Source organism: Xanthomonas hydrangeae, from assembly GCF_032697525.1.
Lineage (GTDB): Bacteria > Pseudomonadota > Gammaproteobacteria > Xanthomonadales > Xanthomonadaceae > Xanthomonas > Xanthomonas hydrangeae.
Window position 1 is genome coordinate 2,595,001 of the sequence record NZ_CP103836.1, and the last position, 57,671, is coordinate 2,652,671.

General features: G+C 63.7%; 48 protein-coding genes, 2 rRNA genes and 1 pseudogene (1 of these 51 running past the window's edge). 33 read left to right on the forward strand and 18 right to left on the reverse strand.

Features of this window, described 5'->3' with window-relative positions; translation table 11 throughout:
* The 3 genes and pseudogenes from NYR97_RS10765 to NYR97_RS10775 form a co-directional block, all read left to right on the forward strand.
* Positions 1-1,247: ribosomal RNA gene (locus NYR97_RS10765) — 23S ribosomal RNA — on the forward strand; it begins 1,634 nt to the left of the window's first position.
* 171 nt (positions 1,248-1,418) lie between these two features.
* A 5S ribosomal RNA gene (gene rrf, locus NYR97_RS10770) occupies positions 1,419-1,533 on the forward strand.
* Between the two features lie 302 nt (positions 1,534-1,835).
* Positions 1,836-2,114: pseudogene (locus NYR97_RS10775) on the forward strand (DNA-formamidopyrimidine glycosylase family protein); the annotation flags it as partial.
* 399 nt (positions 2,115-2,513) lie between these two features.
* On the opposite strand, the gene putA reads toward NYR97_RS10775, so the two are convergent.
* Positions 2,514-5,714, reverse strand: coding sequence for a bifunctional proline dehydrogenase/L-glutamate gamma-semialdehyde dehydrogenase PutA (gene putA, locus NYR97_RS10780; RefSeq protein WP_316697905.1), 3,201 nt, complete (start codon positions 5,712-5,714; stop codon positions 2,514-2,516).
* A 278-nt stretch (positions 5,715-5,992) separates the two neighbouring features.
* Here putA and NYR97_RS10785 point away from each other — a divergent pair, with 278 nt between their 5' ends.
* Genes NYR97_RS10785 through NYR97_RS10810 form a run of 6 tightly spaced genes read left to right on the forward strand, consistent with a single transcriptional unit; the run spans position 5,993 to position 10,745 of the window.
* Positions 5,993-6,469 (forward strand): DUF2244 domain-containing protein, encoded by a 477-nt coding sequence (locus NYR97_RS10785; RefSeq protein WP_006449742.1) that lies wholly within the window; start codon positions 5,993-5,995, stop codon positions 6,467-6,469.
* A gap of 16 nt (positions 6,470-6,485) precedes the next feature.
* Entirely contained in the window at positions 6,486-7,442 is a 957-nt protein-coding gene (gene coxB, locus NYR97_RS10790; RefSeq protein ID WP_210762388.1) for a cytochrome c oxidase subunit II, read from the forward strand.
* Positions 7,443-7,481: 39 nt separating this feature from the next.
* The gene (ctaD, locus tag NYR97_RS10795; RefSeq protein WP_316697906.1) at positions 7,482-9,086 is read left to right on the forward strand and encodes a cytochrome c oxidase subunit I; all 1,605 of its coding nucleotides are present in this window, start codon (positions 7,482-7,484) and stop codon (positions 9,084-9,086) included.
* Positions 9,067-9,237 (forward strand): hypothetical protein, encoded by a 171-nt coding sequence (locus tag NYR97_RS10800; protein WP_210762386.1) that lies wholly within the window; start codon positions 9,067-9,069, stop codon positions 9,235-9,237. The genes ctaD and NYR97_RS10800 overlap by 20 nt, the downstream gene beginning before the upstream one ends.
* A complete protein-coding gene (locus NYR97_RS10805) occupies positions 9,234-9,830 on the forward strand; it encodes a cytochrome c oxidase assembly protein (RefSeq protein ID WP_316697909.1) in 597 nt (198 codons plus the stop codon). The genes NYR97_RS10800 and NYR97_RS10805 overlap by 4 nt, the downstream gene beginning before the upstream one ends.
* Before the next feature lie 39 nt (positions 9,831-9,869).
* A complete protein-coding gene (locus NYR97_RS10810; protein ID WP_316697911.1) occupies positions 9,870-10,745 on the forward strand; it encodes a cytochrome c oxidase subunit 3 in 876 nt (291 codons plus the stop codon).
* 82 nt (positions 10,746-10,827) lie between these two features.
* Here NYR97_RS10810 and NYR97_RS10815 read toward each other — a convergent pair whose 3' ends face one another.
* Positions 10,828-11,046: a twin transmembrane helix small protein gene (locus tag NYR97_RS10815; RefSeq protein ID WP_006449736.1), complete on the reverse strand. Its 219-nt coding sequence runs from the start codon at positions 11,044-11,046 to the stop codon at positions 10,828-10,830.
* 60 nt (positions 11,047-11,106) lie between these two features.
* On the opposite strand from NYR97_RS10815, the gene NYR97_RS10820 reads away from it, so the two are divergent.
* Genes NYR97_RS10820 through cyoE form a run of 4 tightly spaced genes read left to right on the forward strand, consistent with a single transcriptional unit; the run spans position 11,107 to position 14,508 of the window.
* Entirely contained in the window at positions 11,107-11,832 is a 726-nt protein-coding gene (locus tag NYR97_RS10820) for an SURF1 family protein (RefSeq protein ID WP_316697913.1), read from the forward strand.
* Positions 11,833-11,859: 27 nt separating this feature from the next.
* Complete coding sequence (locus NYR97_RS10825) at positions 11,860-12,435, forward strand: hypothetical protein (RefSeq protein ID WP_210762382.1); 576 nt, start codon at positions 11,860-11,862, stop codon at positions 12,433-12,435.
* A gap of 10 nt (positions 12,436-12,445) precedes the next feature.
* On the forward strand, positions 12,446-13,609 hold the full coding sequence (locus NYR97_RS10830) for a COX15/CtaA family protein (RefSeq protein WP_316697914.1): 1,164 nt from the start codon (positions 12,446-12,448) through the stop codon (positions 13,607-13,609).
* 2 nt (positions 13,610-13,611) lie between these two features.
* Positions 13,612-14,508, forward strand: coding sequence for a heme o synthase (cyoE, locus tag NYR97_RS10835; protein WP_316697917.1), 897 nt, complete (start codon positions 13,612-13,614; stop codon positions 14,506-14,508).
* Between the two features lie 203 nt (positions 14,509-14,711).
* On the opposite strand, the gene NYR97_RS10840 is transcribed toward cyoE, so the two are convergent.
* The 6 genes from NYR97_RS10840 to rpsU form a co-directional block, all read right to left on the reverse strand.
* Entirely contained in the window at positions 14,712-16,292 is a 1,581-nt protein-coding gene (locus NYR97_RS10840; protein ID WP_316697919.1) for a thioredoxin family protein, read from the reverse strand.
* A gap of 268 nt (positions 16,293-16,560) precedes the next feature.
* On the reverse strand, positions 16,561-17,562 hold the full coding sequence (locus NYR97_RS10845; RefSeq protein WP_176339380.1) for a bile acid:sodium symporter family protein: 1,002 nt from the start codon (positions 17,560-17,562) through the stop codon (positions 16,561-16,563).
* Between the two features lie 118 nt (positions 17,563-17,680).
* Positions 17,681-19,429 carry a DNA primase gene (gene dnaG, locus NYR97_RS10850; protein ID WP_205392751.1) on the reverse strand — a complete coding sequence of 583 codons (1,749 nt, stop codon included), beginning with the start codon at positions 19,427-19,429 and terminating at the stop codon, positions 17,681-17,683.
* Positions 19,430-19,557: 128 nt separating this feature from the next.
* Positions 19,558-20,505, reverse strand: a complete 948-nt coding sequence (locus tag NYR97_RS10855) for a YihY/virulence factor BrkB family protein (RefSeq protein ID WP_074056523.1) — start codon at positions 20,503-20,505, stop codon at positions 19,558-19,560.
* 246 nt (positions 20,506-20,751) lie between these two features.
* A complete protein-coding gene (locus NYR97_RS10860; RefSeq protein ID WP_176339379.1) occupies positions 20,752-21,198 on the reverse strand; it encodes a GatB/YqeY domain-containing protein in 447 nt (148 codons plus the stop codon).
* Positions 21,199-21,333: 135 nt separating this feature from the next.
* Positions 21,334-21,549 (reverse strand): 30S ribosomal protein S21, encoded by a 216-nt coding sequence (gene rpsU / locus NYR97_RS10865; RefSeq protein ID WP_002808376.1) that lies wholly within the window; start codon positions 21,547-21,549, stop codon positions 21,334-21,336.
* 279 nt (positions 21,550-21,828) lie between these two features.
* Between rpsU and tsaD the strand changes: the two genes are divergently transcribed.
* The 3 genes from tsaD (at position 21,829) to NYR97_RS10880 (ending at position 25,786) form a co-directional block, all read left to right on the forward strand.
* Positions 21,829-22,893, forward strand: a complete 1,065-nt coding sequence (gene tsaD, locus NYR97_RS10870) for a tRNA (adenosine(37)-N6)-threonylcarbamoyltransferase complex transferase subunit TsaD (RefSeq protein ID WP_316697920.1) — start codon at positions 21,829-21,831, stop codon at positions 22,891-22,893.
* 86 nt (positions 22,894-22,979) lie between these two features.
* Positions 22,980-23,357 carry a dihydroneopterin aldolase gene (gene folB, locus NYR97_RS10875; protein WP_316697922.1) on the forward strand — a complete coding sequence of 126 codons (378 nt, stop codon included), beginning with the start codon at positions 22,980-22,982 and terminating at the stop codon, positions 23,355-23,357.
* A gap of 257 nt (positions 23,358-23,614) precedes the next feature.
* Entirely contained in the window at positions 23,615-25,786 is a 2,172-nt protein-coding gene (locus NYR97_RS10880; RefSeq protein ID WP_316697923.1) for a glycoside hydrolase family 3 N-terminal domain-containing protein, read from the forward strand.
* A gap of 273 nt (positions 25,787-26,059) precedes the next feature.
* Here the strand turns inward: NYR97_RS10880 and NYR97_RS10885 are convergent, their stop codons facing one another.
* Positions 26,060-27,238 carry a PQQ-dependent sugar dehydrogenase gene (locus NYR97_RS10885; protein ID WP_316697924.1) on the reverse strand — a complete coding sequence of 393 codons (1,179 nt, stop codon included), beginning with the start codon at positions 27,236-27,238 and terminating at the stop codon, positions 26,060-26,062.
* Positions 27,239-27,409: 171 nt separating this feature from the next.
* On the opposite strand from NYR97_RS10885, the gene yiaA reads away from it, so the two are divergent.
* Complete coding sequence (gene yiaA / locus NYR97_RS10890; protein ID WP_316697925.1) at positions 27,410-27,847, forward strand: inner membrane protein YiaA; 438 nt, start codon at positions 27,410-27,412, stop codon at positions 27,845-27,847.
* 56 nt (positions 27,848-27,903) lie between these two features.
* Here yiaA and NYR97_RS10895 read toward each other — a convergent pair whose 3' ends face one another.
* The 6 genes from NYR97_RS10895 to NYR97_RS10920 all read right to left on the reverse strand — a co-directional run bounded on the left by NYR97_RS10895 (position 27,904) and on the right by NYR97_RS10920 (position 34,302).
* Positions 27,904-28,236, reverse strand: coding sequence for a hypothetical protein (locus tag NYR97_RS10895; RefSeq protein ID WP_210762374.1), 333 nt, complete (start codon positions 28,234-28,236; stop codon positions 27,904-27,906).
* A 184-nt stretch (positions 28,237-28,420) separates the two neighbouring features.
* Positions 28,421-28,918, reverse strand: a complete 498-nt coding sequence (locus NYR97_RS10900) for a hypothetical protein (protein ID WP_316697926.1) — start codon at positions 28,916-28,918, stop codon at positions 28,421-28,423.
* An 87-nt stretch (positions 28,919-29,005) separates the two neighbouring features.
* Entirely contained in the window at positions 29,006-30,313 is a 1,308-nt protein-coding gene (locus tag NYR97_RS10905; RefSeq protein ID WP_316697927.1) for an APC family permease, read from the reverse strand.
* Positions 30,310-31,086 carry a L,D-transpeptidase family protein gene (locus tag NYR97_RS10910; RefSeq protein ID WP_316697928.1) on the reverse strand — a complete coding sequence of 259 codons (777 nt, stop codon included), beginning with the start codon at positions 31,084-31,086 and terminating at the stop codon, positions 30,310-30,312. The genes NYR97_RS10905 and NYR97_RS10910 overlap by 4 nt, the downstream gene beginning before the upstream one ends.
* Before the next feature lie 709 nt (positions 31,087-31,795).
* Positions 31,796-32,893 (reverse strand): dipeptide epimerase, encoded by a 1,098-nt coding sequence (locus NYR97_RS10915; protein WP_316697930.1) that lies wholly within the window; start codon positions 32,891-32,893, stop codon positions 31,796-31,798.
* A complete protein-coding gene (locus tag NYR97_RS10920; RefSeq protein WP_316697931.1) occupies positions 32,890-34,302 on the reverse strand; it encodes a C40 family peptidase in 1,413 nt (470 codons plus the stop codon). The genes NYR97_RS10915 and NYR97_RS10920 overlap by 4 nt, the downstream gene beginning before the upstream one ends.
* A 484-nt stretch (positions 34,303-34,786) precedes the next feature.
* On the opposite strand from NYR97_RS10920, the gene NYR97_RS10925 reads away from it, so the two are divergent.
* The 13 genes from NYR97_RS10925 (at position 34,787) to hglS (ending at position 45,957) form a co-directional block, all read left to right on the forward strand.
* Positions 34,787-35,590: an N-acetylmuramoyl-L-alanine amidase gene (locus NYR97_RS10925; protein ID WP_316697932.1), complete on the forward strand. Its 804-nt coding sequence runs from the start codon at positions 34,787-34,789 to the stop codon at positions 35,588-35,590.
* A 212-nt stretch (positions 35,591-35,802) separates the two neighbouring features.
* Entirely contained in the window at positions 35,803-36,723 is a 921-nt protein-coding gene (locus tag NYR97_RS10930; protein WP_316697934.1) for a hypothetical protein, read from the forward strand.
* 387 nt (positions 36,724-37,110) lie between these two features.
* Positions 37,111-37,416 carry a lysozyme inhibitor LprI family protein gene (locus tag NYR97_RS10935; RefSeq protein ID WP_232372866.1) on the forward strand — a complete coding sequence of 102 codons (306 nt, stop codon included), beginning with the start codon at positions 37,111-37,113 and terminating at the stop codon, positions 37,414-37,416.
* Positions 37,417-37,470: 54 nt separating this feature from the next.
* Positions 37,471-38,832, forward strand: a complete 1,362-nt coding sequence (locus NYR97_RS10940) for a peptidoglycan-binding domain-containing protein (RefSeq protein ID WP_316697936.1) — start codon at positions 37,471-37,473, stop codon at positions 38,830-38,832.
* 320 nt (positions 38,833-39,152) lie between these two features.
* Positions 39,153-39,857, forward strand: coding sequence for a M15 family metallopeptidase (locus tag NYR97_RS10945; protein WP_316697938.1), 705 nt, complete (start codon positions 39,153-39,155; stop codon positions 39,855-39,857).
* Positions 39,858-40,007: 150 nt separating this feature from the next.
* Complete coding sequence (locus NYR97_RS10950) at positions 40,008-40,205, forward strand: CPXCG motif-containing cysteine-rich protein (RefSeq protein WP_316697939.1); 198 nt, start codon at positions 40,008-40,010, stop codon at positions 40,203-40,205.
* Between the two features lie 137 nt (positions 40,206-40,342).
* Positions 40,343-40,720, forward strand: a complete 378-nt coding sequence (locus tag NYR97_RS10955; protein ID WP_168959658.1) for a hypothetical protein — start codon at positions 40,343-40,345, stop codon at positions 40,718-40,720.
* 225 nt (positions 40,721-40,945) lie between these two features.
* A complete protein-coding gene (locus NYR97_RS10960) occupies positions 40,946-41,308 on the forward strand; it encodes an EF-hand domain-containing protein (protein ID WP_205392734.1) in 363 nt (120 codons plus the stop codon).
* Positions 41,309-41,570: 262 nt separating this feature from the next.
* Positions 41,571-41,975: an EF-hand domain-containing protein gene (locus NYR97_RS10965; protein ID WP_181018020.1), complete on the forward strand. Its 405-nt coding sequence runs from the start codon at positions 41,571-41,573 to the stop codon at positions 41,973-41,975.
* Positions 41,976-42,012: 37 nt separating this feature from the next.
* Positions 42,013-42,771 carry an HAD family hydrolase gene (locus tag NYR97_RS10970; protein ID WP_316697941.1) on the forward strand — a complete coding sequence of 253 codons (759 nt, stop codon included), beginning with the start codon at positions 42,013-42,015 and terminating at the stop codon, positions 42,769-42,771.
* Positions 42,772-42,879: 108 nt separating this feature from the next.
* Positions 42,880-43,467 (forward strand): hypothetical protein, encoded by a 588-nt coding sequence (locus NYR97_RS10975; RefSeq protein WP_316697942.1) that lies wholly within the window; start codon positions 42,880-42,882, stop codon positions 43,465-43,467.
* A 167-nt stretch (positions 43,468-43,634) separates the two neighbouring features.
* Complete coding sequence (locus NYR97_RS10980) at positions 43,635-44,258, forward strand: hypothetical protein (RefSeq protein WP_316697943.1); 624 nt, start codon at positions 43,635-43,637, stop codon at positions 44,256-44,258.
* A gap of 331 nt (positions 44,259-44,589) precedes the next feature.
* Positions 44,590-45,957, forward strand: a complete 1,368-nt coding sequence (gene hglS / locus NYR97_RS10985; RefSeq protein ID WP_316697945.1) for a 2-oxoadipate dioxygenase/decarboxylase HglS — start codon at positions 44,590-44,592, stop codon at positions 45,955-45,957.
* Between the two features lie 875 nt (positions 45,958-46,832).
* Here the strand turns inward: hglS and NYR97_RS10990 are convergent.
* The 3 genes from NYR97_RS10990 to NYR97_RS11000 form a co-directional block, all read right to left on the reverse strand.
* Positions 46,833-49,973, reverse strand: a complete 3,141-nt coding sequence (locus NYR97_RS10990; RefSeq protein WP_316692922.1) for an efflux RND transporter permease subunit — start codon at positions 49,971-49,973, stop codon at positions 46,833-46,835.
* Between the two features lie 133 nt (positions 49,974-50,106).
* A complete protein-coding gene (locus NYR97_RS10995; protein ID WP_316692923.1) occupies positions 50,107-53,355 on the reverse strand; it encodes an efflux RND transporter permease subunit in 3,249 nt (1,082 codons plus the stop codon).
* Positions 53,356-53,448: 93 nt separating this feature from the next.
* Positions 53,449-54,693 carry an efflux RND transporter periplasmic adaptor subunit gene (locus tag NYR97_RS11000; protein WP_316692924.1) on the reverse strand — a complete coding sequence of 415 codons (1,245 nt, stop codon included), beginning with the start codon at positions 54,691-54,693 and terminating at the stop codon, positions 53,449-53,451.
* Between the two features lie 256 nt (positions 54,694-54,949).
* Between NYR97_RS11000 and NYR97_RS11005 the strand changes: the two genes are divergently transcribed.
* The 3 genes from NYR97_RS11005 (at position 54,950) to NYR97_RS11015 (ending at position 57,655) form a co-directional block, all read left to right on the forward strand.
* Entirely contained in the window at positions 54,950-56,266 is a 1,317-nt protein-coding gene (locus NYR97_RS11005; protein WP_316692925.1) for a M20 family metallopeptidase, read from the forward strand.
* A 176-nt stretch (positions 56,267-56,442) separates the two neighbouring features.
* Positions 56,443-57,258, forward strand: coding sequence for an NADPH-dependent 7-cyano-7-deazaguanine reductase QueF (queF, locus tag NYR97_RS11010; RefSeq protein ID WP_316692926.1), 816 nt, complete (start codon positions 56,443-56,445; stop codon positions 57,256-57,258).
* Between the two features lie 103 nt (positions 57,259-57,361).
* Complete coding sequence (locus tag NYR97_RS11015) at positions 57,362-57,655, forward strand: LysM peptidoglycan-binding domain-containing protein (RefSeq protein WP_104549983.1); 294 nt, start codon at positions 57,362-57,364, stop codon at positions 57,653-57,655.
* The last annotated feature ends 16 nt before the right edge of the window (positions 57,656-57,671 follow it).

The window sequence follows — 57,671 nt, forward strand, 5'->3', positions numbered from 1 at the left end:
AACTCGGGTGAAGGAACTAGGCAACATGGCACCGTAACTTCGGGAGAAGGTGCACCCTTTTTGGTGGCTCATGCGAGCTATAGCTGAAGAGGGTCGCAGAAACCAGGCCGCTGCGACTGTTTATCAAAAACACAGCACTCTGCAAACACGAAAGTGGACGTATAGGGTGTGACGCCTGCCCGGTGCTGGAAGGTTAATTGATGGGGTCAGCCGCAAGGCGAAGCTCTTGATCGAAGCCCCAGTAAACGGCGGCCGTAACTATAACGGTCCTAAGGTAGCGAAATTCCTTGTCGGGTAAGTTCCGACCTGCACGAATGGCGTAACGACAGCGGCGCTGTCTCCACCCGAGACTCAGTGAAATTGAAATCGCTGTGAAGATGCAGCGTTCCCGTGGCAAGACGGAAAGACCCCGTGAACCTTTACTATAGCTTTACACTGAACGTTGAGTTCGTCTGTGTAGGATAGGTGGGAGGCTATGAAACTGTGGCGCTAGCTGCAGTGGAGCCATCCTTGAAATACCACCCTGTCGTGCTTGACGTTCTAACCTAGATCCGTTATCCGGATCAGGGACCGTGTATGGTGGGTAGTTTGACTGGGGCGGTCTCCTCCTAAAGAGTAACGGAGGAGCACGAAGGTACGCTCAGCGCGGTCGGACATCGCGCACTGTGTGCAAAGGCATAAGCGTGCTTGACTGCAAGATCGACGGATCAAGCAGGTACGAAAGTAGGTCTTAGTGATCCGGTGGTTCTGTATGGAAGGGCCATCGCTCAACGGATAAAAGGTACTCCGGGGATAACAGGCTGATACCGCCCAAGAGTTCATATCGACGGCGGTGTTTGGCACCTCGATGTCGGCTCATCACATCCTGGGGCTGTAGTCGGTCCCAAGGGTATGGCTGTTCGCCATTTAAAGTGGTACGCGAGCTGGGTTCAGAACGTCGTGAGACAGTTCGGTCCCTATCTGCCATGGGCGTTGGAAGTTTGAGAGGGGCTGCTCCTAGTACGAGAGGACCGGAGTGGACGAACCTCTGGTGTTCCGGTTGTCACGCCAGTGGCATTGCCGGGTAGCTATGTTCGGAAGCGATAACCGCTGAAAGCATCTAAGCGGGAAGCGCGCCTCAAGATGAGACTTCCCGGGGCACAAGCCCCCTAAAGGAACCATATAGACTATGTGGTTGATAGGTCAGGTGTGTAAGTACAGCAATGTATTGAGCTAACTGATACTAATGATCCGTGCGGCTTGACCATATAACCTCAAGTTGCCTTGGTCCCAACGAACGTTGGTAGATCATCAAATGCAAGCTACGTCACAAGTTAACTATGCGAGACGAGCGCCGTAGGTGCTTCCACACGCAAACGCTTGCACAGCAATGTGCACACGTTTGAGGAAGCTCCAACTGGCGACGCTCCAACCGTCTCCCTGGTGAAATTAGCGCTGTGGAACCACCCGATCCCATCCCGAACTCGGAAGTGAAACGCAGCTGCGCCGATGGTAGTGTGGCTCAAGCCATGCGAGAGTAGGTCATCGCCAGGGTCTTTACCCGAAACCCTCAGTCCAACTGGACTGGGGGTTTCTTTTTGTCCAAAACTTGGCGCGATACTCCGAGGCCGAGGCCGGCAACCGAAAGTTGACAGGAAGGCGACAGAGAAATCTGCAAATGCCGCTCTGATTCCCGCTGCGTTTGAACACCCGCGAAGCGGTGCTGGACGAGACTGCAGCACGCACACACGGACGTCCAAGCGCAGATCTGGCTCAGACGAGATTTGGTTTATGTGGCTCCGCCACCATATCCATCACGTCGGTAACATCGCCGGCCTCGCCTACTGGATATCTGCATGCCTGAGCTTCCCGAAGTCGAAACCACCTTGCGCGGCCTGGCCCCGCATCTGGTTGACCAACGGATTCATGGCGTCATCCTGCGACGACCGGATTTGCGCTGGCCGATTCCCGAGCAGATCGAGCGGCTGCTTCCTGGCGCCACCATTACCAACGTGCGGCGTCGCGCCAAGTATCTGTTGATCGATACCGATGCTGGCGGCAGTGCGCTGCTGCATCTTGGAATGTCCGGAAGTCTGCGCGTGTTGCCTGGCGATACATTGCCGCGTGCGCACGATTGGTCAAAGAACCGACCAGTCAGGGCGTCTGCCAGTAGACGTACCCTTGATAGTGCTGGCTTCCTGCTCATAAATCGGCACGAGGAGCACCGGTCACCTGCTAGTGCCAGCAGATGGGTCCTGATTGCACTCCACCGTCGCCAAACCCCTGCAACCATCTGGGTCTTTGGGACTACCAGGGCCATGCAATTCATCAAGATCAAGGTGACTCGCTGACTGGCTTATTCTTCGCCGCCATGCTGCTCACCGAGACTGCATCCGATACGCGTGTGCTTGGCCATATCACTTATCGCTGTCGCATGAGGCATTGGCAGAGCACAAGCCAACAAAAAACCCCGCGTGAGCGGGGTTTTTGTTGGTCCAATCGACCGCACTATGACGTCTGCATCGAGGCGAGGATCAGTCGCCCAAGGTCAGCAGGGAGGCATTGCCGCCGGCGGCGGTCGTGTTGACGGTGACGACTTTCTCGGTGGCGAAGCGCAGCAGGTAATGTGGACCCCCGGCTTTCGGGCCGGTGCCTGACAGGCCCTGGCCGCCGAAGGGTTGTACGCCGACGACCGCGCCGATCTGATTGCGGTTGACGTAGACATTACCAACCGCGACGCGTGTGGTGATGCGGTCGATGGTCTCGTCGATACGCGAGTGCACACCTAGCGTCAGTCCATAACCTGTGGCATTGATCTGGTCGATAACGGCATCAAGCTGGTCCGCTTTCCAGCGGATTACATGCAGCACTGGTCCGAAGATCTCACGTTGCAGCTGCGTCAGCGAGGTTAGCTCATAGGCGCGCGGGGCGAAGAAGCTGCCATGCGCGGTTGTTGGATTCAATGCCGTGCTGCCGATCAGGCGCGCTTCGCGATCCATGCGTGCTGCATGATCGTCGAGGATCTTGAGTGCATCTGCGTCGATTACCGGGCCAACGTCGGTGGACAGTAGCGCAGGGTCGCCGATCTTCAGCTCGCCCATGGCACCGGCGAGCATGGTCATGACCTTGTCGGCGATGTCGTCCTGCACGAACAAGACGCGAGCGGCCGAGCAGCGTTGGCCGGCGGACATGAAGGCGCTGGAGATCGCATCCTTGACGACGGCTTCGGGCAATGAAGAGGAGTCGGCGATGAAGGCGTTCTGGCCGCCGGTTTCGGCGATCAGTACACCGATCGCGGCGTCGCGTGCAGCCAGGGTGCGGTTGATGACCCGTGCGGTCTCCGTGGAGCCGGTGAAAGCGACGCCGGCCACGCGCGGGTCGTTGGTCAGCGCGGCGCCAACGGTCGCGCCATCGCCTGGCAGGAACTGCACGACAGCCTCGGGGATGCCCGCTTCTTGCAGCAGCTTCACCGCCGCGTAGCCGATCAGGTTGGTTTGCTCTGCCGGCTTGGCGATGACGCTGTTGCCGGCGGCCAGGGCGGCGGCGACCTGACCCAGGAAGATGGCGAGCGGGAAGTTCCATGGGCTGATGCAGACGAACACGCCGCGCCCGTGCAACTGCAGCTCGTTGGATTCGCCAGTTGGACCGGGCAGACGCTCGGGGGCGCCGAACTGGGCGCGTGCCTGGCCGGCGTAGTAGCGCAGGAAGTCGACTGCTTCGCGGACCTCGGCCACTGCGTCGGGCAGGGTCTTGCCGGCTTCCTTGACGCAGATCGCCATGAACTCTGGCATGCGCGCCTCGAGCAGGTCGGCTGCGTGTTCCAGGATGGTGGCGCGGCTGGCGGCGGGCGTGCGGTTCCAGGCGGGCTGCGCGGCGGCAGCGGACGCCAGCGCCTTCTGCACGGTTGCCGGATCGGCCGGCTGCCAATGGCCGACGGTTTCGCGTCGGTCTGCGGGGTTGAGTACCCCTTCGCTGGGCGTGCTGAGCACTGCGCCGGGCACCAGTGGGATAGCCTTCCACGGTTTGATCGCGGCATTGAGTTGCTCGGCCAGCTGCCGCAGATCGTTGTCGTTGGCGAGATTGGCGCCCATGGAGTTTTTCCTGTGTTGGTTCTGGCTGCGCAACAGATCGGTCGGCAGCGGAATCTTGGGATGCGGAATGGAGCTAAACGACGACACCGCTTCGACCGGATCGCGGATCAGGTCTTCGATGGCGACGTCCTCGTCGGTGATGCGATTGACGAAGCTGGAATTGGCGCCGTTTTCGAGCAGGCGACGCACCAGGTACGGCAGCAGATCCTCGTGCGAGCCGACCGGCGCGTACACGCGGCAGGGCAACCCCAGCCGGTCGGCCGGAATCACTTCGGCATACAGGTCATCGCCCATGCCGTGCAGTTTCTGGTGTTCGTACACCTTGCCGCCGGAGATCGCGCGGACCGCCGCGATGGTCTGCGCGTTGTGCGTGGCGAACATCGGGTACAGCGCATCGCTGTGCGCGAACATGCGACGTGCGCAGGCCAGATACGACACGTCGGTATTCTGCTTGCGGGTAAAGACCGGATAGCCGGGGTGACCTTCGATCTGTGCGCGCTTGATCTCCGCGTCCCAGTACGCGCCCTTGACCAGACGCACCGGAATCCGACGGCCGACGCGACGTGCCAGGTCGGCGAGGAAATCGATCGTGTACGGCGTGCGCTTCTGGTAGGCCTGCACCGCAAGGCCATAGCCTTCCCATCCATCCAGCGATGGGTCGGAGAACGTGGCCTCGATGATGTCCAGCGACAGTTCCAGGCGGTCGGCTTCTTCGGCATCGACGGTGTAGCCGATGCCGTAGGACTTGGCCAGTTGCGCCAGCTCGAGCACGCCCGGTACCAGCTCGGCCATCACGCGCGCACGCTTGGCATGTTCGTAGCGCGGATACAGTGCGGACAATTTGATCGAGATGCTGGGCGCTGCGAATACATCGGTGCCGACGAAACTGCCGCTGCGGCCGATCGCGTGGATGGCATCGCGGTATGCCTGCAAGTAGCGCTGCGCATCCTTCATGGTCAATGCGCCTTCGCCGAGCATGTCGAACGAATAGCGGTAATCGGCGTTGTCGCCCTTGCGCGAGCGCGAGAGGGCTTCACCGATGGTGCGGCCCATGACGAACTGGTGGCCCATGATCTTCATCGCCTGGCGCACGGCCAGGCGGATCACCGGTTCGCCAACGCGGCCGATCAGGCGCTTGAACGCGCCCGGCACGTCTGCGCGGGTGAGGTCGTTGAGTTGCACCAGCTTGCCGGTGAGCATCAGGCCCCAGGTCGATGCATTGACCAGCACCGAGTCGCTGCCGCCGACGTGCTTTTTCCAGTCCGCATCGCCGAGCTTGTCGCGGATCAGCTTGTCTGCGGTGTCCTGGTCGGGAATGCGCAACAGCGCTTCGGCCACGCACATCAGCAGTACACCTTCCTCGCTGCCCAGGTCGTATTGGCGCATGAAGGCTTCGATCGCACCCTGGTCCTGTGCACGTGCGCGGACGCGGGTGACCAGGTCGGCGGCGACCGCCTGCACCTTGGCCTGTTCGGCGGCGGGCAGGCGGGCCTGGTCGAGCAGTTCGCGCACGTGCTCGGCTTCGTCCTTGAGCCAGGCGGCGGTGATGGCGGCGCGTAATGCACCGGGTGCGGCAGGCAGCTCGGGCGCCAACAGCGGGCGCGCAACTGGGTTGGAGGCAAGCGGGTCGAGCTGAGCGTTCATGCGAAAGATGCCTGGGGATCCGCGCTCATTCTAGAGAGCGGAAGTACCTGCGCACTTGTGTGGAAGCGGCAACTTTTCCGCCGTTTTGTGCATGTCGCCATCGCACGTGCAAGCGGACTCGATCGTTGCTGGCTGCAGCCGCCTGCATCGGGGAAGTGATTGATTTACGCGCATTTTTAGCTGCACTGCAGCAATTGAATGATTGCCGGAAACGCTTGCCGCATGCGTTCGCGCGGGTCTACCATCGGGCTATTCCCGCAGTGCGCTGCGTGTTGCCAATGATCGAAGTGCTGCCGTTGATGTCCGAAGGGGTTGGGACGCAGGTGCGGTTGCGGCCTCCGCGGGCACTGTCTGCCAGGCAATTCGTGCAATTGTTCGCAGTGTTGGCGGGAACGATGTGGTTGTTTGCAGGCCTGGGGTGGTGGACCGGCAATGCGTTCGCGCCGGTGTTCGCCCTGTTGCACAGTGGTGTGGTGGCGCTGGCGCTACGGCAGTTGTGGCGAAGTGGCGAGCGCGAAGAAGCGATCCGGGTGGGGGAAGCCGTTGTCGAGGTGTTTCCGTCCGGGCATGCGCCACCAGCGTTTCAGGCTCATCCGCACTGGGTGCGGTTATCCATGGAACGCGACGACAGGGTGTTGCTGATAAGCAGCGGCAGGCAGATCGAGATCGGAAGTTTTCTCGGGCCGGCCGAACGTGTGGAACTGGCAACTACGCTGAAACGCTTGCTCGCGGCCGCCAATGGCCGTCACCGATGACGTAAGGGTCTAGGCAATGACGCAACGCAGCAGCTGGAAGGCGACGTATTCGAAGATGGCTTTGGCGATGGTGGCGCTATTGAGCGCACAAGGTGCCTGGGCGCAGTCGGCCGACCCCAAGGAATGGCAGCTCAACATGGGCCGCGGGGTCACGCAGACCGCGCGCATGGCCTATGAGGCGCACATGGTGGCGCTGTGGGTCTGCGTGGTGATCGGCGCGCTGGTGTTCGGTGCGATGGGCTATGCGATCTTCAAGTTTCGCAAGTCCAAGGGTGCGGTGGCGGCGCAATTCAGCCATAACACCACGGCTGAAGTGCTGTGGACGGTGATTCCAGTGTTGGTGCTGATTGCGATGGCCTGGCCGGCAACGGCCAAGCTGATTGCGATGTACGACACGCGCGAGTCGGAGATGACCGTCAAGGTCACCGGCTACCAGTGGATGTGGAAATACGAGTATCTGGGCCAGGGCGTGGAATTCACCAGCCGGCTGGCCCGCGAATCCGACCGCATCCGCCAGAGTGGCGAGCGTCCGACCGCTGCATCGCAACCGCATTATCTGTTGGACGTGGACAACCGCCTGGTGCTGCCGGTCGGCACCAAGATCCGCTTCGTGATCACAGCCGATGACGTCATCCATGCGTGGTGGGTGCCGGCATTGGGCTGGAAGCAGGACGCGATCCCCGGCATCGTCAACGAGGCATGGACCAACATCGAGCAGCCGGGCGTGTATCGCGGGCAGTGCGCCGAGTTGTGCGGCAAGGATCATGGCTTCATGCCGATCGTGGTGGAGGCGTTGCCCAAGGCCGAATTCCAGCGCTGGCTGGCGGCGCGTCGCAGTGCAAGCGCAACGCCTGCTGCACCCGCAGGCACGCCGGCACCGGCGCCGGCGTCCACACCTGCAGCAGCGCCTGCCGGTGAAGCCGCTCCGGCGGGTGCACCTGCTCCAGCTGCAACACCGACCGCCGCTCTCTAATCGCTCGCAACCGCATCGCTTCACAGAGGTCGTTCCGTCATGGCGCATACCGCAGTCGATCACCACGGACACCACCAGCCCGGTTTCGTCGAACGCTGGTTCTTCTCGACCAATCACAAGGACATCGGCACGCTGTATCTGCTGTTTTCCTTCGTGATGTTCATCATCGGCGCGGCGATGAGCGTGGTGATTCGCGCCGAATTGATGCAGCCCGGATTGCAGTTCGTCAAACCCGAATTCTTCAACCAGATGACCACCGTGCACGCACTGGTGATGATCTTCGGTGGCGTGATGCCGGCTTTCGTCGGCCTGGCCAACTGGATGATTCCGCTGCAGATCGGCGCGCCGGACATGGCGCTGCCGCGCATGAACAACTGGTCATTCTGGCTGCTGCCGGTCGCGTTCACGCTTTTGCTGCTGACGCTGTTTCTGCCCGGCGGTGCGCCGGCCGGTGGCTGGACGCTGTACCCGCCGCTGTCGCTGCAGGGCGGCTACAACGTGGCCTTCAGCGTGTTTGCGATCCATGTCGCCGGCGTCAGTTCGATCATGGGTGCGATCAACATCATCGCCACCGTGCTCAACATGCGTGCACCCGGCATCGATCTGTTGAAGATGCCGATCTTCTGCTGGGCCTGGCTGATCACCGCGTTCCTGCTGATCGCGGTGATGCCGGTGCTGGCCGGTGCGGTGACCATGTTGCTGACCGACAAGTTCTTCGGCACCAGCTTCTTCAATGCGGCTGGCGGCGGCGACCCGGTGATGTACCAGCACATCTTCTGGTTCTTCGGGCACCCCGAGGTGTACATCATGATCCTGCCGGCGTTCGGCGTGGTCAGCGAGATCATCCCGACCTTCAGCCGCAAGCCGCTGTTCGGCTATCAGGCAATGGTCTATGCGATCGCGGCGATCGCGTTTTTGAGCTTTATCGTGTGGGCGCACCACATGTTCACCGTGGGCATGCCGCTCGGTGGCGAAATCTACTTCATGTTCGCCACGATGCTGATCTCCATCCCGACCGGGGTGAAGGTGTTCAACTGGGTCAGCACGATGTGGAAGGGCTCGCTGACGTTCGAATCGCCGATGCTGTGGGCGGTGGCCTTCGTGATCCTTTTCAGCATCGGTGGATTTTCGGGCCTGATGCTGGCGATCGTGCCGGCGGACTTCCAGTATCACGACACCTATTTTGTAGTCGCGCATTTCCATTATGTGTTGGTCACCGGTGCGGTGTTCGCGCTGATTGCGGCGGTGTATTACTGGTGGCCGAAGTGGACCGGGCGGATGTACAACGAGACCTGGGCCAAGTTCCATTTCTGGTGGACGATGGTGTTCGTCAATCTGCTGTTCTTCCCGCAGCACTTTCTCGGCTTGGCCGGCATGCCGCGGCGGATTCCCGATTACAACGTGGTATTCGCCGACTGGAATCTGATCAGCTCGATCGGCGCGTTCGGCATGTTCGCTACGCCGTTCTTGATGGCCGGCATTCTGTTTGCTTCGCTGCGCAATGGCGCAAAGGCCGAGGCGCGCGCCTGGGAAGGCGCGAAGGGGCTGGAGTGGACGGTGCCATCGCCCGCACCTGCGCATACCTTCACCGTGCCGCCGGTGATCAAGCCTGGAGATCTTGCGCATGAAGACATCGGTCACTGAGTCCGCGCCGGCAGCGGTGACACGCCTGCTCTCGGCTGCCGAACGGCAGGCGCAACAGCGTCGCGCCGTGCGCCGCACCGCGATCACCGTGGGCATCATCGCGTTGCTGATCTACGCGGGTTTCATCGCCTCGGGAGTCATCGGGCGTTGAGTACCCATGCGCCTGCACCTGCACCGACTGCCGGCCTGTTCAAACTGCTGGGCGTGGTGTTGGGCGTGTTCGTGCTGACGTTTTCGTTGGTGCCGCTGTACCGCATCGCCTGCGAAAAAGTCTTCGGCATTCGTATGGAGCGCGCACCTGGCAGCACGCATGCGAGTGCTGCCGGGACTGCAGCGGCGGGCAAACGCACGGTGCGGGTGGAGTTCGATGCCGGGGTCAATTCGAAGTTGCCGTGGACCTTTCGTCCCGAGCAGATGACGATGGATGTAGTACCGGGCGAACTCAACGAAGCGCTGTACTTTGCGCGCAACGACAGCGCGCGTGCGGTGGTCGGCAGTGCGGTGCCATCGGTCGCACCGGCGCGTGCGTCCGGATACTTCAACAAGACCGAATGTTTCTGTTTTACCGCGCAGACCTTGCAGGCCGGCGAAACGCGCGACATGCCGCTGCGTTTCATCGTCGACCCTGCGTTGCCGCCGGAAGTCACCACGATCACCTTGTCCTACACGTTCTATCGCAATGACACCCTGACCTCGGAGTTGCAAGGCGGTGGCGCATCCAGCGCGCCGCGTGCGGCGCCGTAATCCTTCCTCCACACGCAGCACCGACACGGAAGCAACGCCATGGCCGACCATAGTCCCAATGCCGACGCGTATTTCGTCCCGAGCCAGAGCAAGTGGCCGTTTGTCGGGTCGATTGCGATGTTCGTGATGATGATCGGCGTGGCCAGCTGGCTCAACGATGCGGCATGGGGACGTTGGACGTTCTTCGCAGGCGTTGCGATGTTGCTGGCGACCTTGTTCATGTGGTTTGGCGATGTCATCCGCGAATCCAATGCCGGGCACTACAACCGCCAGGTGGATGGGTCGTTCCGCATGGGGATGGTGTGGTTCATTTTTTCCGAGGTGATGTTCTTCTGCGCCTTCTTCGGTGCGTTGTTCTATACGCGCGTGCTGACGCTGCCGTGGCTGGGCGGTGAAGGCGATGGCGTGATGACCAATGAGCTGCTGTGGAATGGGTACTCCGCCGCGTGGCCGACCAACGGCCCGGGCACGATCGGCGGGCAGTTCCAGACCATCCTGGCGTGGGGCCTGCCGCTGATCAATACGCTGATCCTGCTCAGCTCCGGTGTGACGCTGACCATCGCCCATCACGCGCTGAAAGGTGGCCGACGCGGTGCGCTGCTGGTGTGGCTGGGTCTGACCGTGCTGCTGGGGTGTGTGTTCCTGTTCCTGCAGGCCGAGGAATACATCCACGCCTACACCGAGCTCAATCTGACGCTGGGATCCGGCATCTACGGCTCGACCTTCTTCATGCTCACCGGCTTCCACGGTATGCACGTGCTGCTTGGCACGATCATGTTGGCGGTGATGTGGTTGCGCGTGGCGCGTGGGCACTTCACCCGCGACAACCACTTCGCCTTCGAAGCGGCTGCGTGGTACTGGCACTTTGTCGACGTGGTATGGCTGGCGCTATTTTTGTTCGTGTATGTACTTTGAGGGCGGGGATTGGGGAGTCGCAAGAGCGATCCGCTTTTGCTATTACGAATCCCCAATGCCGAATCACCAATCTCATCGGCCGTCAGCGGCCGAGCCCATGCGGCTTGATCCAGCCGGTGTAGATGCCGAGGATCACCACCGCGATCAGCGCGACCGACAGACCGATGCGCCAGGTGAGTGCGTTGACGGTGCGCTTGGTCTCGCCGCGATCGGTGAGCAGGTAATAGAGACCCGCGCCCAGGTTCCATAGAATCACGATCAGGAAGGCGACAATCAGCAGCGTCTTGAGCGAATCGTTCACAACAGCCCCGGTGGTCGTCGGCGTGGTAACGGTATTGCACGCCTTTTTGCGTCGCTTGTCATGATGCGCAAGCACACGGCGGTGTTGGGCTGGTGTCTGGCGTTGCTGGTCAGCGCTGGTTTTGCGGCGCTTGGGTACTGGCAGCTGCAGCGCATGCACAGCAAGCAAGGGTTGCTGGAACGCGCTGCGCATGTGCGCGAGATGCCGTTGACCTTGGTGCAAGCGTTAGCCACGCCGCATGCGCTGGCATGGGTGAGCGGAGACGTGCGTTTTCTGCCGCAACAGGTGTTGCTGGACAACCAACTGCATGCAGGGCGCGCCGGTGTGCGCGTTTATCAACTCGCCGCGCCGCAAGACAGCCCGGTCACGCTGCTGATCGATCTGGGCTGGCTGCCGTTACCGGCCAATCGGCAGTTGCCGACGATCACGCCACTGCAAGGCATCCAGGCACTGCAGGGGTTGTTGAGCGCGCCGCCATCGGCCGGACTTGCGATCGGGCCGGCATTGGCCACCGCCAATGCACCTCAGACCTGGCTGGCCACGCGCCTGGATGCAGAAGCCCTGCGCAGTGCGCTTGGCAGGCGCGACATTTCGTCGCAGGTCTTGCGGCTGGATCCGGCCCTACCGGTCGGTTATGCGCGCGATCTGGAGATGCTGCCGAACACGCTGCCACCCGCGCGGCACTTGGGTTATGCGGTGCAATGGTTCGGTCTGGCCGCAGCGGTGCTGGTCACCGCCACGCTGCTGACGTGGCGTGCGCGTCGCCGCCGTCGACGCGGGCACTGACGCCTGCGGCATGAGAAAATCGCCGGCATGACCTCATCCACATCGGCCACGCCGCACTCGGTCAAACGCGGCCGCAGGATGCTGATTGCCCTGGCGGTGCTGTTCTTCGGCTCGATGTTGCTGGCCGGCGTGCTGCGCTTCTCCGGATGGCAGCCGGCATCGATGCGCAACCATGGCGAACTGCTCAAGCCGCCTGCCGACCTGCGCGGGTTGGTGCCGGTGCGCGCGGACGGGCAGCCGTATGCCTGGATGCCTGCCGAACGTGTGTGGCGGATTGCGCTCGCACCGCCTGCCAGCTGCACGCAGCAGTGCGTGGCGCTGGCGGCCGAACTGGACAAGGTGTGGCAACTGCTCGGGCATCGCGCCGACAAGGTGGAGGTGCTGTGGATCGGCAGCCCGCCAGCCGGTCTGCCGCCGATGCCGGCCCTGCGTGTGCTGCGCGAGGATGCGCGGCTGCGGCAGGCGTTACCGCGTGCCAACGATGCCGCCGGCGTGCCGGTGTATGTGATCGACCCCAACGGCTTCGTGATCCTGCGGTATGCCCCAGGGTTCGACCCGGCCGGCCTGCGCGCCGATCTGGTCAAGCTGCTGAAACTGATGTGAGCCCGTTTCGATGAATCTCTTTGCGCCACCGGCATTGTTCCGCCACTTCCATCGCATGGCCTGGCTGGCGGCGTTGTTCACTGCGAGCACGATCCTGTTCGGGTCGTTCGTGCGCCTGTCCGATGCCGGCATGAGCTGCCCGGACTGGCCGACCTGCTATGGCCGCGTCACCTGGCCGCAGACCAGCGACGAGGCCAATACGCATGCGGCCAGCAAGATCCGCCCGCTGGAGTCGCACAAGGCCTGGCGTGAGCAGGTGCACCGTTTTCTGGCCGGCGCGCTCGGGGTGGAAGTGCTGGTGCTGTCGTTGCTGGCGGTGCGGCGCCGTCGCATGGGCATCGCCCAGGTGGTGTCTGCGGCGGTGCTGGTGGCGTTGTCGATCCCGCTGTACATGTCCGGCTGGCACACGCTGGCGTCCGGGGTGGCGATCGCGGGCGAGGCCATCCTGCTGCTGGCGGCATTGCGCTGGAGCAATATCGATCTGGCCCGCGCGGCGGTGCTGACGCTGGCGGTGGTGATCTTCCAGGCGCTGCTGGGCATGTGGACGGTGACGCTGCTGCTCAAGCCGATTGTGGTGATGGGCCATCTGCTCGGCGGCATGCTGATGTTCTCGCTGCTGGTGTGGATGGCCTGGCGCGCGACGCATCTGCCGATCACGCTGGCCGACGCCTCGCGGCTGAAGTGGCTGTTGCGCCTGGGCGTGGCGGTACTGGGCCTGCAGATCGCGCTGGGCGGTTGGGTCAGTGCCAACTACGCGGCGCTGGCCTGCGGCGGCGGTAGCTGGTCGGCCGACAATTTCCCGCGTTGCGTGAGCCAATGGTGGCCGCCACACGACTTCCGCGAAGGCTTCACACTCTGGCGCGGGATCGGGGTGGATTACGAAGGCGGTGTGCTCGATGGCGCGGCGCGTATCGCGATCCAGATGGCGCACCGGTTGTGGGCGATTGCGACAGCGCTGTATCTGTGGTGGCTGGCCTGGCGCCTGTCGCGTTCGCCGGGCATGCGCGTGTGGGCCGGTGCGCTAGCGGTATTGGTGGCGGTGCAGGTGACGCTGGGCATGCTCAACGTCAAGCTGGCGTTGCCGCTGGAAGTGTCGGTGCTGCACAACGGCGGAGCGGTGGCATTGTTGTTCGTGCTGGTCTCGCTGCTGGCGCGGCTGCGCGCGCCGGAGTGAACATGGCTGTCAGCGCACGCGATTACTGGGATCTGACCAAACCCAAGGTGGTGGCACTGATCGTGTTCACCGCATTGGTGGGCATGTTCCTGGCCATCCCCGATGTGCCGACGTGGCTGCAGGTGCGCACCGGTGCGTTGGGCTTTCTGGGCATCTGGCTGGCGGCATCGGCGGCGGCGGCGATCAATCAATTGCTCGATGCCAAGATCGATGCGCAGATGGCGCGCACCTCTTGGCGCCCGCTGGTGGTGGGCAAGGTGCGGCCGTGGCAGGTGCTGGTGTTTGCCAGCATGCTGATCGTGATCTCCATGACCATTCTGGTGGTCTGGGTGAATGTGATCACCGCGGTGCTGACCTTCGCGTCGCTGATCGGTTACGCGGTGATCTACACCGTGTACCTGAAGCGTGCGACCTCGCAGAACATCGTGATCGGCGGGCTGGCCGGTGCCACGCCGCCGATGCTGGGCTGGGCCGCAGTCACAGGTTTGCCGACCAGCGCCGACTGGATCAACGCCTCGCTGCTGGTGCTGATCATCTTCATCTGGACGCCGCCGCATTTCTGGGCGCTGGCGATCTTCCGTCGCGCCGATTATGCCAAGGCCGCGATCCCGATGTTGCCGGTGACCCATGGCGTGCCGCATACGCGCAGGCAGATCCTGGTCTACACGGTGCTGCTGGCGATCGTGACCCTGCTGCCGGTGGCGGTGGGCATGAGCGGGGTGTTCTATCTCGGCGGTGCGCTGGTGCTCAACGTGGTGTTCCTCTGGTACGCCTGGCGCATGCTCGATCCGCCGGACGAGCTGTTCTCGATGAAGATGTTCGGGTATTCCATCGTGTATCTGATGGCGCTGTTCGCGTTCCTGATGGTGGATCACTTGCTGCTGCCATGGGTGCGCTAGCGGCAGCGACAGGCAGCTGACGCCAGGAGCGGGCTGACAAAGCTGCTGTGCGGCCGCCGATGGGTGCGGCCAGTGCTCGGACGCGGCATGTATCAGCCATACACGCCGGTCCCGAGCACGTTCAACATTCATTGGCCAACTGCCAACCGTGCTCTGTCAGCCGCGCCAAGTCGCCGCGCAACTGCCTGCACGGTTGCGCAGGCTCAGCTCAGCCAGTTGGCGCACTCGCTGGTGTTCTTGCTGCCGCAGCTGGTCTGCATCTTCTGCTGAAGTCGTGTCAGCACCGCATTGCCTTGCTGGTGGTGCTGCTTGCCCCAAGTCTTGAGTGCAGCGCCCAGCGTTGCGAAGCGCTGCCGGGTGCGTTGACGGTAACCGTCGGGTTGCCCGGCCAGCTCGCCGATCACCTGTGTGGCGGCCGCCTCGATGCCGGCAGTGTCGTCGGGACTGAGCCGGATCAAGCCATCCACATACATCACACCCCACTGCACGCGGGTGGCGGGTCCTTGCGCACCCTCGTAGGCTTTTTTAAGCCAGGACAGCGCGGTCTTTTTATCACCGCGTTGTTCGGCCAGATCGGCCAGTTCGGGCATGTAGTAGTACGGCGTCTTGCTGCGTGCCAATTCGGCCAGCAGCAGCTGCTCGGCGCCGCTACCATCGCCTACTTCGCTCTGTAGCGCCGCGGCGGTGCTGATGGTGGATTGGCGCTCTTCGTCGGTCTTGGCGGTGTCGGTGGCCCATTGCACGCGTTGCTGCACGGTGTCGACAACGGTTTTGGGGAGTGGTGGTTGCGGGCCGTTCGCTTCGGTTTCGGTGGGCTGGCCCTGCGCCAGGCGTGCCAGCTGGATCTGTGCGTAGGCAGTGCCCAGCCGGTCGGCGATCGGCAACGCGGTGTCGGCGTAGACCTTGTCCAATGCCAGATTCAGTGCGTTGGACAAGGTGGCACGCTCGCCGGCATCGCGGCTGGCAGCGGCGACCAGACGCGCGGGGACGTAGGTCAGCGTGCCGAGATTGGCGCGTACTTCTGCCGGATCGGCCAGTACCGATTCCAGCAGGGTGCGAGCAGCCGGAGTCGGGGCGGGAGGCTCCTTGGCCGCCGCAATCGCTGCCAGCGCGAAGCTGCGTTGCAGGGCCGGCTGCGGGGCCGATTTGGACAGGCGCGTGAGCACATCGACGGCCTCATCGGGTTTGACTAGCCGATCGTCGGTGCCCCAGGCGTAATTGCCGAGCACGGCCCAGTCGTCCGCGCTGAGTTGCTGCGGGGTCTGCAAGGCCGTCTCCAGCAGTTGCTTGGCGGTGCTGGTGCTCTTGGCCGCCACGCGCAGCACATCGGCCAGACGCGCGTTGTCGGCGTCGCCGGCCAGGCGGGTGATCTCGCTGCGATCCGGGCGCAGCACGATGATGGTCGGGTAGCCCTTGATGCCGAAGCGCTCGCCCCAGGCCTGCGCGCCTTCCGAATCGCCATCCAGGTGCACCGCCACGAATTGCTGGGTGCGGGCGATGAAGGCCGGATCCTTGAACAAGGTGGCCTTCAGACGATTGCACGGCGGGCACCAGGCCGCGCCCCAGTACAGCAGGATCGGCTTACCGCTTTCCTTGGCCTCGACGAAGGCGTCTTCCACATCGCCCTCGCGCCAGGCGATGCTGGACGCTGGGGCAGGCGTGGCCGTTGTCTTGGTCTGCGCGGGTGCCGATGGCGTAGCGGGCTTGTCGCAGGCGGTCAGGGTGGCGAGTAGCGCCAGCAGCGCGATCAAGGACGGGGAAGGGCGTCGGAACGACAGCGTCATGGCAATCACCGATTGGGGGCGGCAGGGGGACGATCAAGCACTCTAGCGAGCTGTGCCTTGCCAAACATGCGACAGCTCATGACGCTTGTCCATCTGCTTAGAACCCGCTCCGAGCTGCAATGCGAAGTGCCATCACGTGGAGCGTCGTGGCTTGGCGTTTGCGGCAGATGCAACCCGCCGACAGCAAGCAGGCACCTGCAGGCCACGCAACGCGGGCCGCGCCTGCTTGTAAGCGATCAGACCACCGCGGTGGCAGTGATCATCGCGCTCAGTGACCACCGGCACCGGCTTGCGGCTCGCTCGGTGCGGTACGTGCGTAACGTGCGGCCACGAACGCGCAGACGATCAGCTGCAGCTGGTGGTACAGCATGATCGGCAACACGATCGCACCGAGGCCGCCGCCGGCGAACATCACCTTGGCCATCGGCACGCCGGTGGCCAGGCTCTTCTTGGAGCCGCAGAAGACAATTGCGATCTCGTCGGCGCGGTTGAAGCGCAGGCGGCGCGCGATGAAGGTGATCGAGAGCATCGCAACGGCCAGCAACAGCGCGGCCGCACCGAGTACGGCGAGCAGGGCCGGCAACGGCGTCTTCTGCCACAGCCCTTCGTTCACCGACGCGCTGAAGGCGGTGTAGACCACCAGCAGGATAGTGCCCTGGTCGGTGTAACGCAGCACGGCGCGATGCCGTTCGACCCAGCCGCCGATCCACGGACGCAGGAAATGCCCGGCCAGAAACGGCACCAGCAGCTGCAGCATGATCTTGCCGATCGCCTCGGCCGGGTGCGCCATCGCGCCTTGGCTGCCGACCAACAGACCCATCAACAATGGCGTGAGAAACACGCCCAACAGGCTGGAAAGCGAGGCTGCACAGACGGCGGCCGGCACGTTGCCGCGCGCCATCGAGGTGAATGCGATCGACGATTGCACCGTGGATGGCAGCGCGCACAAGAACAACAGGCCCACATACAGCTCCGGTGTCAGCGCCAGATGCGCGAGCGGTTTGGACAACACCCCGAGCAGCGGAAACAGCACGAAGGTGCAGGTCAGGATCACCAGATGCAGGCGCCAATGCAGCGCGCCGGCCTTGACGGCCTCACGCGACAACCGCGCGCCGTGCAGGAAGAACAACGCGGCGATCGCCACATCGGTGACATCGTCCATGATCGCGGCAGCCGTGCCGTAGACCGGCAGAAACGAGGCGAGCGTGACCGTGCACAGCAGCGCGAGGGTGAATGGATCAATGCGCAACCGCGCCAGCAGCTTCTTCATCGAGGTCCCGGAGAGTGCGCGCTCAGGCGCGTGGTGCGCGTCATTCTACGATGCACGGTGGCCTGGGCAGCGCGCAGAACAACCTGGCCTTCCTTGTCCTTGATAGCGGCAACCCGCCCTACAACGCAGCGAGCGCCTTGAACAGCTCGCGCAGCTCGTATTTGTCGGTGTCGTCCAGTCCTTGCGCGCGCTGCTTGTCCTGCAGTTCATCTAGGCGTTGACGCAGCAATTGCTTGTCCAGTTGCGCCACCACGTCGTGCAACTCCATCGCCCAACTGTGTTCGTCGCCGGGCAAGACCTGTGCGGCCAATTTCTGCAGCGCGGCCTGTTCTTCGCGTTCGGCAAAGTGTTCCAGCAGGGCACCGGTGCTGATTTCCGGGCGTTGCCGCACCAGCGCCAGCAGCTCCATCAACAGGTCGATACCGGGCAGGCGCAGGCCGGAAAAATCATGGTCGCCTTCCAGGCTCATTGCCAGCGACGGTTGCTGCAGCAAGATGGCGATCGACGCGCGCACCAGGCTGCGCTTTTGCGTGGGCGCACCCATGCGCGCGGGCGGCCGCCCTTGTGGCGTGGACGCTTGCGTGGAGGTGCTGGCGCCCACACCGGTCAGGCGCGACAGTTCCTGCTTCATCAGATCGCCGAACGCACCTTCGGGAATCTGCGCCAGCATCGGCTTGGCGCGTTCGGCCAGCCGGGCCTTGCCATCGAGCGTGTGCAGATTGATCTCGCGCGACATCTCGTCGAAGAAGAATTGCGACAGCGGCGTGGCCTGTTTCAATCGCTGATCGAAGGCCTGCGCGCCTTCCTTGCGCACGATGGTGTCCGGGTCTTCGCCATCGGGCAGGAACAGGAAAAACGCCTGGCGGCCGTCCTTCATGCGCGGCAGCACCGATTCCAGCGCGCGCCAACCGGCCTTGCGGCCGGCGTTGTCGCCGTCGAAACAGAAATACACATCCGGTGCGTTGCGAAACAGCAGTTCGGCATGTTCGGGTGTGGTTGCCGTGCCCAGCGTGGCCACCGCCTGGGTGACGCCGAACTGGAACAGCGAGACCACGTCCATGTAGCCCTCCACCACGATCAGCCGCTCGATCTTCTGATTGGCCTGACGCACCTGCCACAGGCCGTACAATTCGCGGCCCTTGTGGAACAGCGCGGTTTCCGGCGAATTGAGGTACTTCGGGCCGGGGTCGCGGCCATCGGCCGGCGCGCCCATGATGCGTCCGCCGAAGGCGATCACACGGCCGCGGCGGTCGAAGATCGGGAACATCACCCGGTCGCGGAACTTGTCGTAGACGTGGCCGCGATCGTTCTTGGAAAACAGCCCTGCGCGTTCGAGCACGCTCATGCGCCGCGCATCGGTGCCCAGGGTGTCCTTCAACGCGCTGTAGCCATCGGGCGCGTAGCCGATCTGGAAGCGCGCGCGGTTGTCGGCATCCACGCCGCGCCCGTCCAGATAGTCGCGGGCGCGCTCGCTGCCTTCGAGCTGGCGCTGGAAGAACTGGGTAGCCGCTTCCAATGCCGAATACAACTCGCGGCTGTCGTCCTGCTGCTGCGGCGTGCGCTGCTGGGTCTCGCGCGGGATCTCCATGCCGGCGCGCTTGGCCAGCTCGTCGACCGCATCGAGAAATTCGAGGCGGTCGTAATTCATCAGAAAACTAATTGCGGTGCCGTGCGCGCCGCAGCCGAAGCAGTGATAGAACTGCTTGGTCGGCGAGACCGTGAACGAGGCCGAGCGCTCGTCGTGGAACGGGCAGCGCGCCGAATATTCCTTGCCCTGACGCTTGAGCGGCACCCGGCCGCCCACCACCTCGACGATGTCGGTGCGTGCAAGCAGTTCGTCGATGAATGCGTCGGGGATGCGGGCCATCCCGCTAGGATATCCCAGCTGCTGGCGCTCGCCGGCTTCAGCGAACGAAGGCCCTTAGAGAGCGAAGGCCCTCAGTGCGTCACTACGTGCAGCCTTTCCACACACGGCGCAGGCCGCGCCGGGCGCAATCAACTGCGTGCCGGCGTTTCCGGCTGCGGCGTGACGCTTGGTTCGTCGACCGCCGGCGGCAGGTTGTCCGTATCCACGCCAGCCTCGCGCAGCTTGCGGTGCGAGCGCACACGCTCGTCGATCACGGCGGTCAGCAGGGCGCCGACGAAGAACACCACCGAGGCGTAGTACATCCACACCAGCAGTATCACCAAGGTGCCCATCGAGCCATACGCGCTGCCGGGTGCAGCCTTGGCGATGTACAGGCCGATGCCGTAGCGCCCCAGTGCAAACAACAACGCGGTGATGACGCCGCCGACAAAGGCCTGCCGCCAGTTCACGGTGCGATCGGGCAGATAGCGATACAGAAAGGCGAAGGCGAGCGAATACAGCGCCAGGGTGGTGACATAACCGATCGCCGGCAGCACCGAGGGCAGGCGTGCGAACACCACTTGCAGCGCGGTGGTGGCGATCATCGACACGATCAACAAGAAGCCCAGCGCCAGGATCACGCCGAACGAGAACACGCGCTTCTTCAGCCATGCCACGACGCCTTCCAGACGCTCCTTGTCGGTGCGGAAGATCAGGTTCAATGCGTTCTGCAACTGCGCAAACACTGCGGTGGCGCCGATGAACAGCAACAGCGTGCTCCACAGCCCGGCCAGCGAGCCCACGCCGGGTTGATCGGTGGCATTGCGGATCACCGTGTCGGCGACTTCCGCTGCGCTACCGCCGGCCAGTTGCGCAATCTGCTGCACCAAGGCTTCCTGCGCAGGCGGATACAGCGATGCGGTCAGCCACAGCAGCAACACCAGCAGCGGAGCCAGCGACAGCAAGGCATAAAACGACAGCGACGCAGCCTGCGTCATCACGTCGATCTCGAGAAAACGATTGAGCAGTGCCATCGGCAGGCTGCGCTGCAGGCGGCCCAGATGCTTCTGCAGGTGTTCGGTTGAGAGCTTCGTCACCGGCGGGGGAAATCCTTGGGCATACCGTGATGCGTGCAGGTGTTGGTAGGCGAAACCGGTATGCGGAATGCTTCGCCCACGCCTGCATTGGCGGACCTGTTCTAACAGGGCCGAATCGAAGGTCTGGTGAAAGCGGGCGCTGGATGTCGCGCGATGTGGTGCGCACGATGCGGCACCGAGATCCCTGCTTGCGCGGCGATCTGTATTGCCCTGGCAATCAAGCACAGGGCAATGCGGAGGCAGACTTCAGCCTGCCAGACTCTTCTTGACCAGGGTCGAGACCAGGCCCATGTCGGCCTGACCGGCCAGCTTGGGCTTGAGCGCGCCCATCAGCTTGCCGATGTCGGCGGGGCTGCTGGCACCGGTTTCTGTAATTGCAGCCTGGATAGCGGCGACGATCTCGGCTTCGCCCATCTTGGCCGGCAAATAGCGCTCGATCACCACGATCTCCTCGCGCTCGATCTGCGCCAGGTCTTCGCGCGCGGCGGCTTCGAACTGGGTGACCGAGTCCTTGCGCTGCTTGACCATCTTGTCGAGCACGGCGATCACGGCCGCATCGTCCATCTCGATGCGCTCGTCCACTTCCTTCTGCTTGATCGCGGCATTGATCAGCCGAATCACGCCCAGGCTGTGCTTGTCGCCGGACTTCATGGCGGCTTTCATGTCATCGGTGAGCTGCTGCTTGAGGGGCATGCGGTAACTCCTGAGGTTGCGTGTTGAAAAAGACCAATACAAAAAGCCGGCGACGCTTGCGCGTGCCGGCTCTTGGGTTCGATCCCGATGAGCCGCGCCTTCAGCGCATGCCCACCGGCAGGGAACCGCGTTCGATCAGTACAAGCGCTGGCGCTTGGTGACGTCGCGCGAGGAACGACGCAACTGACGCTTCACAGCAGCGGCAGCCTTGCGCTTACGCTCCTGGGTTGGCTTTTCATAGAACTCGCGCTTGCGGGTTTCGGCCAGCACGCCGGCCTTTTCGCAGGTGCGCTTGAAACGGCGGAGCGCAAATTCGAAGGGCTCGTTCTCGCGGACTTTAACGCTGGGCATGGGTTCTCCAGATAATGGGATTTCCGTCCGGGAGCCCCGGGCGGGTGCGAGCGGACTCGCGTGACGGAATTTCCGGGTTGCCCCGGCTAGCCGCGCATTATAACGACTTGCCAACGACCTGCAAGCCCCCTGCAAGATTTGCTTCTGCAGGCCTAGTAATGCATGGGTTTGGGCCGATCGGGCAGTGATCGCACGGTGGCGCAGCATATCGCCCCTGGCCGATCTGCGCAGCGCAAAAGCTGCGAAAATAGGCCGCATGTGCCTGTCTGCCGAGTTGCCGTGAAAGTTCTTGGGATCGAATCATCGTGCGATGAGACCGGTGTGGCGGTCTACGACACTGCTTTGTCCGGCGTGCCGGCGCTACGCGCGCATGCGGTCTACAGCCAGATTGCGCTGCATGCCGAATACGGCGGGGTGGTGCCGGAACTGGCCAGCCGCGACCACGTGCGCAAGCTGCTGCCGCTGATCCGCCAGACCCTGGGCGAGGCGGGGTTGCGCATCGACGAACTCGATGGGGTGGCCTATACCGCAGGCCCGGGCCTGGTGGGCGCACTCCTTGTAGGTGCCGGTGTGGCGCGCTCGCTGGCCTGGGCGCTGGACGTGCCGGCGATCGGTGTGCATCACATGGAGGGCCATCTGCTGGCGCCGTTGATGGAAGACGACCCGCCGCAGCCGCCATTCGTAGCGCTGCTGGTCTCTGGCGGCCACACCCAACTGGTGTCGGTCAAGGCGCTGGGGTGTTATGAAGTGCTCGGCGAAACGCTGGACGATGCAGCCGGCGAGGCCTTCGACAAGACCGCCAAGATGATGGGCTTGCCGTATCCGGGCGGCCCGCAGCTCGCTGCCCTTGCCGAAACCGGCACGCCGGGACGCTATAAATTCTCGCGACCGATGACCGACCGGCCCGGCCTGGATTTCAGTTTCAGCGGGCTCAAGACCCAGGTGCTGCTGGCCTGGCGCGGCAGCGACCAGTCCGACACCACGCGCGCGGACATCGCGCGCGGATTCGAGGATGCGGTGGTGGAGACGCTGGCGATCAAGTGCCTGCGCGCGCTGGATGCGGCCGACTGCAACACGCTGGTGGTGGCCGGTGGCGTGGGTGCCAACAAGCGCCTGCGCGCGCGGCTGCAGGAGGCGGCGCAGCGGCGCGGCGGCCGGGTGTGCTTCCCACGCCCGGCCTTGTGCACCGACAACGGCGCGATGATCGCATTCGCCGGCGCGCTGCGGCTGGAGGCCGGCGAGAGTGCCGATGCGGCGGTGCATGTGACGCCGCGCTGGGATATGGCGGGCTTGCCGCCGTTGGCGGCGGCGCGGGATTCGGGAATCGGGAATAGGGAATCGTAAGAGCGCTATTCCGATTCGTTCCGTGCTGCTCTGCTGTTGCTCGTGCTTCTCACCATTCCCTAATCCCCATTCCCGATTCCCCACCCATGGACAAAGTTTTTATCGAAGGCCTGGAAATCGATGCGCTGATCGGCATCTACGACTGGGAGCGGCGGATCCGCCAGACGCTGCGGTTCGATCTGGAGATGGGGTTCGACAACCGCATTCCGGCCGCCAGCGACGACATTGCCGACACGCTGAACTACAAGGCGGTGAGCAAGCGGCTGATCGAGTTCGTGCAGGCCTCTGACTTCGGGCTGGTGGAAACGCTGGCCGAGCGCTGCGCGGCGATCGTGCTGGACGAGTTTGGGGTGCACTGGCTGCGGCTGAAACTGAGCAAGCCGGGGGCGGTGCGCGGTGCGCAGGCGGTGGGTGTGCTCATCGAGCGCACGCGCGTTTCTGCTGACGCGCCACCTTCTCTATAGGGTGTATCTGTTCCCTGGCCTTACAGTAGCGCTCGGTCTTGTCGGCGGCTGGGCTGTCTGGAGGTTCCGGGCGCCCACCGATGGCAGGTGTTGAACGGTTGCGGTGGCGCGTGAGCAACTGCAAGGCAGATCGTCATTTCGCCGTCCAACGTCTGCCAACGGGCCTGAATATTAGCCTGAACAGGCAGAAGAGTTGCATCCTCGCGGTCGCGTCAGGCTAGAATTGACGGCCATGTAAACGTTTTCTCAAGGATCTCATGGCTGCTGATCGCATCGAAACCCTGATTGCCCGGATGACCGTCGAAGAGAAGGTCGGACAGTTGGGTGTGTTCGCCGACATGGTGCGGCCGTTCGCGCCGGACGTGAATCCCGAAGCCAATGTGCTCAACGCCGACGAGGTGCTGCAGCAGGTCCGGCAGGGCCGGGTCGGCTCGCTGTTCAACGGCGTTGGCGCCGCGCTGGGCGTACAGATCCAGAAAGTGGCGGTGGAAGAAAGCCGTCTGGGCATCCCGGTGATCCTGGCGGCGGACGTGATCCACGGCATGCGCACGGTGTTCCCGATTCCGCTGGGCGAAGCGGCCAGCTTCGAGCCGGAGCTGGCCGAGCGCACCGCGCGCGCCACCGCGATCGAAGCGACCGCCGCTGGCCTGCACTGGACCTACGCACCGGCGGTGGACATTGCGCGCGATCAGCGCTGGGGCCGTGGCGCGGAAGGCGCCGGCGAAGACGTATTGCTGGGCGCTGCGTTTGCCGCCGCCCGCGTGCGCGGTTTCCAGGGCCGCGATCTCAAAGCCGCCGATTCGCTGTTGGCCACGCCCAAGCACTTTGCAGCCTATGGCGCGGTGGCGGCGGGCATGGAATACAACACCGTGGACATCGCACCGCAAACCTTGCGCGATGTGCATCTGCCGCCGTTCAAGGCCGCCTTCGATGCCGGCGCATTGACCGTGATGTCCTCGTTCAACGACATCAACGGCGTGCCGGCCAGTGCCAACCATGAGTTGCTGACGCAGATCCTGCGTGGCGAATGGCAGTTCCCCGGGGTGGTGATTTCCGACTACACCGCCGACATGGAATTGATCGCGCACGGTTACGCCACCGATGAGCGCGATGCGACCAAAAAAGCGTTCCTGGCCGGTCTGGATCTGAGCATGCAGAGCGGCTTTTATGCCGCGCATCTGCCGTCGCTGGTGGAAAGCGGCGAGGTCCCGATGGCCACGCTGGATGCCAGCGTGCGCCGAATGTTGCAGCTCAAAGAAGCGATCGGCTTGTTCGACAATCCGTATCGCTCGCTGGATCCGGCACGCGAAGCCGACACCGCGCATCTGCCGGCGCACGATGCGTTGTCGCGCGATGCGGCGCGGCGTTCGATCGTGCTGTTGAAGAACGAAGGCGCAGTGTTGCCGCTGAAGAAAAGCGGACAGCACATTGCGTTGATCGGGCCGTTCGTGCAGGACCGCGAGAATATCGAGGGATGCTGGACGCTGTTCGGCGACAAGGAACGCTATGTGACCCTGGAGCAGGGCGTGCGTGCGGTGGTCGGTAGCGAACATCTGAGCGTGGTGCCTGGCTGTGGCCTGGAAGAGGCGCTGCCGGGCGGGATTTCCGCCGCTATCGATGCGGCGCAGGCCGCCGATGTGGTGGTGCTGGCGCTGGGCGAGCCGCAGCGGTTCAGTGGCGAGGCGCAGTCGCGCACCGAGATCGTGTTGCCGCCGGCACAGCAGGCGCTGGCCGAAGCCATCGCCGCCACCGGCACGCCGATGGTGGTGTTGCTGCGCAACGGGCGCGCGCTGGCATTGAGCGGTGCGGTGCGCGATGCCGATGCGATTGCAGTGACCTGGTATCTGGGCACGCAGACCGGCACCGGCGTGGCCGATGTGTTGTTCGGCGACTACAACCCGTCTGCGCGGCTGCCGATCAGCTTTCCGCAGGTGACGGGGCAGCAGCCGTACTTCTACAACCATCTGCGCACCGGCCGTCCGGAATTGCCGACCCTGTCCGAATACAAGGCGCGCTGGCGCGAAATGCCCAACGAGCCGTTGTACCCGTTCGGCCATGGCTTGAGCTACACCACGTTTGCGTATGCGCCGCCGCAGCTGAGCAGCGCGCAGGTTGGTTGGGATCAGGCGCTGACCATCACCACGCGCGTGACCAATACCGGTAGCGTTGCTGGCGAAGAAGTGGTGCAGCTGTATGTGCACGATCGCGTGGCCAGCCGGGTGCGCCCGGTGCGCGAACTCAAGGGCTTTCGCAAGGTGTTGTTGCAGCCCGGCGAAAGCACGGACGTGGTTTTCACGCTGGCACGCGATGCGCTGGCCTTCACCGACCCCAAGGGCGTATTCGGCGCCGAACCGGGATTGTTCGATGTGTGGGTCTGCGCATCGGCCAAGAGTGGCGAGGCAGTGACCTTCGAGTTGCTGGAAGGCTGAAAGCGTGTCCTCCGAGGAAGCCGGTGCGTTGGAGTCACCGCTTTCGGGTGAACGTAATGCAAGCGGCTGATCTGCACCGTGCCGCAGCGCCGCAGCGATCAGTGAAAGTGCTGCAGTGACTGATGGCTGACGCCATAATTGCTACCTAGGCAATCTGCTTGATCGTCACCATCGCCAGCGCTCAACGAGCGCATGGCGATGGTGCGAGTCATCACTCAGTGCTGCTACTTGACGCAGCACGCATTGGCGCAGCGATCCAGGCGGTGCACCAACTTACGCATCGTTCTCGACTGCGGCCTTGCTCTTGGGTGTCAGCTTGAGCAAACGCCCGGTACTGCCACTGGCTTCGTCTTCCAGCAACCACAGCGCGCCATCCGGCCCTTGTTCCACTTCGCGGATACGCGCGCCCATGTCGTAGCGGGCCACCTCGCGCGGCTGATCGCCGAGCGAGACCTGCACCAATGCCATCGACGACAACCCGCCGATGAAGCCGTTGCCGCGCCATGTCGGGAACTGCTTGCCGCTGTAGATCACAAAGCCGGCCGGCGAGATCACCGGTGTCCAGCTGATCTTGGGCGCGGCGAATTCCGGGCGGGTGTTGTGATCGGGAATCGGGGTGCCGTCGTAGTTGTCGCCGTTGGAGACGATCGGGTAACCATAGTTGGCGCCGCGCTGGATCAGATTCAGCTCATCGCCGCCCATCGGGCCCATTTCGTGTTCCCACAAGCGGCCCTTGCTGTCGAATGCGATGCCCAGGATGTTGCGATGGCCCAGCGACCACACTTGCGCGGCGACACCGCCTTGCGCAACAAAGGGATTGTCGGCCGGCACGCTGCCGTCGTCGTTGAGCCGGATCAGCTTGCCGAGATTGGCTTTCATGTCCTGCGCGGGGGTGAATTTCTGCCGTTCGCTGGAGCTGATCCACAGTTTGGCGGCCTGATCGAACGCCAGGCGGTGCCCGAAGTGCCCATTGCCGGTGACCTTGGGGTCCTGACGCCAGATCACCTTGAAGTCCGACAGCGTGCCGCCGCCGGTGGCATCCAGGGTCAGTTTGGCCCGCGCCACGGCACCGCCGCGTGTATCGCCTTCGCCAGGCTCGGCGTAACTCACATAGACCAGGCCATTGCGGGCAAAGCGCGGGTGCGCGAGCACATCGCCAAAGCCGCCCTGGCCGCCGTAGGCCACGGTCGGGATACCGGTGATGGCGCTTTTGCGCTTGGTCTTGGGATCAAGCCGCATCAGCGAGCCGCGTTTTTCGCTGACCAGCAAACTGCCGTCAGGCAGGAAGGTCATCGCCCAGGGTTCGTCGAAATCGGCAACGGTGGTGGCCTGGAATGGCCACTGCGCCTTGGGAATGGCCGCTGCAGGTGCGGCGGCGGGCGCGGCAAATGCGGCGCCGGTGGTGAACAGCGTGGCCGAGCAGGCCAGTGCAAGCAGACGTCGGACAGACATGTGGTCCTCCAGGGGATAAGGCGCGGTGACGCTGCAGCCCTCCCGCAACGTGTCCCGCGTCGGGTTTTCAAGTACCTTACACGACGCCTTCGAGGCCGCCTTGTCGTAGATCACTTTCTCTGTGAGACGTATGCGTCCCACGTTCCTGCTCCACCATGAAAAGGAGTTTCCATGGCTGCCACGCAAAAAACTTCACCCGCTTTTATCGCCGCATCCTGGGCCGCATTGCTGCTGGGCAGCATTGCCTACCTGATCGGGTTGTGGAATGCGCAGATGATGCTCAACGAAAAAGGTTACTACTTTACGTTGCTGCTGTTTGGCTTGTTCGCATCGGTGTCGTTGCAGAAGAGTGTGCGTGACCGCGCGGACGGTATTCCGGTGACGGGACTGTATTACGCGATCTGCTGGTTCTCGCTGATCATCGCACTGCTGCTATTGGCGATTGGCTTGATCAACGCGACTTTGTTGCTAAGCGAGAAAGGCTTTTACGCGATGGCGTATGCATTGAGTCTGTTCGGTGCGGTTGCGGTGCAGAAGAACACGCGCGATGCGATGGATATCGACAACCGGTTGCCTATTTCGCGCGCGGCACCGCCGCCACTGGACTGATGCCTGCCCCCACACGCTGATACAACAACGCCACCTCGACGGTGGCGTTGTTGTTTTCAGGGCTTTGACTTGCTATCGCCGGTGACAAAGTCTGTCGCATTTTCCCAGGCACGCTTGACTGCGTGACGGGCCTTGCTCCAGCTCAAACCTTCGGTGCCGCGATTGGCTTCCCATTCGCGGTGCAATTCGGCTTCTACCTGATCATAGGCACGCGCGTTTTCGCGGATACGTGCCTCATGTCCCGCCAGGTAGGCACCCTCGTAGTCTTCGTAACGGTCACCTTCGGTGTAATACGGCTCTTCGGTGAAGCGCTCGCGCCAATAGTTGGATATATTCTGGCTGCGGTCTTCGTCCGGCGCACGGCCTGGAATCTGATACGGCACGTTCATGCTCGTCTCCACGGTGAATGTGCCAACTACCGTAGGCCGGCAGGTGTTAAATCCATTGCCAGGGCAGGTGAGGAGTGCATCAAAACACCGTGCTGCGATGAGGTATTTGCGCCTTTTTACTGCATGCGACGTCGAAATGACGCCTTATGCAATCAGCGCGCTGTCGGCCTACGTCTGGTTGCATTCAAGTTGACGCTGAAGCGGCTTCGTAGGGGAGCGGCGTGGCACCCGCAGCCACCAGGCTGGTTTCGGCATGCAGCAGCGATGGCTCGTCGGCATCGATGATCACCAGGATGCGCCCGGCCTGAATTTCCTCTTCGAACTGGCGACGGATCGGATCGGGTACGGTGGCCCCGATCAGTGCGGACGACCAGGTGCCGACCAGCGCGCCTGCCAGCGCCATGACGCCGGCCCCGGCAATGGTGAGGCCGATGGGAGGCACTGCGATGGCAACCAGACCGGCGACCAAGCCTGCGGCACCGCCCGTTGCGGCGCCACGCGCGGCAGCGGGAAGAAAATCGGTCTTGGCATTCTTGCGCTCGTCGGGCACGTCTTCCAGCTCGATATCCGAACGGGCAATCAGCGACAGCGCATCGTTGTCGATGCCTGCGCTGCGTGCGGCCTGCATGACGCGTTGCGCACTAGCGATATCGGGTGTGCTGTAGACACGGCGCAGTTTCATCGCAAACTCCCATGCAGGTGAGAGCTGCAGCGTTGGGCGCGCCGGGTTAGGTGTGCGTGAGCCCTGTGCGAGTGTGTTGCGAAACCCTTAGGCCTGCTTGCGTGGGAACAGATAAAATGCCCAGCCCACCAGCAAGGCGATGCCGGCGGCGGCCAGATTCTGCCAGCTGGCACTGGCCAGCAGGCCAAGCGACAACAGCAGTGCGGCGATGGGAATGGCTGGCCCACCCGGTAGACGCAAGGTGTCGGTACGTTGCCGGTAACGACGCGCCAGCACGATGACCGCTGCAGCCGTGCCGATATACGCAAACAGCCGCGTGACCATCGACAACAGCGCCAGTTGGGTAAACGACCCGGACAACGCCAATCCAAGCGACAACACGCCTTGGGTGATCACTGCCGCTGCGGGGGTGTGGAAGCGCGGATGCACGCGCGCCAGAAATGCCGGGCCATAGCCATCTTGTGCGAGTGCGAACAAAAAGCGTGGCCCGAGCATCACCGTGTTGCTGGTGGTGCCGAGGATGGAAATGGTGGCGCCAACGGTGAGGATCAGCGCCAGCGCTTCGCCACCGAAGCGGCTTGCGGCATCGGCCAACGGCGTGGCCGAGGCGGCAAGATTGGGCAGCGTACCTTGTGCGACGACTTGTACCGCTGCGTAGATCAATGTGACGGTGACGATCATGGTGATCAGTGCAAACGGCACATCGCGTCGTGGGTTGCGGTACTCGCCAGCGGCCGCAGGAATATTTTCGAATCCCGCATAGGCGAACAGCAACAACAAGGCGGCTTCGCCTAGATTGCCCAGGTCGCGCAAGTCCGGCGCGGTGCCGGCGAAGGCCCACGACCAATCTACATAGAACAGGCCGATTGCCACGAACAACAGCAGCGGCACCAGCTTGCCGATCACCAGGGCGATGCCGGTGCGCGCGGCCGATTTCACTCCGATCACATTGATGGCGGTGAGCAATCCCAATGAGCCGACCACCACCAGCAGACGTGCCCACTGCTCGGTGGCGACGGTCGGCCAGAACCGCGCGACCGCGTCGGCCAGGCCGTTGCTCAATGCGGCTGCCGAACTGATGCGGGTGAGCCAGATCATCCAGCCGATCTGAAAACCGACGAAGGGGCCGAACGCCTCGCGCGTATACAGATAACTACCGCCAGGCGTATCGAAATAACTCGCCGCCTGCGCATAGCACAACACCAGCAAGGCCACCGCCAGGCCGGCCAGCATCACCGCCCACAGGCTCATTGGCCCCAACAATGCGGCAGTGGCTGCCGGCAGCAGATAGATGCCGCTGCCGATCACATCGTTGATCGACAATCCGACGATCTGCCAACGGCTGACGACGCGCACCAGCCCAGTGGAATCGGGCGCAGGAACCGGTGTGCTCATCGTGCGGCGTCCTTCAACTTGGGCAGCTGCCACTGCGCTTGCAAGCGTGCGTATTCGGCACGCGGCAACAGCACGAACAGCGGTTTGTCGTCGGGCTTCAACCAGGCCAGCAGGCGTTGCATATCGGCCTGCGCCATGGCGGTGCAACCGGCGGTGAACTGGCCTGGCGTGCGCCATAGGTGGGCGAAGATGCAGCTGCCATGACCGGGGATGGCGTTGGGGTTGTGCGCGATCACGAAGCCCTCGCTGTAGCGTGCATCGCCGGGATGTTGCAGGTCCAGCCGCATCGGCTCGGTCGAGCCGGCCACTGCGGCTTCACCGACCTGGGCGGCATCGACGATGCGGTTGTACAGCGGCGAGCTCGGTACATCCATGCAGTAGTTGGTGGCGGTCATCGCTTGGTACGGCATCGTGCTGTCGATACTCGGGGCATAACCGAAGGCCGGGCCGATGGCGAAGACACCGGCCGGGCTGCGGCCGTCGCCCTCGCGCTTCTGCAGGCCTTGCGTCTGTGCAGGATGCAGGCCATCGCCCCAGGCGCTGCCATGGCGTCCCAGCGCAACCGCAAACCCTGGTGCGGCCGGTTGCCAGTGGCCATCCACACGGGTGAATGTCTGCAGGCGCGCCTGCGTGCTGTTCCAGTCCGGTGTGGTCACCACGATCAATGCGCGCGCTCGATTCAGCGCGTCGATTGGACCGGAAGCGCCGGCAAGGCTGCTGCAGCTTGTCAGCGCCAACAACACGATGGATCGAAACACGGTGGCAAGGCGCATGCAGGCTCCGGAGGAATGGGTCTGGCAGGGGTGAGCTGTGTTGAGTCGATTGGTCGTTGGCGGCGACAGTGCGGTGCCTCGGCACTGCATCACAGACCAACACCTTATCGCTACTGTACCCAGCAATGCGGCTGTGCGGCGCATGTGCGCCGATGTTCGTGTGCGTGGTTGGCGGGGCTTGGAGCGGCTGACAAGATTACTTCGCCACTATCAAGCGGCTCTGCTGTCTCTCGGTGGGCATCTGCCACTCGTACATGCTGGTTCTAGCTGGGTCGTCGCTACCCGGTGGCCAAAGGCTTGCGACGTTTTGTCAGCCACTTTTGTTCAGGCTGTGACATCTCGGTTGTTATGGGGAGCCTTGGGTTCTATGAAGGAATCGGCTGCTGAGCAATTGATCTGCGGGTTGGCAGCAGGCCCTTGCCGGCCCACCATCGCGGGACACGCCGCAAGTACGTCCGTGTAGGCGCTTACGCGGCATCCATGCCGCGTAAGGTCCCGCGATGGTGGGCCGGCAAGGACCAGTCGAGATGGTCGGTGTGCATGGTTTTAAACAAAGCAATCAGCAGAGTCTCTGGTGCGGTGTCCTCGCCGATTGCGGGACCGTGTGGCGGCATGGATGCCGCCACCGAGCCTTCATGGACGTACTTGCGGCGTGTCCTGCGAGCGGTGAGGGGCACCGCGCCCTCGACCAGAAATATCCAACGGTGCTTTAATCCGACAACAGCTCCAGTCCGCGAATGCGTCGGATGCCCAGACCCGGCGAGTCGTCGATATGGAGTTGCGCTTCGTCGAAGTGCACTCCGCCCTCGGTGGGATCGAACTGCCCGAGTGCGGGCGCATCCAGATCCGCCAGGGTGATGCTGTCGGCCTTGGCCACGGCCAGATGTACCGCCGCCGCGACGCTGATGCTGGATTCGATCATGCAGCCGATCATGCACGGCACGCCATATAACGCTGCGATATCGGCGATACGGATTGCGTTGGAGAGCCCGCCGGTCTTCATCAGTTTGATGTTGACGATGTCGGCGGCGCGGCGCCGGATGAGCTCGATCGCCTGGATCGGCGAGAACACGCTTTCGTCGGCCATCACCGGCGTGTCGATGCGCGCGGTGACGAACGCCAGTCCGTCGATGTCGGCCGCCTTGACCGGCTGCTCCACCAGTTCCATCACGATGCCGGCGTCTTCCAGCGTGCGCATCGTGCGCACCGCCTGTTTGGGCGTCCAACCCTGGTTGGCATCCAGGCGCAGCGATGCGCGCCCAGCGACCGCCGCATGGATCGCCTTGATGCGTTCGACATCCGACTCGCTGTCTTTGCCGACCTTGATCTTCAGCGACCCATAGCCGCGTGCGAGCGCGGACAACGCATCGGCCACCATCGTGTCGATGGCATCGACGCTGATGGTGATATCGGTGGTGATGCGCGGCGTGCCGCCACCGAGCGCCTGATATAGCGGGGTACCCAATGCCTGCGCCCACAGATCGTAGAGCGCGATTTCCACTGCGGCCTTGGCGTTGCTATTGCGCTCCAGCGCGTGTTGCACCAGCGCACATAGCCGGTTGAGATCGGCCACGTCCTGGCCGATCAACTTCGGGGCGATGTACTGTTGGATCGCGGCGATGATGGAGCCATGCGTATCGCCGGTGATCGGTGCGGTGGCCGGCGCAGCGCCATAGCCGATATGGCCGCTGTCGGTCTGCAACAGCACCACCACATCCTCGATCGCCCGCACGGTGCGGACCGCGGTCTTGAACGGAGTTTTCAACGGCACGCGCAGCATGCCGAGGCGGAAGCCGGTGATCTTCATGGGGAGCCAATCGGTGCGATGCGTTGGATGCGGGTGATGTGATCGACAAACGGCGTGCCGTCGCTGGCGAGCAGTGGCAGCAGCGGGGTGACCGATACGCCGTTCAAGCGCGCGCGCTGCACGCTGCCATCGGCCGCGCGATAATTGGCGCCGGCCACATCGTGGATGACCCACGGCGCACCATGTTCATGCCCGATCACCAGCATCACATGGCCGGGGATGTAGATCAGGTCGCCGACCTGCAGTTGTGCGAGTTGTTGCAGGCGTTGCTGCAATGGCGCGCGAATATCGAAAGTTACGTTACGTAACGCCGGACTGCGTGCCTGATCGCCGGTATTGCGCGGCAAGGCGATGCCGAGGCTGCGATACACATCCAACACGAAGCCGCTGCAATCGCGGGCGTCGTAATCGTTGCCCCAGCCATAGCGCTCGCCGAGGAATTTGAATGCCTGACGCAGTAACGCTGCATGGGTGGCCGGCAGCGGACCAATGCGCGTGTCGGCACCGCGCGGTATCAGCGCCGGCACCAGCTGCAAGCGGCCTTCTTCGTTGCGCAGTGGCAGTTGCACGGCATAGGCGGCCAGCGGCAACTGCCCGTTGACCGGCTGTTGCGGCGGCCAGTCATTGAGCAGCGGCACGCTGGTGCCCATGTCCAGCGTCAGCGCTGAGATCGCAGGTAGTTCGGGTGTGTAAGCGCTTTGCACGCGTGCGCCGGTGACCATCACGCGTGGGCTGCGTTGTGCGTAGCCCAGCACTTCGGCGCGTGTACCGATTGCGAGATGATCGCTGGCGATCCATGCGGCGTAGTTGGCGGCCAGCACGAATTGCCATGCGCCATCGGCACTGGTATGCAACACCGCCACCGGCGTGCCGGGGTAGAGCGCCGACTCCTGAAAGCGGTCGATATCGTGGTCGTCAGTGGTGGTGAACGCACGTTGCGTAGTTGGGAAGGTGCGTAGCGCGGTGCGCCGCACCACCATCGCGAAGTGTGGCATTACCTGGGCGGGGAGTGCATCCAACGCCAGTGCGTGGCGCAATGCGGTCAAGCGTGTTGCGTCGATGGGCTGTCCGTCCGCGCCGTACAACGCACGCGTTGGCGTGGCCGACAGCTTCTCGATGCGTGCGCGTACATCGGCAACAGGGAGAGCTTCGGGCAGCTGTGACAGATCGTGCATGGAGACATCGTCACGCAGCAGGCGCGCATTGAAGCTGGCGATCTGTGCGGAAGTCATGCGCAGTGTTTGTGCGGTGCGACTGCGCTGGATCCAGTAATCGGCTGTCAGCTGCGCATCGCTGACCGCAAATGGTGCCGTTTGCTGCACAGGAACGGCATGCGTTGCCGGAGCTGCACTGCAGGGCAGGCCGATCACCAGCAGCAACAACGTCAACAGGCGGCGCGACAATGGCATGAAGAAGGCTCTTGTTGGATGTAGCGAGTGACGAGGTTCTGCGCGAGAGACCAAGGCTGCACGCGCATTCTGCACGTGCGGCGAGCGCAATGGATTGCAGTGTACGCGTGGCGCAGGGGCGCTGACTCGGTGGCGTACTGTTACTGGCCGCACTCGTGTCGCCAAGCCTGCCAGTGCCGATGACCGACTGCGGAGCGCACGGTTGGCGACCTTGCCACGACCAGACCGGATGCAGCGCCCGGCAACGCGGGGATCGCCATCACATGGGCGGCATCCGGAGTGCTCCCGATGCTGAGCGTCAACTGCGCAGTCATCGCCAAAGATGGTGGGCGCGTGCCGGGAGCGGCCGCGCGCTTGCAGGGCTGCTCGCGGCCGCTGCAACTTCATGATGCTCGGCAGATAATGGGTGCATCGCATGCGGTGTCCATCCAGGCGCAGGCACGGCGCATCCCCCTGTCGTTTCGCCAGTCACCCGGAGAGTCCGATGTCGCCTACTACCACCCTGTCGCCATCGCTCTGGCTACGCGCCGCGTGTTGCTTGGTCGTGCTGTCGTTGGGTGCTTGCGCGCATGCGCCGCAGCGCAATCCGCTGGCCCAGTGGGTGCCGTCGCCCAATTACGACGCGCGCCGGCCGATCCTGATCGTGCTGCACTTCACCGACCAGCACTCGGTGCAGCAAAGTCTGAGTACGCTGCGCGGGCGTAACAGCGGTGGCCGGGTCAGTGCGCATTATCTGATCGGCGACGATGGGCAGCGCTATCAGTTGGTCAGCGACGACCAGCGCGCCTGGCACGGTGGTGCCGGGCGTTGGGGCACCATCACCGACATCAATTCCGCTTCGATCGGCATCGAGCTGGACAACGACGGCAGTGAGCCGTTCGCGCCCGCGCAGATCGACAGCCTGCTGATATTGCTGGACGACCTGTGCACGCGCTTGCGCATCCCGCGCACGCAGATCGTCGGCCATGAAGACGTCGCGCCGACGCGCAAGAACGACCCCGGCCCCCTGTTTCCCTGGAAACGCCTGGCCGACGCCGGATTCGGCCGCTGGCCAGCGGCCGATGCCCCGGCTGCACCAGCGAGTTTCGACCCGTGGCAAGCGCTCGCCCTGCTCGGCTACAGCGTCGAGGATCCCGCCGCGACGCTGCGCGCCTTTCACCATCACTATCGCGGCAACGATGCACGCACATTGGATGCTGAGGACCTGCGGATTCTGTATGCGTTGACGCAACCGATGCTGACGCGGCCGCATATACCACCGACGATGACGGAGCCGGATGTGCCGTAGCAGCCCGTCCCATTACCCTGCTGCGTGGCATGGGCGTTCGGTGATCGCCGCTGCGGCGAGTGGTCTTGTTCTTCAGGAACACCGCGCGCCTGCTAGCGCGCAGACATGGCTTGGACGCTCAGAAGATGTGCGCTGACCAGCATCGCATGCACCGGATTCCGACAGGTTCTTGATAGGATCGGCGCGCCAAAACCTTTGAAGGACGCAGGGTGATGAAGCCAGGACAAACAGTGCTGTGGGCGGCAATGCTGCTGTTGACCGGTGGTTGCTCGGACAAGACGCCCGGCAGTACACCAGCCGACATGCAAACGGTTCCCGCGCAACCTGCAACAGCCGCCACGCCTGCAGGCGCTGGCAAGGCCGACACCCCTGCGGTCGAGGTGCCGGCACCCGGTCGCGTGCTTGAGGATATTTACGGCCAAAAGGGTGACGGATCGGCGTCCTACGCCATCGATAGCGGTGCCGTGGCCAGCTTCTGGTACGGCCATCGCTTCGACCTCGGTGGCAAGCACTATTACACCGGCTTTGCCAACGCGAGCCCTGAGAAGTACGGAAAATCCGAGGAAGAGGATGTTCCAGATCCTGCGGTCGGCGTCAGCATCAGTCAGGCGACCTATGTGCTCGACAGTGCAGACGGCAAGCCGACCTGGACGCTGTTTCACGCCCAACTCTGGGCAGGCGATTTCGGCGGCAACGAGAAGGCCGACACGCTGGATCAAAAGCGGAAGTCACAGAGCACCGAGACCAACGACGGCCATCTGCTGCTTGCGGTACCGACCACGGGCTTCAACGACGGCGTTACCAGTTCAGGCTTTGCCATGTTCACTTTCGACCCGAACAAGAACGATCTGGGCGACTACAAAGGCTGGGTCTATCTGGGCACGCTGGTCACCGGCGAAGACAATAGTGCCGCTTGCGACGACGAGGGCAGCATGAAGTGCGCAACCAGCACCGGTACGCTGAGCTTCGAAACTCCCAAGAGCGGGGCGATGCCGATCCTGCGCGTGGCCATGCACGGCACCGCCATCGCCGGCCCCGGCCCCGGCAAGGTCGGCACCCTCGGCGCGAATGACGCAGTCACCTACACCTATGACGCGGCGAAGCAGGCATACATGCCGCTGCTGGGTCGCTGAAAATGTTGTTTAAGGTCTCCTTCCTATTGAGCCTGTTCTTGAAGGTGTATGACCGTAACTGGAAATATAATGGACACTGATTCAGTGATTGTCTAGAACTCCCGCCCCGATCCGCGCAAGCCAAAAGGATGAATTCCATCAATGGTCACCGTTAAAGCCCTTCATCTTTCATGTCTGCTTGCGCTATGCGGGCTGGCTGCATGTAATGGCGAATCTTCCACGCCAGCTCGATCAACCGCCTCTGCTCCACCGAACGGATCCAGTGCGCCGGCTTCCGCGTCACCAACCGACGATGTGGCACTTGCCGCTGATGCACGGCCTTCCAGTCCGCAAGCTACCCAGGCGCAGGCTGCGCCTGGGCCATCAAAACCAAAAGGAGATTCACCCGTGCTGCGACCTTCCTATGACGAATGCATTACTAACGCCGCAGGTGCAACCCCGGCAATGCTGGATTGCATCTCTGCTGAACACGAATACCAGGATGCCCGCCTGAATACGGTCTACAAGGCACTGATTGCGAAGCTGGATGGCACAGAGCAGAGCAAGCTGCGCGATCAGCAGCGGCAGTGGATCGCTGACCGCGATGAAAAGTGTTACTACGATCCTGATAGCGGGCAGGCGGGGCGCGTAGATGCTGCCGAATGCCGTCTCGACATGACGGCGAGTCGAGCAGCCGAGCTGGAATCGCTTTGAATTCCGCGTTTCTCGTGACAACTGTAATTTGATTCTTAGATAAGGAGATGTGCGATGAGCAACAAGGACTGGGAGTTGGGTCAAACCTCTAAGCATTACGAAACCGGCGGGCGAGGCGCAAGTACAGTGTCGTCCGGTATCGATGATCCGGGCGGTGTTTCTTACGGCTCTTATCAGATGACGTCCCAGGTCAAGACAAAGGAAGGCAATGTCATCGTTGGAGGTACCGTTGCGGCCTTCGTGAAGAACAGTAAATACACCGACGATTTTGCGGGTTTGACTCCTGGCTCTGCCGATTTCAGTGCCAAGTGGAAGGAGCTGGCTAAGACCGATGCTTCTTTTCCGCAGGAGCAACACGACTACATCAAGCGGACGCATTACGACAAACTGGTGGACCGACTGAGCGACAAAGGCGTGGATCTGTCCGACCGTGGTCCGGCTGTGCAGGATGCGCTGTGGAGCACTGCTGTGCAGTACGGTCCGGGGAGCGATAAAAAGCCCGGCGGATCTGGCGTTTTTTTGAAGGGGCTGGAAGAGAAGTTCGGTAAGGATTACGAGCTCTCCAAGCTTTCCGACAAGGACATCGTTAGTGCAGTGCAGGATTACAAGGCCGAGCACGTCAGGGGGCTTTTTCCTCGTGTCGAGAAGCAAAAAACGCTGGATTCCCTGAAGGATCGCGCTGAGAACGAGAAAGCGGATCTGATCAAATTGGCAGACCCGGATAAGACGGTTACCAAGGCAAGCCAACAGCCTGCAGCACATGACCATTCTCAGCTGGAAAAGCACGGCGGTCATAGTGTAGATAAGGGTGATGGGGTCCTGAAGCGCAATGAGCAGGGCGCTCAAGTGAAGGAGTTGCAGGAAAAGCTCTCCAAGCTGGGATATCTGGATGCGAAGGATGCCATCGGCACATTTGGTTCCAAAACCGAGGCTGCGGTAGAGAAGTTCCAGCAGGAAAATCGTTTGAAAGGCGTGGATGGCAAGGCTGGCCCGGAAACACTTGCATCTATCGACAAGAACCTGCAACGGCAAGAGGGAGTTGAGCAGCTGCGCCGCGATAACCCGCTATTCGATCAGGCCGTCAAGCAGCTGGAAAAACAAGGGCCGAACGGCGGTTTCCAGAATCGCGATGAGATGCAACGCGCCGCCGGCCAAGTGGCATTCGAAGCCAAGGTGAGTGGTATGTCGCGTATCGATGAGTTGGTACCGAGTACCAATGGCAAGGGCTTGATTGCAGTGGAGCGAAACCCCAACAATACGCTTGATGTGAATCGTGCCTACGTGGACAAGCAGCAGGCCGCAGCGGTGCCGCTGGAGCAGAGCCAGCAACAGCTCACAGCGGAGACCCAGCGGCAAAGTCAGGACGCGCAGCAGCGCACGCAGACCGCGCAGACACCGACGGGCCCGGCGCGCTGAGCAAGCTGATGCGGATGACGTTGTGACCTGTTGAGATAGCAGTCGCCAGTCCGGTGATCCACCGGGCTGGTGCTGCGCCGGGTGTCGGCGTTGCTTTGATGTATGTCGTTCCCTGATCTCTGTTTTCTGATTCGCAAACCAAAAGTCCAACAGCAACCAGTCCTACCTGGTCGGATCCGCATGGCAGCTCATGCGATCCGGCAAGCGTGTCTTTCTGACGATCTCCGCGTATCCCGCCCAGCGGGCCGATGTCCTATGCTTGGCGCATGCCACACTCATGCTTTAGCGCAAACGACACATCGCAGACTGTCTGCACGTCGATGCGTGCCTGGCGATGGTCGCTCGCATCAGCTGTTCTATGCGCAGCGTTCAATGTAGCGGCCACTCCCGCGATTTCGCCAGCAACCACGCCAGCACAAGCCGGCCTGATCGATGTGCGCAGCCTTGCGCCGGAGATCGCGGTGGACATGCGCTATGCGGGCAGCAACAACTTCACCGGGCGCGTGGTGCCGGGGTATGCGGCGCCGACCTGCTATCTGCTGCGTCCGGCGGCGGAGGCGCTGGCGCGGGTGGCGCGTACGCTCAAGGCGCAGGGATATCGGCTGCAGGTGTTCGATTGCTATCGACCGGTGCGGGCGGTGCAGGCGTTCGTGGCGTGGGCTGCGGATCTGCAGGAGCAGTCGAGCAAGGCGCAGTACTACCCGCGCGTGGACAAGCGCGCGCTGCTGGGCGATTACATCGCCGAGACCTCCGGCCATAGCCGCGGTGCGACGCTGGATCTGGGCTTGCTGGATTGCCGATCAGGCCAGTGTCTTGCGGTCGATATGGGCACCGATTTCGATTTCTTCGATGCGCGTGCGCACACCGATACACCCGATATCGGCGCCGCGCAGCGGGCGAATCGTCAGCGCTTGCTGCGTGCGATGGCGGGGCAGGGCTTTGCCAACTATCCGATGGAGTGGTGGCACTTCACTCTGCGTCCCGAGCCTACGCCCGACACTGCGTACGACGTTCCGGTCAACTGATCGGGCACGAAGCCGCTGCGCTGTCGCCGGTGGTAGTGGGCGCTCGGCATCGGTAAACGCCGCTCGTACACTGCGCGTGCTGCCCGCCATCCGCGCGCTGCGCGTGGCCTGATTGCCGCGTAGCGTGTATTGCCACTTCAAGGAACTGTCATGTCCGACCCGGAACGTTTTGTCGATATCGCCTGCCCGTATTGCGGGGAGTGGATCACGCTGACGCTGGACCTGACCGGCGGCGATCAGCATTACATCGAAGATTGCCAGGTCTGCTGCAAGCCGATCTCGGTGAGCGTGCAGTGGGACGACGAGGGCGAGGCGCAGGTGAGCGCGCGCCGGCAGGACGATGCATGAGCGTGGCGTGTCGCAGGATCGAGCAATCGGTTTGCCCAGCCAATCCCCATTCGCGTGACCGGTCGTTCCTGCGGGTCTGGCAGGGATCGGTCGCCCGCAGCCGCTAGACTGATGCGCCTGCTGCCCGGATCGTCACGATGAATTTGTCTCTGCACTTCGGCCTGCTCGGTTCGCTGGAGGCTGGTTTGATCGCGTTGGTGCTGGGTGTGCTGGTGTTTGCGGCAGTGGAGTACAGCGGGCGGCGCCTGCAGTTCACCCATGGGCACACGCTGGGGATCGCCTGCCTGCTCGCGGTTGCGATCGGCGCCGGTTACGACATCTGGAATCTCGTCTACACCAGCATCGTGCGGCTGGAGTCGCCGTTGTATGCGCGCATCGCGTTGGCCAGGATCCACGATCCCAACGAGCTGGGGTCGCGTGTGGTGCTGGAAGTGTTCGGCGCGATTGCCGGCGTGGTACTCGGTTGGAAACTGTTCAGTTCCGGAAGCTGGGACGACGCGCCGCCGAACGCCTGACATCGCCCGAAAAAATGTGCCGGAGTTCGCATATTTTCATGTATTGAATGAGCCACTTCTGTTTGGCTCATCGAGACCTAACAGATGGCTAACCACAAATATCCGCGCTGTGGTTAAGAGGATGTTTTGCGCAAATTTAGGGTGGGTTTTGTATTCATTCGCGCCGGGTAGGGTGATGCCATGCGCGGCGATACCGTGCATTCCCAAGCCAAGGAGACCACCCAAATGAAGAATCGCAACCGCACCTCGCTGCTCGCTGCCACCGCCGCCCTTGCTGCCGCTTTGGCGCTACCGGCCATGGCGCAGAGTACGCAACAGGATGCCGCCGCGACATCGGCCCAGTCGGGAAGTTCTGCCACCACTGCGGCACAACCTGCGCAGTCCTCCGGCGGTGGTCAGACCTGGGCGAGTGTCGACACCGACAGCAGCGGCGCCATCAGTACACAGGAGGCTCAGGTCAACGCCGGGCTTGCGCAGATCTTCAATGATGCGGATTCCGACAAGGACGGGCAATTGACCCCGGACGAGTACAAGGCGTTTGTCGTCAAACAGCAGGGCGGCGCTGCGAGTGGGTCGCAAGGCAATTAAGACAGCAGGCCGCAAGTTTGTTTGCTGACATTTTCCAAGCATCAGGAGGCAGCTTTCGCAGTAGCAGGTGTTTGATCAGCAGTTGTCGTTTGATCCGTGGCATCGCTTCTGGATGTCCGGTATGAGCAAGTAACAGGATGGACATGCGGGAGCGATCTGCCAGGGTCGCTCCCGTTTTCTTTACGTCTGCCTCGCTACGGTGGTGTGGCCTTCTGCCCGGTCTTCTTTCATGTTTCAGTTGCGCATCGTCTTGTTGGTCGGCTTGTCGAGTCCACTGCTGGCGCTCGCCGCGCCACCGGAGCTGCCCACCGTGGCGCCATTGCCATCGCCGACGGCATCCAATACCGCTGCACCGGCGATGTCGCCCTTGCCAATCGATCCACCAACGCCCGCCAGCACGCCATTGCTACCTGCCGATGTGCCCAGGTCATCCACTGCCAAAGGCGGCGCAGAGGCGTCGCTCGCACCGCAAGCAGGCGCTCTGGTGCCACGCAGCTTTCGCAGCCTGGACAGCGATGCCGACGGGTCGCTGACGATGGCCGAAGCCGGTGCGGACCCGGTGCTGCGCGAGAACTTCGCCGGCTTCGACAGCAATGGCGATGGGCGTTTGTCGCGCGACGAGTTCGTCAGCTACCAGCCCGGCCCGGGCGATGCCGCAGGCGACTGAGCATAGCAACGCTCCAGTGCGCTGCTAGACTTGTGCGATGACCTCTTTTGCACAGCGCGACGGCCAGGCGATCCAACTGGTCGGCTTCGATGGCGACGATACCCTCTGGAAGAGCGAGGACTATTACCGCAGCGCCGAAGCGGATTTCGAAGCGATTCTGGCCGATTATCTGGACCTGGGCGACAGCCGCATGCAGCAGCATCTGCTGGCGGTGGAGCGGCGCAATCTCAAGGTGTTCGGTTACGGCGCCAAGGGCATGACGTTGTCGATGATCGAAACCGCGATCGAGCTGACGCAGGCGCGCATTGCCGCGCGCGACATCCAGCGCATCGTCGAGATCGGCCGCGCCACGCTGCAGCACCCGGTGGAGGTGATTGCCGGCGTACGCGAGGCGGTCAGCGCGATTGCGTCCGACTATGCGGTGGTGCTGATCACCAAGGGCGATCTGTTCCATCAGGAGCAGAAGATCGAGCAGTCCGGTCTGGCCGATCTGTTTCCGCGCGTCGAAGTGGTCTCCGAAAAAGACCCCAAGACCTATGCGCGCGTGCTGGGCGAGTTCGAGCTGCCGGCGCAGCGCTTTGTGATGATCGGCAATTCGTTGCGTTCGGATGTGGAGCCGGTGCTGGCCATCGGTGGCTGGGGCATCTACACCCCTTACGCGGTGACCTGGGCGCACGAGCAGGAGCACGGCGTGGCCGCCGACGAGCCACGGATGCACGAAGTGCCCGATGCGGCCGGCTGGCCTGCGGCGGTGCAGGCGCTGGATGCATTGGCCCGGCAGCACGCGCTAAGCTAAAGGCGGCGAACAAAATCACTGCAGATGCAACAGGCGGGCACGCTGAGGTGCTCTAGCAACAGGACGTTTCCGGCCGGGCACAGGCATGGCCGACCTTAGGGATCACCAATGCACATGTTGTCGTTTACCTATCGCACCAGCTTGGCCCTGTTGTTGGGTCTGCTAGTGGGTACGCTGCCGCTGGTAGCTGCCGAGCTCGAAGAAGAAGTCATCAACCCCAGCGAAGTGATCTTCCGCGACGGCCAGCCGTACTACGACGATGGCGGCGACTATGTTCGCCTGCGCACGCGTCGGGAGGGTGGGGAGTTGGTGTATTTCCGCACGGTGCGCTTCGACCGTGAGCAAGGCTATGTGGATGCCCACGGCCAGAGTATCGCGACCCTGCAGACCCGGCCGAATGGGCGCGATGGCAATGCTGCATTCGCGGCCGACCGGTATTCGGACGATCGCTACGGTGGATACGTCGGCGATGGCAGCGGATATCCGGGATACGGCGCCGGACTGCGGCTGGGTGCATCGCGTAACCGTCCCTACGGGCAGATTTACTACGGCAACGGGCTGTACGGCCCTGACCCCTACAGCAGCCCGCACAACCGCGATGCGCGGCAGCGTTACATCGGTCCGGGCTATGTTGGGTCTTGCGACCTGACCGGTTGCCGCGAAGTGCATCACATCGGTTTTTACGATCTGCGCTGAGCGCAGATCACTCCTGCGCCAACCGGCGCAGGTGCATTGTCGACGCGCGGTGCGACCTGCACCACGTGCCTGTTCTGAAGTCTGGGCGCGCCACCCTGCTTGCCTGACGACTGTTGGCCACGCGTGACATGGCGCAGCGCTGCGATCGGCCTGACACCGGCGCGGGCATGCGGCATCATCGGCACATGCGTTTACTGCCCACTGCCCTGTTGCGATCTCTGCCATTGCTGATGGCGTTGCTGTTGCCGATATTGGCGGCAGCGCAGACCTCGCCTGCGGCAACGCCGGCGTCCGGTGCTGCGGCAGAGCCGGTGGCGCCGGCGGTGATCCCCGGCACTGGCGATGCGTGGGTGGACCAGCATCTGGCCGACATGGGCAGCTATGTGCAGCGCTATCCGGACAGCTTTATTGCCGAAGTGGCGCGCTACACCGGCACCCCCCGCGGTTACGTGCAGGCGTTGCTGCAGGTGCATGGCTGGCATGCGGGCGATATCTATTTCGCCTGTTTCTGGGCGCAGACGCTGCAGTTGTCCTGTCGCGACGCGGTGCGTGCGTACAGCCGCGACCATCACGATGGCTGGCAAGGCGTGGTCACGCGGCTGTCGGCCAGCCCGGACAGCGCGCACATGCGTGCGCTGCGACATGCCATCGTCGCCAGCTACGACCGCTGGGAGCGGCCGATCACGCTGGATGCGCTGCTGCGTAGACAACTTGGCGACCATGCGCAACGGCTGGAGGCCGCGCGCCAGGCCAGCGAAGCGGACGAGGCGGCGGCGCAGGCCGGGCTTTAGACCGTGTGATTCCCTCCCGGCTTCCCTGAGGGGTTGGCCGTCAGTGGCACGGGGTTTTAGTGGTATGGAGCGTGCGTCGCGCGGCTTGCCTTAGCCGGCCAGCCGAGCCGGCACCACGCAGCGCCGGCTCCGCATCGCTAACGACTACCGCCTCTGATGCTGAAAGGCATTATCGGCTCTGGCGCGGCAATGCTTACGCAGTCTTCATGCCGCGCGACTGTCTGCACGCCAACGCACTCGCCCGCATGCTGCCGTGCAGCTGGTCGCCGCAGGGCAGGGTCGGCGAGAATGCGGTAACGCTGGCGTTGGCCGGCCCCGCCAAGACCAGCCCATGCGCGATACCGTGTTTGTCTCTCCCGATCACATCCGCAGCCTGTTCGCCCAGGCGATGTCTGCCATGTATCGCGCCGAGGTGCCGTTGTACGGCGAGCTGATGACGCTGGTGGCGCAGGTCAACGCCGACACCCTGAGCGCCGATCCCGCCCTGGCCGCGCGCCTGCAGCGCAACGACGAGCGCGCGCGGCTGGATCTGGAACGCCACGGCGCGATCCGGGTCGGCACTGCGCAGGAGCTAGCCACCTTGCGCCGGCTGTTTGCGGTGATGGGCATGCATCCGGTGGGCTATTACGACCTGTCGGTGGCCGGCGTGCCGGTGCATTCCACCGCGTTCCGCCCGATCGACGATGCGGCGCTGTCGGCCAATCCGTTCCGCGTGTTCACCTCGTTGCTGCGGCTGGAGTTGATCGAAGATGCCGCGCTGCGTGCGCAGGCCGAGCAGATCCTGCAGCAGCGGCAGATCTTCACCGCCGGCGCGCTGGACTCGATCGAACAGCATGAGCGTCACGGCGGGCTGGAGGCGGCGCAGGCGCAGGAATTCGTGGCGCAAGCGCTGGAAACCTTCCGCTGGCATGGCGATGCCACCGTGTCGCTGCCGACCTATCGCGCGCTGAGCGAGGCGCACAAGTTGATTGCCGACGTGGTGAGCTTCCACGGCCCGCACATCAACCATCTCACCCCGCGTACGCTGGATATCGATGCGGCGCAGGCGCAGATGCAGCGTGCCGGCATCGATGCCAAGGCGGTGATCGAAGGCCCGCCGCAGCGGCGCATTCCGATCCTGCTGCGGCAGACCAGCTTCAAGGCCCTGGAAGAGCCGGTGCGCTTTGTCGGCGACAGCGGGCTGGCCGAACATGGCACGCACACCGCGCGCTTTGGCGAGATCGAGCAGCGCGGGCTTGCGCTCACGCCGAAGGGCCGCGCGCTGTACGACGCGTTGCTGGCGCAGGCACGCGACAGCGATGGGGCCGGCAGCACCGGCACCGATTACGCCACGCGCCTGCAGACCGCGTTTGTGGCGTTTCCGGATGACGAAGCGCTGCTGCGTCAGGAAGGCCTGGGCTATTTCCGTTATGCGTTCACCGAGGCAGGCCGCGCCGATCCCGCACAGGTGGCCGCGATGCCAGCAGAAACTGCGATCGCGCTTGGCCTGGTCAGCGCCGATCCGATCATCTATGAAGATTTTCTGCCGGTGAGTGCGGCGGGTATCTTCCAGTCGAATCTCGGCGGCGCCGAACAACGCGCTTACGCCGCACATTCGAGCAAGCGCAGTTTCGAGCAGGCATTGGGCGCTCAGGTGCACGACGAATTTGCGCTGTACGCGCAGCTGGAGCGGGAGTCGCTGCAGGCGTTGGTGGTGTAAGGCAGCAACCAGGCGACAGTCTAAGGTTGCCGTGTTCCGCAGCCTCAGGTGTCGTAAGCGGTATCGTCAGCTGCAGGCACCACCAACAGCAACTAAAACAACCTCTCAAACGCTGTATCGATGGCGGCAGCGTGTCGACCACACGCCCTGTGTGGACGCATGAAGTGGTATCGGGAATGGCAGCGACGTTGGTCGGATCGAAAGTAGCTGATCAGCCGTACCCTCATCGGACGGCCGCGCAACACGCATTGCGCGCAACCACGCACACCGACCATCTCGCCTGGTCCTTGCTCGCCCACCGTCGCGGGACCTTACGCGGCATGGATGCCGCGTAAGAGCTTACAAGGACGTACTTGCGGCGTGTCCTGCGATGGTAGGCGGGCAAGGGCCCTGCAGCCAACCCGCAAATCATCCGCTCTGCAACCAACCAATCCACACCGTTCGATTACATCTCAAGGCGACCGGGATCTTGAGCTTCAGCATTGCTTGGATGTTCCGAACCCGAGTGCGTCGAGGGCGCGATGCGCTCACCGCTTGCGGGACACGCCGTGAATCCATCCCTGGAGGCTCGGTGGCGGCATCCATGCCGCCACACGGTCCCGCAATCGGCGAGCGCATCGCACCAGAGAGTTCATCGGTAGCTTTGTTTAAAACCCTGCACACCGACACTCTCGACTGGTCCTTGCCCGCCTACCGTCGCAGGACCTTACGCGGCATGGATGCCGCGTAAGAGCTTACAAGGACGTACTTGCAGCGTGTCCTGCGATGGTGGGCGGGCAAGGGCCCCTGCAGCCAAGCTGCAGATCATCCGCTCCACAACCGCGACGCATCCACACCGTTCAATCACTTCTCTACGGTCTTTTGTCAGCTACGGCTCAGTGCGCCGAGGCTGCCGGGCGCCGTGCTGCCGCGCGTTCTGCACGGCGTGCGCGCGCACGCGCGCGACGCGCCTTCCAGCGCTCGCTCAGGCAGGAAAAGATCACATACAGCGCCGGGGTGCTGAGCAAGGTCAGGCTCTGCGAGAAGATCAGCCCGCCGATCATCGCGATGCCCAGCGGGCGGCGCAGTTCCGAACCTTCGCCCAGGCCAACGGCCAGCGGCACCGCGGCCAGGATCGCCACCATGGTGGTCATCATGATCGGGCGGAAGCGCACGATCGAGGCCTCGCGCGCGGCCGCGCGCGCATCCATGCCGTGCACGCGCTGCGCCACCAGCGCGAAGTCGATCATCATGATCGCGTTCTTCTTGACGATGCCGATCAGCAGCACCAGCGCGATCATCGAGATCACCGACAACTCGGTGTTGGTGAGGAACAACGCCAGCAGCGCGCCCACGCCGGCGGCCGGCAGCGTGGACAGAATGGTCACCGGGTGGATCAGGCTCTCGTACAGCATGCCCAGCACGATGTAGACGGTGAGCACCGCAGCCAGCAGCAGTACGCCCATCGAATTGGGGCTGAGCTGCACGTTGAAACTGTCGTCGCCGCTGAGACGAATGCCGTCGGGCATGCGCAAGCCTTCCACGGTGGACTTGATGATCAGGTCCGCCTCGCCGGTGCTCACGCCCGGTGCCAGGTTGTAGCTCAGGTCCATCGTGGTGTACTGGTTTTCATGGATGATCTGCGGCGGCGCCAGGCCCGGTACCTGGGTGGCGACCGACGTGATCGGCACCATCAGGCCGGCACGGTTGGGCACGAACACCTGATCCAGCGCCTTGGGCGTGGCCGTCTGCGAGGGCAACGCATTGACCACCACGCTGTACTGGTTGAGATCCGAATAGATGGTGGAAATGGAGCGCTGGCCGAACGCGCCATATAGCGCCCCATCGATCGCACCGACCGAGATGCCCAGCCGCGCAGCCTTGGCACGGTCGATCACGATGTTCTGGCGCAGGCCCGAGGTGTCCACGTCGGTGCCGACATCGCGCAGGCGCGGATTCTTCTTCAACGCGGTCTGCAGCTTGGGCAGCCATTCCTGCAGCTGCGCCAGATCGTTGCCCTGCAGCGACACGCGGTATTGCGCGCCCTGGCTGGTGCCGCCGCCGCCATCGCTGGGAAGGTCCTGGATGGCGCGCAGGCGCAGATCCAGATCCGGGTAGCGGTCGGCTTTGGCGCTGAGCCGTGCGACCACCTGCGCGGTGGTGTCGCGGCGGCCTTCATCGCGTTTTTTCAATTCGATATTGAACGAGGCGCTGGAGCCCTGGCGGCCGGAACCCAGCCGCGCGCCGACGGTCTTCACTGCCGGGTCGGCCATCAGCATGTCGGTGATGCGGCGCTGGCGGCTGACCATGTCGGCAAACGACACCGTGGCGCTGGAATTGGCACGGCCCCAGATCAGGCCGGTGTCCTGCGCGGGGAAGGAGCCCTTCTTGACCGCACCGCCTAGAAAAATGGTGGCAGCAATCAACAGCAAGGGCGTCAGCGACAACAGCAAGGCGTGCCGCAGCGAGAAATCCAGCGCCACCGTGTACACCGCCAGCATGCGCTCGTGGATGCGGTCCAGCCAGGCGCCGAAACGGCCAGGTTTTTCCGGTTCGGTATGTGCGGACAGGAAGCGGCTGCACAACGCTGGCGTCAAGGTCAGCGACACCAGCATCGACACCACGATCGCCGCCACCAGGGTCACGGTGAACTCACGGAAGAACGCACCGACCATGCCGCTGGCAAACAGCATCGGAATGAACACCGCCACCAGCGAGGCGGTGATCGAGACGATGGTGAAACCGATCTCGCGCGCACCGGCCAGTGCGGCATCCAGGCGCGGCATGCCTTCGTCCAGATGGCGCATGATGTTTTCGATCACCACGATCGCATCGTCGACCACAAAGCCAATGGCGATCACCAGCGCCAGCAGGCTGAGGTTGTTCAAGGTGAAGCCCAGCATGTACATCACCAGCGCCGAGCCGGCCAGCGACAGCGGCACGGTGACCGCCGCGATCAACGTCGGCGCCAGGCGGCGCAGGAACAGCGCCATGGTCAGGATCACCATCACCAGGCTGATCATCAGCGTGGCCTGCACCTCGTGCAGCGAGGCGCGGATGGTGGGGGTGCGGTCGAAGTAGGGCGTGAGTTTGGTGCCGGGCTGCAGGTAGGCGCGCAGCCCGGGAATCTGTGCCTTCACCTGGTCCACGGTTTCGACGATGTTGGCGCCGGCGCGGGTGAAGGCGTACATCACCACGGCGGGTTTGCCGTCGAACCAGGCCGCTTGATAGGCATCCTGCTGGCCGTCGTAGACGGTGGCCACATCGCCCAGCCGCACGATGCGCCCGTTGGACTGGGTGGAGATCGCCAGCTGTGCGAAATCGGCGGCCTTGGCCACCGAATCGTTGGCCACGATCGCCATGGTGGTGTTGCCGTCGGACAGGAATCCGGTCGGCGAGGTGACGTTGGCCGCGCGTACCGCGTTGCGCAGATCGTCCGGGGTCAGGCCCAGCGCATTGAGCGCGCGCAGGTCCATGTCCACGCGGACCGCCGGCGTGGAAGCGCCGGCGATGTCGACCGAGCTGATGCCGGTGATCTGGCGCAGCCGCTGCGCCAGCAGCGAGTCGGCCACGTTGTAGAGCTCATCGGCCGATTGCGTGTCCGAGGTCAGCGCGATGGCGATGACCGGGTCGTCGTTCGGATTGGCTTTCGAATAGATCGGCGTGCCGAGCCCGGAGGGCAGGTCCGATTGCGAGGAGTTGATGGCGGTCTGCACGTCCTGCGCGGCCGAATCGATGTTGCGATTGCTCTGGAACACCAGCACCACCAGGCTGCTGCTCTCCGAACTGGAGGAGCGCATGCGGTCGATACCGGGCAGCTGGCCCAGATGCCGTTCCAGTGGCGCAGTGACGGTGGAGGCCATGGTGCTGGCATCGGCGCCGGACTGCGTGGCGTGCACGAAGATCACCGGAATCTGGATGTTCGGCAATGCCGCCACGCCCAGCCGCAGATAGCACATCAATCCGATCACGAACAAACCGATCGCCAGCAACGAGGTGCCGATCGGGCGCTTGATGAAGGGGGCGGAGATGTTCATGGGGTGACTGCCGGGAATCGGGATTCGGGATTCGGGAATCGGGAAAGGCAACAGCCAGCGCAGCTGCCATGCGTGCGCGCGGGAAGGCGGTGCCGTGGGCAGGTAGACCGATCAGCCATCGCTGCGCCGGTCATCATGCCGGGCGCTCCGAGGTGGAGGCCGGGGGCACGCCGTCGCGGCGGGCGGCACGGCGCGCACGCCAATCGCGCACGCGCTCGCCGGCGCGTTCCATGTACAGATAGATCACCGGCGTGGTGTACAGCGTCACCAGCTGCGAGAGCAACAGGCCGCCGACGATGGCGATGCCCAGCGGACGCCGCAGTTCCGAGCCGATGCCGGTGCCCAGCGCCAGCGGCAGCGCGCCCAGCATCGCGGCGGCGGTGGTCATCATGATCGGGCGGAAACGCAGCAGGCAGGCGCGCCGGATCGCTTCGTGCGCGTTGGCGCCTTCGCGGCGTGCGTCGATGGCGAAGTCGATCATCATGATCGCGTTCTTCTTGACGATGCCGATCAGCAGCACGATGCCGACGATGCCGTCCACCGACAGGCTCAGCCCGCACATCATCAACGCCAGCAGCGCGCCGACACCGGCCGGCGGCAGCGTGGAGATGATCGTCAGCGGGTGGATGTAGCTCTCGTAGAGCACGCCCAGCACGATGTAGATCACCACGATCGAGGCCAGCAGCAGCCACACGATATCGGTCTGGCTGCCGGTGAATTCGGCCGCCTTGCCGACGAACTCGGCATGTACCTGGGTCGGAATCTTGAGGTCTTCGCGCGCCTGTTCGATCGCTTCCACCGCCTGCGACAGCGAATGGCCCGGCGCCAGATTGAACGAGACCGTGACCGCCGGCAGCTGTTGTTGGTGGCTCACCACCAACGGCGTGTTGGTGACCTTGGCCTCGGCCAATGCAGCCAGCGGGATGATGCTGCCGGCGCCGACCACGATGCCGGTGTTCTGCGCGCCCACACCGGTGGCGGTGGACGAGTTGGACGAGCTCACCTGACCGAAGCTGGTCGCATTGGTGCCGGTCAACGCGCCGCTGCCGTTGCTGGCCACCGCCAGCTGATTCATCAATGCGGTGCTGCTGCGGAATTCCGGCGCCACTTCCAGCACGACGCGGTACTGATTGAGCTCGGTGAAGATGGTGGAGATCTGGCGTTGGCCGAAGGCGTCGTACAGCGTGTCGTCGATGGTCTGCATCGGCACGCCGAGCATGCTGGCCTTGTCGCGGTCGATGGTCAGTTCCAGCGCGCGCCCCTGGTTGGCCAGGTTGTTGTCCACATCCGCCAGCTCGGGCAGCTTGCGCATCGCCTCGGTCATGCGTGCGGCCCAGGTGGCCAGCTCGGCGCTGTCCACATCCGACATCGAGTACTGATACTCGGTGGCGGCTACGCGGGTGTCGAGGGTGACGTCCTGCACCGGCTTGAGGAACAGCGCCACGCCCGGAATGCCGGACACCGCTTTTTGCAGGCGCGGCAGCACCTCATCCAGGCTGTCGCGGTCGCCGCGCGTCTTCAGCACGATCGAGAGCTGGCCCTGGTTGATGGTCGGGTTCATCGAGCCGGCGCCGATGAAGGCCGCCACACCGGTCACTGCCGGGTCTTTCTGCAGCGCCGCGGCCACCGCCTGGGTGCGCTGCTGCATCTGCGGGAAGGCCACGTTCTGATCGGCCTGCACCACGCCGGTGATCAAGCCGGTGTCCTGCTCCGGCAGCAGGCCTTTAGGAATGGCGATGTACAGCACCACGGTCAGCGCCACCGCACCGATCGCCACTGCCAAAGTCAGCGGCTGATGCGCCAGGACCCAGTCCAGGCTGCGCTCGTAGGTGCCCACCGTGCGCGTCCATAAGTTGGTCTTGCCGGCGGCAGCGGCGCGCTCGTGCGCGTCCTCACCCTCGGGCAAGGCATCGGGCTTGAGCAGGTAGGCACACATCATCGGCGTCAGCGTCAGCGACACCAGCATCGAGATCGTCACCGCAATCGACAGCACCCACGCAAACTCATGGAACAGGCGCCCGGTGACACCCGGCATCAGCAGCAGCGGCAGGAACACCGCCACCAGCGACACGGTCAGCGACAACACGGTGAAGCCGATCTGCTTGGCGCCTTCTTCCGCCGCTTCCGGCCCGCTCTTGCCTTGTTCGATGTAGCGCACGATGTTTTCGATCATCACGATCGCATCGTCGACCACGAAACCGGTCGCCACCACCAGCGCCATCAGCGACAGGTTGTCCAGCGACATGCCGGCAAACGCCATCACCCCGAAGGTGCCGGCCAGCGACAGCGGCACCGCCACCGAGGGAATGATGGTGGCCCACAGCCGGCGCAGGAACACGAAGATCACCGCCACCACCAGGAAGATGGTCAACACCAGGGTGAACTTCACTTCATGCACGGAGGCGCGGATGGTTTCGGTGCGGTCGGCGAACACTTCCAGATGCACATCGGCCGGCAATACCGACTGCAGCTGCGGCAGGATGCTGCGGATCTGCTCCACCGTCTGCACGATGTTGGCACCGGGCTGGCGGCGGATTTCCAGCAGCACCGCCGGCTTGCCATCGGCCCAGGCGGCGAGCTGGTCGTTTTCCACACCGTCGACCACGTTGGCCACATCGGCCAGCCGCACCGGGCGGCCGTTGCTGTAGCTGATGATGGTCTCGCGGTATTGCGCCGCATCGGTGAGCTGGTCGTTGGTGCCGATGCTGTAGGACTGGGTCTTGCCGTTGAGCGAGCCCTTGGGCGCGCTGACATTGGTCTGGGTCAGCGCGCTGCGCAGCGACTCCATGGTCAGGCCCATGTTCGACAGCTGCGCCGGATTGACCTGGATACGCACGGCCGGGCGCACATTGCCGGCGATCGATACCAGCCCCACGCCCGGCACCTGCGACAGGCGCTGGGCCAGGATCGCATCGGCATAGCGGTTGACCTCGCGCAGCGGCAGCGAGTCGGAGGTGAGCTTGAGGGTCAGGATCGCCGCGTCGGCCGGATTGACCCGGTTGTAGACCGGCTGGTACGGCAGCGACGAGGGCAGGGTGGCCTGACGGATCGCCGCCTGCACATCCTGCGCGGCGATGTCGATGTCGCGGTCCATCGAGAACTGCAGAATGATCGTGGACAGGCCTGCCGACGAATCGGAGGTCATCATCTGCAGCCCGGAGATCTGCCCGAGCTGGCGCTCCAGCGGTGTGGTCACCAGCGAGGCCATGGTGGTCGCATTGGCGCCGGGGTACTGGGTGGAGACGACCAGGCTGGGGGCGTCGATTTCCGGCAGTGCGGAGACCGGCAGTTGCCGGTAGCCCAGGATGCCCAGCAGCAGGATGCCCGCCATCAGCAACGAGGTGGCGATGGGACGGCGGATGAAGATGGTCGAAAAGCCCACGGGGGGAATCCTTGCTGAAGACGTCAATCGGTGCCGGCGCGCAATGCGCCGACGCGCACCGGCGACGGAAATCCCGTCGCCGATGGTCGCGAGTTAGCGCGGGCCGCCGCCGCCGCGTCGGCCGCCGGCGCCGCCGCGTTCCTGCTTGTCCTGCACGGCCTTGAGTTCGGCCTCGGTGGGCTCGGGCGGTGTCTCGCCCGGCTTGAGCGCGCTGACCTTGCTGCCCGGCTTCAAGCGGAACTGGCCTTCGGTCACCACCCGCTCGCCCTGCTTGAGCCCCTTGGTGATCTGCACGTGGCTGTCGTCCACCTCGACGCCCTGCACCACGGTGCGCATCTGCGCGGTGTTGTCGCTGCCCACCACGTACACGTAATCGCCGTCCGGGCCGCGCTGCACGGCCTGGGTCGGCACCACGGTGCCGCCGGAGATGGTGCGCAGCTGCAGGCGCACGTTGACGAACTGGCCCGGCCACAACGCGTTGTCGGCGTTGTCGAAGATCGCGCGTGCGCCGAAGGTGCCGCTGTCGGCGGCGATGCGGTTGTCGATGACGTCCAGCTTGCCGTCGCCGCTGATGATGTGCGCATCGCCGCGATCCAGCGCCGCCACGCCCAACGGTGCGGCCGCCTGACCGCTGCGCACCGCCTGCAGCTCGCGCTCGGGCAGGTTGAAGGACACGTAGATCGGGCGGATCTGGGTCAGGGTGACGATGGTGGAGGTGCTGCTGACGATATTGCCCACGTCCACACCGCGGATGCCGGCAATGCCGTCGATCGGCGCCAGGATGCGGGTGAACTGCAACTGCACCTGAGCCGCGCGCATCTGCGCATCGTTGGCCGACACCGCTGCCTCGTACTGCGCCACCTGGTTGCGCTGGGTGTCCAGATCGGTGCGCGAGACGTACTGCTTGTAGGCCGGATCGTTGGAGCGCTGGTAGTTGACCCGCGCGGTGGCCAGCAGCGCCTGATTCTGGCGCTTGGCCGCCAGCGACTGGTCATAGCTGGCCTGCAGGCTGCGTGGATCGATCTGCGCCAGCAGCTGGCCCTTCTTCACTTCCTGGCCCTCCTGGAAATTCAGGCTCATCAGCTGGCCGCCGACCTGCGGGCTGACCGTGACCGTGTTGAGCGCGGTGACCGTGCCCAACGCGCTGGCGTAGACCGGCACATCCTGGGTGGTGGCGGCCACCACCGTGACCGGCACCGGGCCGTGGTCTTCGGTGCCGCTGCCGTCCGGCGCGCCCGCGCGCTTGCCGTGATTGCCCCCACCGAACATGCGCATTGCAACGAACACCACGACAAGCACCGCTACGACCAGCAGTGTGATCTTCCAAAAACGCGACATGCGACAACTCCTGAGGGCGGGCCGGGCGCTGATGCGACCGTGGGGCAGCTGTGCGAAGCATATCGTTGCGCCCCACCAATTGAGCGTTACTGAAGTAACGGCTCGCCAGGCGAAACGGCCACGACGTTCACAGATGCAGTACAGCGGCAACGCACCACGGTCGCCACGGTTGACCGGCGGGCTGAATCGGGCACCACCGCAGCCCGCCAGCTGCGCGGGTGCACTACATTAAGCAACCATCTTTAGAGGATTCTCGATGCGCCCCTCCCGCCTGCTGACCAGCGCGCTGTTGCTCGCCCTGCCCACGCTCGCCGCCGCCCAGGCCGCGCCCCGGCCCGAAGTGCAGGCTGCCGCCGCGCCGTTGCAGACCAAGCTGGTGCAGTGGCGCCGCGACTTCCATCAGCATCCGGAACTGTCCAACCGCGAGGAGCGCACCGCCGCCACGGTGGCCGCGCAGCTGCGCAAGCTCGGCCTCAAGCCGCGCACCGGCATCGCCCATCACGGCGTGGTGGCCATCATCAAGGGCGGCAAGCCGGGTCCCAAGATCGCCTTGCGCGCGGATATGGACGCCCTGCCGGTGAAAGAGCAGACCGGGCTGCCGTTCGCTTCCAAAGCCACTGCCGAGTACCGCGGCGAACAGGTCGGGGTGATGCACGCCTGCGGCCACGACGCGCATACCGCGATCCTGCTCGGCGTGGCCGAAGCGCTGGTGGGCATGCGCGACCAGTTGCCCGGCGAAGTGATGCTGATCTTCCAGCCCTCCGAAGAAGGCGCACCCGGCAACGAAGAGGGCGGCGCCTCACTGATGCTCAAGGAAGGGCTGTTTGCCGACTACAAGCCGCAGGCGGTGTTCGGCCTGCATGTGTTCTCCAGCGTGCAGGCCGGCAAGATCGCGGTGCGTAGCGGCCCGCTGATGGCCGCCTCGGATCGGTTCGCGATCAAGATGATCGGCCGCCAGACGCATGGCTCGGCGCCGTGGAACGGCATTGACCCGATCGTGGCCAGTGCCGACATGATCGGCGCTGCGCAGACCGTGATCAGCCGCCGCGCCAACCTGTCCAAGCAGCCGGCGGTGCTGAGCTTCGGCGCGATCAAGGGCGGCATCCGCTACAACATCATCCCCGACGACGTGGACATGGTCGGCACCATCCGCACCTTCGACGAAGCCATGCGCCAGCAGATCTTCGCCGACCTCAAGACCGTGGCCGAACACACCGCCGCCGCCCACGGGGCCACCGTCGAGGCACAGGTGCCGGACCAGCCCGGCAACCCGGCCACGGTCAACGACCCGGCGCTGACCGCCAGGATGCTGCCCAGCCTGCAGGCCGTGGTGGGCGCCGACAATGTCTACGAACCGCCGCTGCAGATGGGCGCGGAAGACTTCTCGTTCTATGCGCAGCAGGTGCCGTCGATGTTCTTCTTCGTCGGCTCCACCGCCAAGGGCATCGACCCGGCGACCGCGCCCAGCAACCATTCGCCGCAGTTCCTGCTCGACGAGTCGTCGCTGGATGTGGGTTTGCGCGCGCTGTTGCAGGTGTCGCTGGATTATCTGCATCAGGGTGAGGCTGGCTGAAACCGGGATTCGTGATTGGGGATTAGGGATTCGTGTGCAAGTGCACGATCCCCGCTGTTCATTGGCGGTGATTTGGGCGGCGGGCTGTGTGAAGCCCGCTGCTTCTGTTTGCCCAGGCGGTCGCTCCGGCGTCGCCATACACCTCACGGCCAGCCCGCTCGCCCTAAAATGGCGGCATGAATACCCCAGAAGATTCCTCCCTCGGTCGTGAGGTCGCTTACCCCAGCGGCTACGATCCGTCGCTGTTGTTTCCGATTCCGCGCGCGGCCGGGCGCGAGGCGATCGGCCTGATCGGGGCCTTGCCCTTCATTGGCCGCGATCGCTGGCACGCCTATGAACTCGGCTGGCTCGATGCACAGGGCAAACCCTGCGTGGCCACCGCCACCTTGCATGTGCCCAGCGATTCGCCGTCGTTGATCGAATCCAAGTCGCTCAAGCTGTATCTCAATTCGCTTAACGCCACCCGCTTCAATAGTGCCGAAGCGGTGCGCACGCGTATTGCCTCCGACCTGTCCACGCGCGCCGGTGCCGATGTGGCGGTGGAATTCGGTCTGCCGCCGATCGATGCGGTGGGCGAGGGCGAATCGATCGACGCGCTGGATGTCAGCATCGACGACTACGGCCCGCCCAATGCCGCCTATCTAACCTCGCACGCACAACTAATCGTGGAAGAAGTGCTGACCTCGGCCTTGCTCAAATCCAATTGCCCGGTCACCGGTCAGCCGGATTGGGCCAGCGTCACGCTGCGCTATCGCGGCGCGCCGATCGACCGCGAAGGCCTGTTGCGCTATCTGGTGAGTTTCCGCGACCACGCCGAGTTTCATGAGCAATGCGTGGAGCGCATTTTCCATGACGTGCTGATCCGCTGCGCGCCCGAGTGGTTGGTGGTGGAGGCGCGTTATACCCGTCGGGGCGGGTTGGACATCAACCCGTTGCGCAGTTCGCCCAGCGTGCCGACACCGCTGTCGATTTTCCGCGATCTGCGCCAGTAGTCGGCCGTGTTGGAGGATCGCGCCAGCTTCACGGCGGCGCGATCCACGCTTAACGGCGCTCCGCGCACCCTGCAGTCATCGTGATGCACGAAGGATGGCAGCAATGAGTGTCGACAAGAAAGCAGACTTTTCCAACGTAACCTCCTCGGTCGACAGCACCGCAGATGTCACGCCAGCGCCGGATTTTTCCAACGTCCGCAGCAGCGTGCAGAGCACGGCGCAGATCGTCGAAGAGACGGTGACCGTGCAGGCAGGCGACAGCCTTTCCAGTATTGCCAAACGCCATTATGGCGACGGCAATCTGTGGCCGCGCATTTTCGAGGCCAATCGCGAGACGCTCAAGGATCCGGACAAGATTTTTCCGGGGCAGGTATTGCACTTGCCACCGAAGGCATAAATGCGCGCCTGGTTTG

Excerpts from the sequence above, each read along its gene's own strand:
- putA (WP_316697905.1), bottom strand. The coding sequence starts at position 5,714 with ATGAACGCTCAGCTCGACCCGCTTGCCTCCAACCCAGTTGCGCGCCCG.
- NYR97_RS10785 (WP_006449742.1), top strand. The coding sequence starts at position 5,993 with ATGATCGAAGTGCTGCCGTTGATGTCCGAAGGGGTTGGGACGCAGGTG.
- coxB (WP_210762388.1), top strand. The coding sequence starts at position 6,486 with ATGACGCAACGCAGCAGCTGGAAGGCGACGTATTCGAAGATGGCTTTG.
- ctaD (WP_316697906.1), top strand. The coding sequence starts at position 7,482 with ATGGCGCATACCGCAGTCGATCACCACGGACACCACCAGCCCGGTTTC.
- NYR97_RS10800 (WP_210762386.1), top strand. The coding sequence starts at position 9,067 with ATGAAGACATCGGTCACTGAGTCCGCGCCGGCAGCGGTGACACGCCTG.
- NYR97_RS10810 (WP_316697911.1), top strand. The coding sequence starts at position 9,870 with ATGGCCGACCATAGTCCCAATGCCGACGCGTATTTCGTCCCGAGCCAG.
- NYR97_RS10820 (WP_316697913.1), top strand. The coding sequence starts at position 11,107 with ATGATGCGCAAGCACACGGCGGTGTTGGGCTGGTGTCTGGCGTTGCTG.
- NYR97_RS10825 (WP_210762382.1), top strand. The coding sequence starts at position 11,860 with ATGACCTCATCCACATCGGCCACGCCGCACTCGGTCAAACGCGGCCGC.
- NYR97_RS10830 (WP_316697914.1), top strand. The coding sequence starts at position 12,446 with ATGAATCTCTTTGCGCCACCGGCATTGTTCCGCCACTTCCATCGCATG.
- cyoE (WP_316697917.1), top strand. The coding sequence starts at position 13,612 with ATGGCTGTCAGCGCACGCGATTACTGGGATCTGACCAAACCCAAGGTG.
- NYR97_RS10840 (WP_316697919.1), bottom strand. The coding sequence starts at position 16,292 with ATGACGCTGTCGTTCCGACGCCCTTCCCCGTCCTTGATCGCGCTGCTG.
- NYR97_RS10845 (WP_176339380.1), bottom strand. The coding sequence starts at position 17,562 with ATGAAGAAGCTGCTGGCGCGGTTGCGCATTGATCCATTCACCCTCGCG.
- dnaG (WP_205392751.1), bottom strand. The coding sequence starts at position 19,429 with ATGGCCCGCATCCCCGACGCATTCATCGACGAACTGCTTGCACGCACC.
- NYR97_RS10860 (WP_176339379.1), bottom strand. The coding sequence starts at position 21,198 with ATGCCCCTCAAGCAGCAGCTCACCGATGACATGAAAGCCGCCATGAAG.
- rpsU (WP_002808376.1), bottom strand. The coding sequence starts at position 21,549 with ATGCCCAGCGTTAAAGTCCGCGAGAACGAGCCCTTCGAATTTGCGCTC.
- folB (WP_316697922.1), top strand. The coding sequence starts at position 22,980 with ATGGACAAAGTTTTTATCGAAGGCCTGGAAATCGATGCGCTGATCGGC.
- NYR97_RS10880 (WP_316697923.1), top strand. The coding sequence starts at position 23,615 with ATGGCTGCTGATCGCATCGAAACCCTGATTGCCCGGATGACCGTCGAA.
- NYR97_RS10885 (WP_316697924.1), bottom strand. The coding sequence starts at position 27,238 with ATGTCTGTCCGACGTCTGCTTGCACTGGCCTGCTCGGCCACGCTGTTC.
- yiaA (WP_316697925.1), top strand. The coding sequence starts at position 27,410 with ATGGCTGCCACGCAAAAAACTTCACCCGCTTTTATCGCCGCATCCTGG.
- NYR97_RS10895 (WP_210762374.1), bottom strand. The coding sequence starts at position 28,236 with ATGAACGTGCCGTATCAGATTCCAGGCCGTGCGCCGGACGAAGACCGC.
- NYR97_RS10900 (WP_316697926.1), bottom strand. The coding sequence starts at position 28,918 with ATGAAACTGCGCCGTGTCTACAGCACACCCGATATCGCTAGTGCGCAA.
- NYR97_RS10905 (WP_316697927.1), bottom strand. The coding sequence starts at position 30,313 with ATGAGCACACCGGTTCCTGCGCCCGATTCCACTGGGCTGGTGCGCGTC.
- NYR97_RS10910 (WP_316697928.1), bottom strand. The coding sequence starts at position 31,086 with ATGCGCCTTGCCACCGTGTTTCGATCCATCGTGTTGTTGGCGCTGACA.
- NYR97_RS10915 (WP_316697930.1), bottom strand. The coding sequence starts at position 32,893 with ATGAAGATCACCGGCTTCCGCCTCGGCATGCTGCGCGTGCCGTTGAAA.
- NYR97_RS10920 (WP_316697931.1), bottom strand. The coding sequence starts at position 34,302 with ATGCCATTGTCGCGCCGCCTGTTGACGTTGTTGCTGCTGGTGATCGGC.
- NYR97_RS10925 (WP_316697932.1), top strand. The coding sequence starts at position 34,787 with ATGTCGCCTACTACCACCCTGTCGCCATCGCTCTGGCTACGCGCCGCG.
- NYR97_RS10930 (WP_316697934.1), top strand. The coding sequence starts at position 35,803 with ATGAAGCCAGGACAAACAGTGCTGTGGGCGGCAATGCTGCTGTTGACC.
- NYR97_RS10940 (WP_316697936.1), top strand. The coding sequence starts at position 37,471 with ATGAGCAACAAGGACTGGGAGTTGGGTCAAACCTCTAAGCATTACGAA.
- NYR97_RS10945 (WP_316697938.1), top strand. The coding sequence starts at position 39,153 with ATGCGTGCCTGGCGATGGTCGCTCGCATCAGCTGTTCTATGCGCAGCG.
- NYR97_RS10950 (WP_316697939.1), top strand. The coding sequence starts at position 40,008 with ATGTCCGACCCGGAACGTTTTGTCGATATCGCCTGCCCGTATTGCGGG.
- NYR97_RS10955 (WP_168959658.1), top strand. The coding sequence starts at position 40,343 with ATGAATTTGTCTCTGCACTTCGGCCTGCTCGGTTCGCTGGAGGCTGGT.
- NYR97_RS10960 (WP_205392734.1), top strand. The coding sequence starts at position 40,946 with ATGAAGAATCGCAACCGCACCTCGCTGCTCGCTGCCACCGCCGCCCTT.
- NYR97_RS10970 (WP_316697941.1), top strand. The coding sequence starts at position 42,013 with ATGACCTCTTTTGCACAGCGCGACGGCCAGGCGATCCAACTGGTCGGC.
- NYR97_RS10975 (WP_316697942.1), top strand. The coding sequence starts at position 42,880 with ATGCACATGTTGTCGTTTACCTATCGCACCAGCTTGGCCCTGTTGTTG.
- NYR97_RS10980 (WP_316697943.1), top strand. The coding sequence starts at position 43,635 with ATGCGGCATCATCGGCACATGCGTTTACTGCCCACTGCCCTGTTGCGA.
- hglS (WP_316697945.1), top strand. The coding sequence starts at position 44,590 with ATGCGCGATACCGTGTTTGTCTCTCCCGATCACATCCGCAGCCTGTTC.
- NYR97_RS10990 (WP_316692922.1), bottom strand. The coding sequence starts at position 49,973 with ATGAACATCTCCGCCCCCTTCATCAAGCGCCCGATCGGCACCTCGTTG.
- NYR97_RS11000 (WP_316692924.1), bottom strand. The coding sequence starts at position 54,693 with ATGTCGCGTTTTTGGAAGATCACACTGCTGGTCGTAGCGGTGCTTGTC.
- NYR97_RS11005 (WP_316692925.1), top strand. The coding sequence starts at position 54,950 with ATGCGCCCCTCCCGCCTGCTGACCAGCGCGCTGTTGCTCGCCCTGCCC.
- queF (WP_316692926.1), top strand. The coding sequence starts at position 56,443 with ATGAATACCCCAGAAGATTCCTCCCTCGGTCGTGAGGTCGCTTACCCC.
- NYR97_RS11015 (WP_104549983.1), top strand. The coding sequence starts at position 57,362 with ATGAGTGTCGACAAGAAAGCAGACTTTTCCAACGTAACCTCCTCGGTC.